Annotated in this window: 33 protein-coding genes and 1 pseudogene (2 of these 34 running past the window's edge); 28 read left to right on the forward strand and 6 right to left on the reverse strand. The window is 57.8% G+C overall.

Features of this window, described 5'->3' with window-relative positions; translation table 11 throughout:
- Nucleotides 1-799: the 3' portion of an OprD family outer membrane porin gene (locus JMV15_RS07820; protein WP_014718570.1), read on the forward strand. 623 nt of this gene lie to the left of the window's left edge; only the last 799 of its 1,422 coding nucleotides appear in the window; its start codon lies beyond the left edge, outside the window; it ends in the stop codon at nucleotides 797-799.
- A 23-nt stretch (nucleotides 800-822) separates the two neighbouring features.
- Nucleotides 823-1,746, forward strand: coding sequence for a SphA family protein (locus JMV15_RS07825; protein ID WP_003191531.1), 924 nt, complete (start codon nucleotides 823-825; stop codon nucleotides 1,744-1,746).
- Here the strand turns inward: JMV15_RS07825 and JMV15_RS07830 are convergent.
- The gene (locus tag JMV15_RS07830; protein ID WP_014718568.1) at nucleotides 1,743-2,363 is read right to left on the reverse strand and encodes a TetR/AcrR family transcriptional regulator; all 621 of its coding nucleotides are present in this window, start codon (nucleotides 2,361-2,363) and stop codon (nucleotides 1,743-1,745) included. The two genes, JMV15_RS07825 and JMV15_RS07830, sit on opposite strands and share 4 nt — an antisense overlap.
- Nucleotides 2,364-2,589: 226 nt before the next feature.
- Between JMV15_RS07830 and JMV15_RS07835 the strand changes: the two genes are divergently transcribed.
- The 19 genes and pseudogenes from JMV15_RS07835 to JMV15_RS07925 all read left to right on the forward strand — a co-directional run bounded on the left by JMV15_RS07835 (nucleotide 2,590) and on the right by JMV15_RS07925 (nucleotide 38,486).
- Entirely contained in the window at nucleotides 2,590-3,456 is an 867-nt protein-coding gene (locus tag JMV15_RS07835; RefSeq protein ID WP_057711360.1) for a fumarylacetoacetate hydrolase family protein, read from the forward strand.
- A gap of 128 nt (nucleotides 3,457-3,584) precedes the next feature.
- Nucleotides 3,585-4,580 (forward strand): VOC family protein, encoded by a 996-nt coding sequence (locus JMV15_RS07840; RefSeq protein ID WP_003191528.1) that lies wholly within the window; start codon nucleotides 3,585-3,587, stop codon nucleotides 4,578-4,580.
- Nucleotides 4,581-4,591: 11 nt separating this feature from the next.
- On the forward strand, nucleotides 4,592-5,215 hold the full coding sequence (locus tag JMV15_RS07845; protein ID WP_014718567.1) for a malonic semialdehyde reductase: 624 nt from the start codon (nucleotides 4,592-4,594) through the stop codon (nucleotides 5,213-5,215).
- A gap of 104 nt (nucleotides 5,216-5,319) precedes the next feature.
- Complete coding sequence (locus JMV15_RS07850) at nucleotides 5,320-6,552, forward strand: MFS transporter (RefSeq protein ID WP_014718566.1); 1,233 nt, start codon at nucleotides 5,320-5,322, stop codon at nucleotides 6,550-6,552.
- Nucleotides 6,553-6,582: 30 nt separating this feature from the next.
- The gene (locus tag JMV15_RS07855) at nucleotides 6,583-6,966 is read left to right on the forward strand and encodes a nuclear transport factor 2 family protein (protein WP_201491332.1); all 384 of its coding nucleotides are present in this window, start codon (nucleotides 6,583-6,585) and stop codon (nucleotides 6,964-6,966) included.
- A 180-nt stretch (nucleotides 6,967-7,146) separates the two neighbouring features.
- Nucleotides 7,147-7,947, forward strand: a complete 801-nt coding sequence (locus JMV15_RS07860) for a hypothetical protein (RefSeq protein WP_019817113.1) — start codon at nucleotides 7,147-7,149, stop codon at nucleotides 7,945-7,947.
- Between the two features lie 252 nt (nucleotides 7,948-8,199).
- Complete coding sequence (gene pstS / locus JMV15_RS07865; protein ID WP_020302728.1) at nucleotides 8,200-9,231, forward strand: phosphate ABC transporter substrate-binding protein PstS; 1,032 nt, start codon at nucleotides 8,200-8,202, stop codon at nucleotides 9,229-9,231.
- A gap of 74 nt (nucleotides 9,232-9,305) precedes the next feature.
- Nucleotides 9,306-10,271 (forward strand): phosphate ABC transporter permease subunit PstC, encoded by a 966-nt coding sequence (gene pstC, locus JMV15_RS07870; RefSeq protein WP_003191517.1) that lies wholly within the window; start codon nucleotides 9,306-9,308, stop codon nucleotides 10,269-10,271.
- The gene (gene pstA / locus JMV15_RS07875; protein ID WP_014718563.1) at nucleotides 10,271-11,164 is read left to right on the forward strand and encodes a phosphate ABC transporter permease PstA; all 894 of its coding nucleotides are present in this window, start codon (nucleotides 10,271-10,273) and stop codon (nucleotides 11,162-11,164) included. The genes pstC and pstA overlap by 1 nt, the downstream gene beginning before the upstream one ends.
- Nucleotides 11,165-11,240: 76 nt before the next feature.
- The gene (gene pstB / locus JMV15_RS07880; protein ID WP_019817112.1) at nucleotides 11,241-12,002 is read left to right on the forward strand and encodes a phosphate ABC transporter ATP-binding protein PstB; all 762 of its coding nucleotides are present in this window, start codon (nucleotides 11,241-11,243) and stop codon (nucleotides 12,000-12,002) included.
- A 56-nt stretch (nucleotides 12,003-12,058) separates the two neighbouring features.
- The gene (locus JMV15_RS07885; protein WP_019817111.1) at nucleotides 12,059-12,757 is read left to right on the forward strand and encodes a hypothetical protein; all 699 of its coding nucleotides are present in this window, start codon (nucleotides 12,059-12,061) and stop codon (nucleotides 12,755-12,757) included.
- On the forward strand, nucleotides 12,757-13,374 hold the full coding sequence (locus tag JMV15_RS07890) for a hypothetical protein (protein ID WP_020302730.1): 618 nt from the start codon (nucleotides 12,757-12,759) through the stop codon (nucleotides 13,372-13,374). The genes JMV15_RS07885 and JMV15_RS07890 overlap by 1 nt, the downstream gene beginning before the upstream one ends.
- Before the next feature lie 369 nt (nucleotides 13,375-13,743).
- A complete protein-coding gene (locus JMV15_RS07895) occupies nucleotides 13,744-15,603 on the forward strand; it encodes a calcium-binding protein (protein ID WP_038450250.1) in 1,860 nt (619 codons plus the stop codon).
- Nucleotides 15,604-15,874: 271 nt separating this feature from the next.
- Complete coding sequence (locus JMV15_RS07900) at nucleotides 15,875-17,596, forward strand: ShlB/FhaC/HecB family hemolysin secretion/activation protein (protein WP_014718559.1); 1,722 nt, start codon at nucleotides 15,875-15,877, stop codon at nucleotides 17,594-17,596.
- Nucleotides 17,597-17,629: 33 nt separating this feature from the next.
- Nucleotides 17,630-34,717, forward strand: a complete 17,088-nt coding sequence (locus JMV15_RS07905) for a hemagglutinin repeat-containing protein (protein ID WP_201491333.1) — start codon at nucleotides 17,630-17,632, stop codon at nucleotides 34,715-34,717.
- A 574-nt stretch (nucleotides 34,718-35,291) separates the two neighbouring features.
- Complete coding sequence (locus JMV15_RS07910; RefSeq protein WP_038452168.1) at nucleotides 35,292-35,543, forward strand: DUF7660 family protein; 252 nt, start codon at nucleotides 35,292-35,294, stop codon at nucleotides 35,541-35,543.
- Nucleotides 35,544-35,835: 292 nt separating this feature from the next.
- Nucleotides 35,836-36,198: a hypothetical protein gene (locus JMV15_RS07915; RefSeq protein ID WP_038450244.1), complete on the forward strand. Its 363-nt coding sequence runs from the start codon at nucleotides 35,836-35,838 to the stop codon at nucleotides 36,196-36,198.
- A gap of 328 nt (nucleotides 36,199-36,526) precedes the next feature.
- Nucleotides 36,527-38,287 (forward strand): annotated as a pseudogene (locus tag JMV15_RS07920) (toxin C-terminal domain-containing protein); the annotation flags it as partial.
- Nucleotide 38,288: 1 nt separating this feature from the next.
- Entirely contained in the window at nucleotides 38,289-38,486 is a 198-nt protein-coding gene (locus tag JMV15_RS07925) for a hypothetical protein (RefSeq protein WP_038450240.1), read from the forward strand.
- A 312-nt stretch (nucleotides 38,487-38,798) separates the two neighbouring features.
- Here JMV15_RS07925 and JMV15_RS07930 read toward each other — a convergent pair whose 3' ends face one another.
- The 4 genes from JMV15_RS07930 to JMV15_RS07945 are packed head-to-tail and all read right to left on the reverse strand — an operon-like array spanning nucleotide 38,799 to nucleotide 43,410.
- Nucleotides 38,799-39,134 (reverse strand): isochorismate lyase, encoded by a 336-nt coding sequence (locus JMV15_RS07930; protein ID WP_014718554.1) that lies wholly within the window; start codon nucleotides 39,132-39,134, stop codon nucleotides 38,799-38,801.
- A 14-nt stretch (nucleotides 39,135-39,148) separates the two neighbouring features.
- Nucleotides 39,149-40,363 (reverse strand): histidine decarboxylase, encoded by a 1,215-nt coding sequence (locus JMV15_RS07935; protein ID WP_014718553.1) that lies wholly within the window; start codon nucleotides 40,361-40,363, stop codon nucleotides 39,149-39,151.
- Nucleotides 40,364-40,402: 39 nt separating this feature from the next.
- Entirely contained in the window at nucleotides 40,403-42,238 is a 1,836-nt protein-coding gene (locus tag JMV15_RS07940; RefSeq protein WP_019817101.1) for a (2,3-dihydroxybenzoyl)adenylate synthase, read from the reverse strand.
- Nucleotides 42,239-42,264: 26 nt separating this feature from the next.
- Nucleotides 42,265-43,410: an isochorismate synthase gene (locus JMV15_RS07945; protein WP_130175480.1), complete on the reverse strand. Its 1,146-nt coding sequence runs from the start codon at nucleotides 43,408-43,410 to the stop codon at nucleotides 42,265-42,267.
- A gap of 141 nt (nucleotides 43,411-43,551) precedes the next feature.
- On the opposite strand from JMV15_RS07945, the gene JMV15_RS07950 reads away from it, so the two are divergent.
- Both JMV15_RS07950 and basC read left to right on the forward strand, forming a co-directional pair.
- Nucleotides 43,552-47,913: an amino acid adenylation domain-containing protein gene (locus JMV15_RS07950; RefSeq protein ID WP_201491334.1), complete on the forward strand. Its 4,362-nt coding sequence runs from the start codon at nucleotides 43,552-43,554 to the stop codon at nucleotides 47,911-47,913.
- A gap of 92 nt (nucleotides 47,914-48,005) precedes the next feature.
- A complete protein-coding gene (basC, locus tag JMV15_RS07955) occupies nucleotides 48,006-49,325 on the forward strand; it encodes a putative histamine N-monooxygenase (RefSeq protein ID WP_019817097.1) in 1,320 nt (439 codons plus the stop codon).
- 47 nt (nucleotides 49,326-49,372) lie between these two features.
- Here basC and JMV15_RS07960 read toward each other — a convergent pair whose 3' ends face one another.
- Nucleotides 49,373-51,538, reverse strand: a complete 2,166-nt coding sequence (locus JMV15_RS07960; protein WP_038450234.1) for a condensation domain-containing protein — start codon at nucleotides 51,536-51,538, stop codon at nucleotides 49,373-49,375.
- A gap of 230 nt (nucleotides 51,539-51,768) precedes the next feature.
- On the opposite strand from JMV15_RS07960, the gene JMV15_RS07965 reads away from it, so the two are divergent.
- The 5 genes from JMV15_RS07965 to JMV15_RS07985 all read left to right on the forward strand — a co-directional run.
- Complete coding sequence (locus JMV15_RS07965; protein WP_014718547.1) at nucleotides 51,769-52,320, forward strand: sigma-70 family RNA polymerase sigma factor; 552 nt, start codon at nucleotides 51,769-51,771, stop codon at nucleotides 52,318-52,320.
- A gap of 108 nt (nucleotides 52,321-52,428) precedes the next feature.
- Entirely contained in the window at nucleotides 52,429-54,222 is a 1,794-nt protein-coding gene (locus tag JMV15_RS07970; RefSeq protein WP_038450232.1) for an ABC transporter ATP-binding protein, read from the forward strand.
- Nucleotides 54,216-55,985 (forward strand): ABC transporter ATP-binding protein, encoded by a 1,770-nt coding sequence (locus JMV15_RS07975; RefSeq protein WP_038450230.1) that lies wholly within the window; start codon nucleotides 54,216-54,218, stop codon nucleotides 55,983-55,985. Before JMV15_RS07970 ends, JMV15_RS07975 begins: the two co-directional genes overlap by 7 nt.
- Entirely contained in the window at nucleotides 55,982-56,926 is a 945-nt protein-coding gene (locus tag JMV15_RS07980; protein WP_038450228.1) for an ABC transporter permease, read from the forward strand. Before JMV15_RS07975 ends, JMV15_RS07980 begins: the two co-directional genes overlap by 4 nt.
- Nucleotides 56,923-57,671, forward strand: the 5' portion of a protein-coding gene (locus tag JMV15_RS07985; RefSeq protein ID WP_069868514.1) for an iron chelate uptake ABC transporter family permease subunit. 202 nt of this gene lie beyond the right edge of the window; the window shows 749 of its 951 coding nt (coding positions 1-749); its start codon is at nucleotides 56,923-56,925; its stop codon lies beyond the right edge, outside the window. Before JMV15_RS07980 ends, JMV15_RS07985 begins: the two co-directional genes overlap by 4 nt.

Raw genomic sequence — 57,671 nt, forward strand, 5'->3', positions numbered from 1 at the left:
GAGCGGCCAAAGCCACTTGACCACCAGTTACGGCACCGGCAACAAGGCTGGGGTGGCCGCTGATCGTGAAAGCGCGTCCATGAGTTGGCTGGGCGGCGTCTACGCGGTGCCCGGCGCAATAACAGTGACCCTGTATGGCGGCCAATTGAGTGATATCTGGAACCAGTACTACGCCGGGGTCAGCCAGCCATTCAAGCTGACGCCTGGGCTTACGCTGACACCGTACCTGCGTTACTTCAAAACCCGCGATCAGGGCCAGCGCCAGTTGGGCCATATCGACAACAACACTTATAGCGGTGGCCTGACGCTGTCCGGCGCAGGCCAGAGCCTGACCCTGGGGCTGCAGAAGGTGGACGGCGACACGCCGTTCGACTACATGGTCCAGGACGACCGGACCTTCCTTTACCTGGGCAACTCCCAGCAATACGCAGACTTCAATGCACCTGGCGAAAAGTCCTGGAAGATTCAATACCAGACCAGCCTGGCGTTTATCAACGCGCCGGATTTCCAGCTCAGCACTTCATACACTCGCGGTGAAGCGGACCTGACCCGGGTCGATCCCAATAGCACGGGCTACGGCTACATCTATAACGCCGCCGGCAAAGATGCACACCATTGGGAGCGGGACGTTGCCCTGCGCTATGCCGTGCCAGACGGCAAGGCCAAAGGCTTGAATATCACCTTGCGCTGGGCCGCACACCGTTCGGCACAGGGGTATACCGCACCGGGCAACACCCGTGGCAATTCAAACGCCGATGAGTACCGGGTGATTGTCGATTACCCATTCAGTGTTTTCTAGTCGTTATTCAATGAAGGTGTTGTATGAGTCAAACCCAATGGATTCGGGTGCTGGGCATCAGCTCGGCACTGGCCTGCGCCACGAGCGAGGCTGACAGCATCAGCCTGCCACCTCTGGCCCTGGGCAATGCCAGTTTCATGGATGGGGTCGCCGGCCCCGGTGCGTTGTTCGAGTTACCGGTGCAGTATTACCGCAGCAACTCGGCCTACGATGCCCATGGACATGCGTTGCCGGGGCGGCAGCAGGTGCACAGCACCACGGTACTGCCGCACCTGGCTTACTTCAGCGACAAGACTCTGCTGGGAGCGAACTATGGCGCCGAAGTGCTATTGCCACTGGTGAACCTGGAGATAGAGATCGATCAGGGCCCCAAGGGACGACGGACTCGCCAGGGTGACATGATCGTCAGTCCGTTTCTGTTGCAGTGGGCCCCGGTGTCGTTCTTCGGCCGCCCGTACTGGCAGCGCTTGAATTTCGTGTTCTCCTTGCCGACGGGTTCCTATAACAAGGATTCGAGCCTCAATACCGGGAGCAATGTCTGGGTGTTCAACCCCCATTACGTGTTCACCTGGGAGTTGACTGACCGCCTGGAGGTCAGTGGTCGTTTCAATTATGCGTGGTCAAGCCGCAATAACGATCCGGCGTCAGTCCTGCAAGCCGGCAGTATCCAGCCGGGAGAGGCGTTTCATAGCAACCTGTCGGTTTCTTATGCCGTTGCCGAGAAGTGGCGTATCGGCGTTGCAGGCTATCAACTCAATCAGATCAGCGATGACCGCATTGATGGGCATCGCCAGCGTGACTCCAGGGAACAGGTGACAGGGATCGGGCCAGGGGTGATGTACCAGCAGGGAAGCCAGACATTCTTCGCCAATCTGTATTTTGAAAGTGGCGCTGAAAACCGCGCGCAGGGCACCCAATTGACGCTACGTTACCTTCATGGGTTCTAGTGCCTGTCAGTTGACAACCCGTTGATGAAAATCGCTGTGGTCTCACTGATCAGGTGCTCGCGCGCGGCTTTTCCAGGGCATGAGCTAAGCCCGAGCAGGCAGCGCAACTGCATGTCGCCGGTCAGCGCATCAAGGAAGATCTTCGCGCGGGTCTGCGGGTTGCCCGGCATGACCAGCCCGGCTTCCTCGGCCCAGGTAAAGTAATCGGCCAGGCAGCTATAGGCCGTGGCGGGGGCAGCCTCGAAGAACGACTTTGCAGCCTCCGGCGCGCGCAGGGCCTCGGACACGATTAGGCGATGCAGGGCCAGGGTGCGAGGCGACAGCACCACATCGAGAAAGACCCGTGCAATGGTCGTCAGTGCCTCCTGTAGAGGCTTCTGAGCGAGGGTCATGTGAGTCAGCGGGCTGACGTTTTCTGCGCACAGTTGCTCGATAATCGCGGCGAACAACCCTTCCTTGCCGCCGAAGTAGGCATAGAGCGTGCGTTTGGAGCCGCCAATGTTGGCGATGATCCCGTCAACACTGACCCCTGAATAGCCTTCTGCGAGAAACATATCAGTCGCAGCCTGGAGAATACTTTGACGCTTTGCTGCTTGCCTCGGGGTAGGGGTTTGCATGTGGCTCGGCTATTCCTGAAAAGAACAATTCAAAAGTTCTCCTAGCCTACGCCGCTCTGCACAAGCCTTCCAGCCGCGCAGAGGGACGAATCAAGCGATTGCCCCGGAATGTTTTTTGTAAAAACACTTTGATGACCCTTGACGAGTTATTTATTTGGGCGCATTTTCGACAAAAGGGTACGGTAACGTACCGTACCGAACTATAACAACAACAGAGGTAGTGATCATGCGTTTCGTACACTTTTTGGAAGGCTCCACCAAAGGTCTGGCCATTGAAAAAGCAGGCGCGCTGCGAGGTTTGACCGAACAGGAAAGTGGTTATCCGGGTGCCCTGGAGAGCTTGCTCAAGGCCGGTCCGAACGCGCTGCAAGCGGCTCATCAGCGCTTGAGCGACGCCCGTTTGCTCGATCCATCGAAGCTGCGTTACCTGCCCCCGCTGGAGCGCCCGGGCAAGATTGTGTGTGTCGGCCTGAATTACGCCGATCACACCAAGGAAAGCCCTTATGAACAGCCGACCTATCCGACCTTTTTTCCGCGTTTCAGCACCAGCCTGGTCGGCCATGGCGAACCCATCCTGCGCCCGCGTGTCTCCGAACAACTGGACTACGAAGGAGAGCTGGCGGTAGTGATCGGCACTGGGGGCCGGCATATCGCGCGCGCGCAGGCCCTGGAGCATGTGGCGGGCTACGCGATCTTCAATGAAGCCTCGGTTCGCGATTACCAGTTCAAATCGCCGCAATGGACCATTGGCAAGAACTTCGACGCCACTGGCGCGTTTGGTCCGACCTTCGTCAGTGCAGACGAACTGCCAGCGGGGGCAGTCGGCCTCAACCTGGTGACCCGCCTCAATGGCACGGTGGTGCAGCAGGGCAATACCGCCGACATGATCTTTGGGGTCGCCGAACTGATCGCCGTGCTCAGTGAAGCGGTGACCCTGGAACCCGGTGACGTGATCGTCACCGGCACCCCGGCAGGGATTGGCTGGGCGCGACGTCCGCCACTGTTCATGAAGCCTGGCGACCTCTGCACCGTGGAGATCGAAGGCCTTGGCACCTTGAGCAACCTGATCGCCGACGAGCCTTCAGCGGCCTGAGTCCACGCCTCAGTTTTTTCGAGCGCGCAGCACAACCGACCCACCGTCACTACGGTGGGCAGCGATCCCGGCTGCCCTGGTTTTGACCACCGGTTGTCCTGCCCATTGAATGCCCAGGAGCAACTACCGTGCTGCAGATCAAAGACATCAACCATGTGCTCTACCGTCATCCCGACCTTGGAGTGGTCGAACGTTTCCTGACCGATTTCGGCCTGGTGGTTATGCACCGTACCGAGCAACGCCTGTATTTTCGCGGTACCTGCTCACTGCCCTATGTGTACATCGCCGAGAAGGCTGTTGAAGCCAGCTTTGGCGCCATCGCGTTCGCCGTCGAAAGCCTCGATGACTTGCACCAGGCTACCCGGTTGCCGGGGGCCTCGGCGATCCGGCCGCTGGAAGGCCCCGGAGGAGGGCAGTACGTCGCCTTGCATGATCCCTCGGGGCGGCGCATCGAGCTGGCCCACGGTATCGAAGCCGTGGGCACGCTGCCCCAGCGTGCTGCGTTGACCCTCAACTCGGCCCATCACAAGCAACGCTTTGGCGATGTGCAGCGGCCCGGCAAGGGCGCGGCACAAGTCCTGCGCCTGGGTCATGCGGCGATTGGCGTGCAGGACATGCCGCAGCACCTGGCCTGGTACCAGCAAGTGCTCGGCATGCTGCCTTCGGACCTTGTGGTTCAGGAGCCTGACCGGGACCGCCCGAGCGCGGCCTTCCTGCGGTTGAACCGTGGCAGCGCCTGGACTGACCATCACACCATCGCCTTGTTCCAGGCACCGAAGGACTTCGTCCATCACGTGTCCTTCGAGGTGCAGGATTTTGACGCGCAGTGCCTGGGCCACGAGTGGATGACCCTGCAAGGTTGGTCGCCGTTCTGGGGGGTAGGCCGGCACATGCTGGGCAGCCAGATCTTCGATTATTGGCGGGACCCGTCCGGCAACCTTATCGAGCACTTCACCGATGGCGACCTGTTCAACCAGGACTCGCCCTCGGGTTACACCCAGGCGTGCGACGCCAGCCTCTACCAGTGGGGCCCGCCGATGTCGGTGGAGTTCTTTCTGGGCGGCGAGTGTGCCGCTGAACAGACCTTGCCCCGGTCGACTTCAGACCGTCAACGACGCAGTTGAGGACAGATGCCATGAGTCAGGTAATCAGCGAGCAGGTGCTCGATAAGTTGTTTCGCCAGGCCCGTAGCCAGAACGGCTGGCTGGATAAACCGGTGGATGATCAAACCCTCAAGGCACTCTACGACCTGATGCGCTGGGGCCCGACCAGCGCCAACGGCTGCCCTGCGCGCATTGTGTTTTTACGCAGTGCCCAATCCCGGCAGCGTTTGCTGCCAGCCCTGAGCGCCGGCAATGTCGAGAAGACCCTGGGCGCCCCGGTGACGGCAATCATTGGCTACGACACGCAGTTCCATACGCAGTTGCCCAGGTTGTTTGCGCACAACCCCACAGTACGCGACTGGTTTGCCGACCAGCCGGATTTGCTTGAGTCCACCGCGTTTCGCAACAGTTCGCTGCAGGGCGGCTACTTCATTCTCGCGGCCCGGGCTCTGGGCCTTGACTGCGGGCCGATGTCCGGGTTTGACCACGCACAGGTCGACCAGACGTTCTTTGCTCCAGGGACCGAGGGCATGCAGGCCTTTGCCGGGATGAAGATCAAGACGAACTTCCTGTGCAACCTCGGCTATGGCGACCCCGCAAAACTCTTTGCCCGTAACCCGCGGCTGGGCTTCGACGAGGCCTGCGCCCTGCTGTAACTGACTGACCGCACCCGTAAATCCTCCAGGCCGATCAAGCGTGCTGCGATGCATCACGTCTGTCGATCGGCCTGGCAAAACAACAACAATAAGGAAAACCTGCAATGCGAGCTCTATCCAAATGGCATGTACTTATCGGCGGTTTCCTTGCGTATCTGTTTGACGCCATGGAGATCATCCTACTCACCATTGCGCTCCCGGTGATCCGCCAGGACCTGGGCCTGACGTTCAATGAAGCTGGCATGCTCGCCTCGGCAACCCTGCTGGGGATCGGTTTGAGCGGCATTACCACGGGGTGGTATTGCGACAACTACGGCCGACGCAAAGCCCTGCTGATCTCGTTGATCGTGTTCGGCGTGTTGACCACGCTGGTCGCTACCACGCACAACTGGGGCTTGCTCCTGCTCCTGCGGTTTCTGTCCGGGCTGGGCTTGGGCGGGGTGTGGGGGATTGTCTCAGCCTATGTAACGGAAACCTGGCCTGCCCATCAACGGGCACGAGCGATCGGGTTCGTGTTGAGTTCATTCCCGATTGGCGCCGCCATCGCGGCAATGGTGGCGGCCAGCTACCTGCCAGACTGGCAAACCCTGTTCATGGTGGCGGGGATCTCCACCTTGATCCCGCTGGCGTATCTGTTTTTCTTTGTGCCTGAGTCACCGGAATGGACCGCGCAGAAAATCCACAACATGGCCGGCCCCAGCCAGCACAAGCATGTCTCGATACGCGAAATATTTTCCCCCGAACTGCTGCGCCTGACCCTGCTGGGTACCCTGGCGGCGAGTTTTGCGGTGATTGGCTTCTGGGGGGCGAGCACTTGGTTGCCCACCTACTTGATCAAGGAGCGCGGACTGGACATTGGGATGATGGCCAACTTCATGGCGATCCTCAACATCGGCGCCTTTATCGGTATCAATGCCTTCGGCTTCATCGCTGACCACATCGGTAAACGCAACGCCACGCTCCTGTCATTGCTCGGCAGCGCGCTGATGTTATCGATTTATGCACTCACCACCGATAACGCCATTCTGTTCTGGCTAGGGCCGATCTATGCCTTCTTCTATGCCTTTGCCAGTTTGTTTGCCTCCTACTTCAGTGCGTTGTACCCCACGCGGGTACGCACTCTCGGCGCGGGCTTCTGCTTCAACTTTGGCCGGGGCCTGGCGGCTTTTGCGCCGCTCCTGCTGAGTGGTATCGCCACCCACTACAGCCTGGCGTGGGGCCTGTTGGTGTGCGCCGGTTTTTTTGCCTTGGCCACTGTCACGCTGTTGTTTATGCCCCAGGTGGAGTCAGACGTGCCCGCTCGCGCGGGAGGGGCGCTGAAAACCACGGATTCCTGAAGTTTGAGATCAACACTGGAGTATCAAACGATGTCAGAGCAACGCGTAGAACAACAGATCCAAACCCTGGAATTGCGCCGCCGCCAGGCCATGGTCGAGGGCGATATGGACTTCCTGGAAAGTATCTATACCCGCGACTTGACCTACAGCCACTCGGACGGCAAGAGCGACAGCAAGAGCAGCTACCTGCAGGGCATGCGAGAGGGCGTCTGGTGCTATCGCGGCTTCACCAGCCGTGACGAGCAGATGCGCAGGGTAGGGGAATGCGTGGTCGTTACCGGGCTGATCGACATGGACGTGGTGATCCGTGGCGAACCCATGGTTCTCAACTCGCGGTACATCAGCGTGTGGAAGGCGGGCAATAACGGCTGGCAAATGATTGCCTGGCAATCCACTCGTCATACCCATGGCTAACGTCCGCTAAGCCATAGCACCCCTGGCAACTTGAACCCGGCCCTCGTGGTCGTCCGGGCAAGGCTTGCGCATGCCTGGAAACCGGGATGGCTGGAACTTTGACGTGATGGAATCCTGAACATGTACGTACAACAATTACAAAAAACGTATTGCAAGGCTCTTTTGATAACCGCGGGTGCAATGAGTCTGATCTCAAGCCCGGCACAGGCCAAGGACTGGAGCGATACCTTCATCGGTTTTCGCTACGGTACCGACTTCACCGAACCCAGCATCCGTGGCAAGGTCCAGAAGGAGATCTACCAACTGGGCCATGCCAGCGGCAATGAGACCGGTTCCAATTTCTTCAACCTGGACGTACTCAAGTCCGACAGTAACGATCCAAAGAAAGACAGCGATTCGGGTGCGACCGAGGCCTATCTGGTGTACCGCCATCAACTGTTCCTCAGCCAGGTGTTCGAGCGGTCGATGGCCTTTGGTCCGGTCAAGGAGGTGGCCCTGAGCGGCGGAGTTGAGCTCAACTACAAGAACACCGAGTTCGCTACCCGCAAGCGCATGTTGGTGGCCGGTCCGACGCTCAAGTTCGACGTGCCCGGTTACCTGGATATCAGCCTGCTGTATGCCATGGAATGGAACCACTGCGGGTTGAATGCGTGCCAGGCCGAAAACATCCAGTTCGACCCGTACTATGTGTTGCACATGGTCTGGGGCATCCCGTTCCAGGTGGCCGGCGTGCCCCTCAAATTCCAGGGTTTTGCCAGCTACAAGACCGAGAAGGGCAAGGATTACTTCAAGCAGGATACGGCCGAGGAAAGCCTGGTGCGCGCGTCATTGATGGTCGATGTCGGGCAACTGGCATGGGGTCGCAAAAATACCCTATTGGTCGGTCCGGGCTATGAGTACTGGAAACACAAGTATGGCGCGATCAATAAACCGGGTACCGATACGCATGCGCCGACGTTCCACCTTGAGTGGCACTTCTGAAGTTTAAACCCGATTGTGACAGGGCGAGGTGAGCTGTATGTCTTCAAGCTCACCTCACGCTGTCCAAAAAAGGCGTCAAAAAAGCGGCGCGTGCAGGTTCTTAGTCTTATTTTGTTACTAACCAATGCCCTAAAAATTCAGGCCTGCGGCGGCAAAGCAGGACAAAACACCCTCTCGCCATTCAATTTTCATAAAAATGTAACAACCCTGCTTCACAGTTCGGGAGCCCGTCACCACAACGAGTTCCTTTTAATGAAAAGCTTGATGAAGTCCGCAGCACTCGCCGTTACGGTATCCCTGTGTGCCTCCTCCATGACCTTCGCCGCCGAAAACGTGCGCCTCACCGGCTCTGGCGCCAGCTTCCCTGCACCGATCTACCTCACCTGGTTCAAGGATTTCAGCAAGAAGACCGCTGGCGTCACCGTGGATTACCAGTCCAAGGGCAGCGGCGCAGGTGTGCAGGACTTCCTGAATAAAACCGTCGACTTCGCCGCCAGTGACTCGGCCATGAAAGACGAAGACATCGCCAAGGTCGCCGAGGGCGTGCAACTGCTGCCAATGACCGCCGGTGAAATCGTGCTGGCCTATAACCTGCCGGGCAATCCCAAGGGCCTCAAGCTGCCACGCGATGTTTACTCCAATATCTTCCTGGGCAAGATCACCAAGTGGAACGACCCACAGATCGTCGCCGCCAACCCGGACCTGAAGCTTGGCGACACGCCGATCACCGTGGTGGTGCGCGCAGACTCCAGCGGCACCACGGCGGTATTCACCAAACACCTGGCGACCATCAACCCTGAATTCAAAACGGCACTGGGGGAGGGCAACACCGTCAACTGGCCGGCCAGCGACAAATTCATCAAGTCGCCCAAGAACGATGGTGTGACTGCCACCGTACGCCAGACCCCAGGCGCGATTGGTTACATCGAGTACGGCTTCGCCAAACTGGCCAAGGTTGACTTCGCTCAGTTGCAGAACAAGGCCGGCCAGTACGTGGTGCCGAACGCCGAAAGCGGCGCCGAGGCCCTGGCCGCTGTGAAAATGCCGGAAAGCCTGGTGGCCTGGTTGCCGGACCCGGACGGTGCCAAGTCCTACCCGATCACCTCGTACACCTGGATGATCTTCCGCAAGGACAACGGCAACCCCGCCAAGGCCAAGGCCATGCGCGAAATGGTTGAGTACAGCCTGACCGAGGGGCAGAAAATCGCCGACTCGATGGGTTACATCCCGCTGCCGCCATCGGTGGTAGAGCAGGTTCGCAAAGCCTCCGCCAACATTCAGTAACACCCGTGAGGCCGCTCTCGGTGTGGGCTGTTTGCCGCGCCGGGGGCGTTTCCCCCCTGTTCCGGAATTAGCCAATGAACAAACCTTTCGTCGTACCGGTTAACCGGGATTCTGCTTGCCAACCTCCCTCGGCCAAAGACTTCCTGGTCGATCGCACCTTCCGTGGGCTCGCGCGAATCGGGGTGGTACTGATTCTGGCGTTGGTCGCAGCCTTGGTCTTCGAGGTGGGACGCAAGGCCTTGCCGGGCATGGAAAAGCACGGGTTCGATGTGCTTTTTGGCAGCGTCTGGGACGTTAATCAGGGCAAGTACGGGATCTTGCCGGCCATTTGGGGCACGCTCTACAGCGCTTTCATCGCGCTGCTGATTGCAGGCTTTTTCGGTGTCAGCATGGCGATTTTCCTGACTCAGGATTTTCTGCCGGCCAAGCTGGCCGCTGTGTTTCGCACCATCGTTGAACTGCTCGCTGCCATCCCCAGCGTAGTGTACGGCCTGTGGGGCATCTACGTGGTGATCCCGGCCATTCGGCCACTGACCACCTGGTTGAACAGCGAACTGGGTTGGATCCCGTTTTTCGGCACGTCCTTGAGCGGGCCGGGGTTGCTGCCGGCGGCGCTGGTGTTGGCCATCATGATTCTGCCGACGATTGCCGCCGTGTCCCAGGACGCGCTCACCAGCGTGCCGATGAAGACCAAGCAGGCCGCCTACGGCATGGGCACCACCCATTGGGAGGCGATTCTCAAGGTGATGGTGCCATCCGCCGCCACCGGTATTTTTGGCTCCCTGGTACTTGGCCTCGGCCGTGCGCTGGGCGAAACCATGGCGCTGGCGATGCTGGTGGGCAACGCCAACAACATTTCCCTGTCGCTGTTCGCGCCGGCCAATACGTTGGCAGCCTTGTTGGCGCTGAACTTCCCCGAAGCCGGGCCCAACGAGGTGGAGGTATTGATGTACGCCGCTCTCGTCTTGATGTTCATCACGCTGCTGGTGAATGTCATCGGTTCCATGATCATGCTCTACGCCCAACGGGGTAACCGATGATGACGAATCTCACATCCCCTATCACCGCTGTACCGAGCTTGCAGCGCAAGTTCGAAGGCCGCGCCTTGCGCAGCCTGGTGTTGACCACATTGGTATGGTTTGGCGCGCTGCTGGCCAGTGTGCCGCTGATTTCCGTGCTCTACATGCTGATCACCCGTGGCGGCGCACGCCTGAGCCTGGAGGTGTTCACCGAACTGCCGCCCACCGGCTTCGAGACGGGCGGCGGTTTCGGCAACGCCATGGCAGGCACCTTTGTGATGGTCGGTATCGCTGCGGCGATTGCGGTGCCGGTCGGCATCATGGCCGCGATCTTCCTGGCCGAACTGGGGCCGGACAGCAAATTGGCCAACGCTGCACGCTTTGCCGCCAAGATGCTCACCGGCTTGCCTTCGATCCTGGCCGGCGTGTTTGCCTATGCCTTGGTGGTGATGACCACCGGCACCTACTCGGCACCGGCAGGCGGCGTAGCCCTGGCGGTACTGATGCTGCCCATCGTGGTGCTGACGGCTGAAGAGTCGATGCGCATGGTGCCCAAGATCATGAAGGACGCTGCCTACGGCATGGGGTGCACCCGCTCGCAGGTGATCTGGAAGATCATCTTGCCGACCGGCCTGCCGGCGATCCTCACCGGCGTAATGCTTGCTGTGGCTCGTGCCGCAGGCGAAACCGCGCCGTTGTTGTTCACCGCGCTGTTCAGCAACTACTGGATCTACCACGACGGCGACCTGGCGGTGATGAACCCCACAGCCTCCCTTGCCGTGCTGATCTACAACTTTTCCGGCATGCCCTTCGACAACCAGCTGGAGCTCGCCTGGGCGGCTTCATTGGTGTTGGTGATGATCGTGCTGGTCGTGAATATTGTGAGCCGTATCTTCGGCAAGCCTAAGTATTAAGAACGGGAGCATCTGAATCTTGAACGTCTCAACTGCGCAAATAGCCGCTCCGTTTGTTACCCAATCGCCTGTGGTCATGGACTGCAAGCTGGACAGGATTTTCTACGGCAACTTCATGGCAGTGCGTGACAGCCATGTGCCGATCGAAAAAAACAAGATCACCGGGTTCATCGGCCCGTCCGGCTGCGGCAAAAGTACGGTACTGCGCAGCCTCAACCGCATGAACGACCTGGTGAAAGGCTTTCGCTTCGAGGGCCATGTGCACTTCCTGGGGCAGGACGTGTACGGCAAGGGTGTAGACCCGGTGGTGGTGCGCCGTTACATCGGCATGGTGTTCCAGCAGCCGAACCCGTTTTCCATGAGCATCTTCGACAACGTCGCCTTCGGCCTGCGCCTGAACCGCTACAAAGGCGACTTGGGCGATCGCGTCAAGCACGCCCTGCAAGGCGCTGCGCTGTGGGATGAAGTCAAGGACAAGCTCAAGGTCAGCGGCCTGTCGCTCTCCGGCGGCCAGCAGCAACGGCTGTGTATTGCCCGCGCTATCGCCACCGAGCCGGAAGTGCTGTTGCTCGATGAGCCGTGCTCGGCACTCGACCCGATTGCGACTCGCCGGGTAGAGGAGCTGATGGTGGAACTGAAGAAGGATTACACCATCGCCCTGGTCACCCACAACATGCAGCAGGCCATTCGCGTGGCGGACACCACGGCGTTTTTCTCGGTGGATATTTCCCAGGGCACGCGTACCGGCTACCTGGTGGAAATGGGCCCGACCGCGCAGATTTTTGGCAGCCCGCGTGAACAGATGACCGAGGATTACATCAGTGGCAAGTTCAGCTGAGTAACTCCATGTTCGATAGAAACCACAGGTGCGCCACCGTCAGCCCAGGATTGCCAATGTCTGCAACGCATCGTCTTGATTTGTCAGCGATTGAACGCGCGCTCCGCAAAGTGCAGAGCCGCTTTGCCGAGCTCAGCACGCAATTTACCGAGCCGCGCGACCCCTTGACCGACGAAGTGCTGCACAACGTGCTTGAAGGCTATGCGCTGGTTGACGACTATGTCGCACGGGGCGTTGACCTGTTTGACCTTCATCATCTGGACCTGATGCTGGAGATCAACGCCACGGTGCTCTGCGGTAGCGACCCGGCGCGCCGCGTGGAATACGCGCAGCACCTGGCCGCCACCGAGGAGCACTTCTTCAACAACGTTGAAGGCGGTATCAAGGACTTGTTCAATTGGTACTGCGCGTATCGCAGTGAATCGGTGTGGAAGCGTGCGGCCGGTGTGTATGTGCGCATCCTCAGCAAGCCGCAGTTGTTCATCGAAGGCAACAACCGCAGTGGTTCGCTGATCGTCAGTTATCTGCTGATGCGGGCCGGGTTGCCACCGTTCGTGCTGACGCTGGAAAATGCCGAGGGTTACTTCAATCCTTCCTCGGTAATCCGCAACTCGGCCAAACATGGGGTCAAGGCGTTGTATGAATTGCCCAAGATCAAGAAAAAGTACGCCGCCTTCCTGGAGGAACAGGCGCCGGATCCCAAGGCGTTTTTCTTGAACGACGCACCACAGCCTATTTATCAGGGAGGCCATTAATGCGCCGGTATCCAACACTCGCCAGCCGAGCCGTGCAAGCCATCCAGCAGGCGCTTCTCACGCGTGCCGCCAAGCGCCCGCGCGTACGCATCTCCTTTGATATCGACGACACATTGGCTTGCCAGCTCCACCACGCTGACGTCGAGAGCAGCTGGCTACCGGCTTGTGCTCATCGTTGGTGGGGAGAGCCGCTGCGTATCGGCACTCGTTCGCTGACGCGGCAGCTGCGGCGCCAGGGTTGCAGTATCTGGGTCTATACCTCATCGGGAAGGGCGCCTTCCTACATCAGGCGTTGGCTGATGCTGTACGGCATTCGTGTCGACGGCGTAGTCAATAGCGAGCGGCATAACCACGCCCTCACGGTGCATGGGCTGTCGAACACCCCCTCGAAATTTCCGCCGGCCTTCGACATTGATTTGCACGTGGATGATTCCGAGGGCGTGCGCCTTGAAGGCAACGACCACGGCTTTCGCGTGGTGGTGGTCGACCCGCAGGATGAGCACTGGGCACAACGAGTGCTTGAAGCGGTCGCGGGCGTGCAGGCGCAACTGGCCCGGCAGCAATTACCCAGGTTCAAGCAGCCTGTATGCCAAGGTGCTGAGGTTTATTCTTCCTGAGTTCCAGAGAAACCTGATCTTCTTGAGCACTTATTGCAGTTCACAACTTGCTATAAGGGTTTGATTTTCTTTGACTCGCCAGTCACGAACAACACAGAACTTCACCTCGTGTTCGTCAAACAGCGCTTATGGCGCTTTTGTCGTCTATCTCCCTAAGTACATACCCTTATCATCCGATAGTCGGTCACTTTAACGCGGCACTTCTAGGCTAGTGTTGACGAGCTTCCTTAATGGTCAACCTCGATATTAAGCAACGAAGCAGCCTGAACAGAATGCACAACAACAACTTCAATGCATATTGTTTAGCCCGACGCATCAGGTATTACCGTTGACTTTCGGTGTTGATCGCTGGGCTCAAGGAGTACTGACATGGCTATATTCGATTACAAGGGGCAAGATGCCCGCGTCCTGATTTCAGATGCCTGGACCCTCGCCACCTACACCAGTGGTGTAGCGACCGTCGGCGCGCTCTACAACATTCCGGGGCTTGTGCTGGGCGAGGGCAACACTTTCGCGCTGCCCAAGGGCTGGCGTGAGATCGGCGCGAGCGAACTGCAGGTGGATAGCAGCCACATCGACATCACTGGAAGTTTTACCGGTGACGGCGTGTTCGGCTCCCAGGCCAGGGTGTTTGGTCAATACGATGACAGCGGCCAATTAGTCAAAATGGGTTTTTCCATTGCCGGTACTAACTCACCCATTGATCTGCTGGGTTGGCCGGCGATGATCGATAACTCTTATATCAACGGCTACGACTACCTGCTCAATTCAATCAAGGATTACGCCACCGACCACAACCTGAGCGGCAAAGATGTTCTGGTAACCGGCTACAGCCAGGGTGGTTCTGTCACCAACAGCATGTATATCGGCAAGGACACTTTGGCAGACGGTTTTTTCAAGGATTCGGACTACTTTGGCATGGAGTCGCCCAAGTCCAGCAACAGCGACGGAATCTTCAACTTCGGTTTTGAAAACGATGTGGTCCACCGCCTCACGGGGCAAGAGACCAACGTGGGCAGCGCCATTATCGATGCGCTTCAAGGCAGTGACGCCAGTTACACTTCGACGACTGACAACATCGTGCTGTTCGACACGATCTACGCGCTGCCAACCTGGCCCAATGGTCCGTTCTCGATTGCCAACCTGTCAGGCTGGGCCGCGCATCTGGAAGGCATTTTCATCAACCCTATCCAGCGTATCGCCCAATCGACCTTCTACGATTACATCGAACGCGACAGCTCCATCATCATCAGCAATCTCGACGCCATCAGCCGCAGCTTTACCTGGGTCAGCGACAAACAGACCGCCACCTCCAACCATTACGGCACACCGGCCTTCCTGCTGGGCACCGACAGTTCGGACAAGCTGCAGGACGGGCGCAGCGATGACTTCCTCGACGGGTTCAAGGGTGACGACAGTTTCCGCGTGAGTACCGGTACCGATATTGTCGCCGGCGGTGAAGGCAACGACAAAGTCTTCCTCAAAGGCACTGCATCTTCCTACGAAGCGGTGAAACTCAGCGATGGCACGTTGTTTCTAAACGACAGCAGCGGCCAATATGGCCTCAAGGAATTTCACGCTGTAGAGCATGTGGAGTTCGAAACCGGCCTGGCCAATAGCCTCGGCCAGGTGCCCGTGTTCGGCGGGCTCTTCGGTGGCATTGGCGAGGTCCTCACGCCGGCCTATACGGTGACCAGTGGCAAACTCGACTTCGAAGGCCTGTTCGGCGCCGATAAGGCGTATGCCAGATCCATCGAAGGCAGCCAATTGGCCGACACCCTCAAAGGCACCGCCGTGCGCGACCTGATATTCGGCCAGAACGGCAATGACCGGCTCGACGGTGGCGCCGGCAACGACCTGCTGCACGGCGGCGACGGCAACGACACACTGCTGGGCGGCACGGGTAACGACGCGCTGTATGGCGCCAGCGGCAATGACGTCCTGATCGGCGGGTTGGGTAATGACCAACTCAGCGGTGGCGTGGGCAGCGACCTGTTTGTTTTCGATCAACGCGTGTTTGGCCACGACGTGATCAGCGACTTCAACATTCACCAGAATGGGCAGGACCTGCTGGTGTTCGCCAAGTCGCTGTTTGCCAGCGCCGATGCCGTGCTCGGTGCCACTACCCAGCATGGCAGTGACAGCGTAATTCTGGCGGGGGACAGCAGTGTCACCTTGGTGGGGTTCAATGCGGCGCAGTTGAGTGCAGAGATGATCAGCGTGGTGTGATGCGACACCTGCGAAACGGAAGGTAAAACCTCACAGGCTCCCCGAAGCTGTGGGGTTTTTTATGGCCTGCTGTTTGACGCAATGGCTCGGTACCACACGCAGCATCAGTGCCTAGCGGTCGGACTCAAACGGGCAAAAACTCTTCATTTTCACGCCTGAGCCGCTCTGCGTGAAGGGTTGAACGAGTTTGCACTGTTAATTGACGCCATCAAAATGACATCTTATCATCGCCACATTGGATGGCATAAAGCCATATAGAGGGATCTATACAGTGTGGCGTTTACCGCGTCGGACCAGGTTAAGCCTGCTGTCCGCTTTTTTTTGCCTGGGCACCTCCGGATGGGCGCAAGCGGCCACGCCGCAGAACGCCCCCGGCATCACCGACCTGATCCGTGACCGCCAGGACCGCCTGCTCGAAGAGCAGCAACGGCGCCTTGAGGAGCTCAAAGACTTGCCGGGTAAAGCCGAAGCGCCGGCAACCTCGGCAACACCTGTCGACACCCGCTGCTTCCCGATCAAAACCATCGAGCTGGGCGGCGCGGATGCGCTGACTGAAGGTGAGCGAGCTCATCTGATCAAGCCCTACCTCGGCCAATGTCTTGGTGTGCCGCAACTCAACGCAGTGCTCAAGGTGATCACCGACCGTTATCTGGCCAAAGGCCTGGTCACCAGTCGCGCGTATTTGCTGCTGCAAGACCTTTCCAGCGGCAATCTCAAGATCCAAGTGGTCGAAGGTAAGCTGGAGAGCCTGAAGGCTGCCGAAGGCAGCGGAATCACTGACCGTCAATTGACCATGAGCTTCCCCGGCAAGCAGGGCGAACTGCTCAATCTGCGCGAAATCGAGCAGATGGTCGATCAGTTGAACCGCTTGCCGTCGAACCAGGCGCAGATGGAATTGGCGCCGGGCAAGGCCGTGGGGGGCAGTGATGTACTGGTCAAAAACACCTCGCAAAAGCCCTGGCGTGTTGGCCTGTCGCGGCACAACGGCGGCCAGCGCAGCACCGGTGAGCAGCAGTGGGGCGCCAGCCTTGATTGGGACAATCCGTTGGGCCTGGCCGACCAGCTTTCGCTACGTGGCGGCCACGATGCCGTCAGCGATCACCAGAAAACCTCGCGCAATTCGATGCTCAGTTACAGCCTGCCGTTCGGTTGGTGGAACCTCTCGTACAGCTACATCGAAAGTGAGTACCGCTCCCAGGCCGAGGCCAACCACTTCAAGTTCAAGCAGACCGGCGACAGTCAGAATCACCAGTTGCGCCTGGAGCGGGTTATCCATCGTGATGCGTTGAGCAAAACATCTCTGAACACTGGCATCGCCTATCTTCGTACCAATAATTTCATTGAAGACAGCAAGCTTGCCTTGAGCAGCAACCGCCTCAGCGAAGCGCAAGTGGGTATCAACCATGGTCGGCGTATCGGCGGTTCATTCCTCAACATTGACCTTGGCATGCAAAACGGCATCGGCGCATTCGATGCCCAGGCCAATCACGATCCAAAGCCTGGGCAGCCGGATGCGCGCTACCGCAAGTACACCGCCACGGTGAGCTATCTGTATCCATTCAAACTGTGGGGTGAGTCCCTCAGCTTCAGCAGTTTGATGACCGGTCAGCACAGCGAAGACGTGTTGTTCAGCCCACAGCGCATGAGCCTCGGCGGGCAGTCGTCGATTCGTGGCTACAAAGACCAAATGCTTGCCGGCGACAGCGGCGGCTACTGGCGCAACGACCTGCGCTGGAGTCGGCCGGTGACTTGGGCCTGGATGCAGCCGGTGCTCACTGAATACGGCACCAGCCTGGGCTACGACCAGGGCGTCATCAGCCATGGCCGCTACAACGCCGAGCAGCATGGGCGCATGAGCAGCAACTCGGTGGAGTTGTTTGCGCGCGGCAAGAACGTCGCGGCCAGCGTGACCTTTGCACACTCTTTGGAACGACCGGAAGCGATCACGGACCGTGAAGCGCCGATCTATTTCCGTCTGGACTTTTTCCTTTAAATTTTTGACCGCCTTCGGGCTTCGAGACATGACATGGACGTTCGCCAGTACGCATTCCTCGCGCGCCAGCCTTCTGCTGCCGTAAAAAGCCGCGCCCATTTCCTGGGGCTGCCTAAACGTGGGTTGGCATTGATTCTGGCCAACGCCATGTTCTGGCACCCGTTGCTGGCCCAGGCAGACGGCATTGTGGTGAATGCTCCAGGTACTTCGCTCGGACAAGCGGGCAATGGCGTGCCCATCGTCAACATCGCCACGCCGAACGCCAACGGCCTCTCGCACAACCAATTTCATGACTACAACGTTGGCGCCAACGGGGTCATCCTCAATAACGCCACCGACCGTACCCAGTCCACCCAACTGGGCGGCATCATTGTCGGCAACCCCAACCTCCACGGCACCGCGGCCAATATCATTCTCAACGAAGTCAACGGCGGCAGCCCCAGCCAACTGCGCGGCTACACCGAAGTGGCCGGGCAGTCGGCCCATGTGATCGTTGCCAACCCGTATGGCATCAGCTGTAACGGTTGCGGCTTTATCAACACCCCGCAAGCGACGCTCACCACCGGTAAAGCCGTGATTGAAAACGGCCAGATCAATCGTTACCAAGTGGACCAGGGCAGTGTGGCTATCGAAGGCGCCGGCCTGAATGCCAGCAACGTCGATCAGTTCGAAATCATCACCCGCGCCGCCACCATCAATGCGCAGATCCAGGCGAAAAAACTCACCATCGTCGCCGGTCGTAACGACGTCGACGCTCGCACCCTGAATGCCACGGCGCGGGCAGCGGATGGCAGCCAGGCGCCGGATCTGGCGATTGACTCGTCGGCGCTGGGCGGCATGTATGTGGGCGCAGTCAAGCTGGTGGGGACCGAGGCGGGTGTCGGCGTGAAGTTGTCGGGGGACATGGTCGCTGGCGGTGATATTCAGATCGATGCCGGTGGCCATGTGGTCATGGGCCAGACAACGGCGGCCGGCGCCATTGACGTAAAGGCCCGCAGCGTTGAAGCCCAGGGCGTGGTCGCGGCGGGCAGTGTGCTTGAGATGAAGACGCAAGGCGGCTTGCTCAATCAAAAAAGCCTGGCTGCGCGTGATCGCGTGGCGCTGCAAAGCGGTGGGGTGTTGACCAACAACGGCGTCATCGAAGCGGGTGTCAACGCTGATCGGACGCGCAATGCTCAGGGCGATATCCACGTCACTGCCGCCCAGTTGAATAACAACGGCAAGACCGTCATCGCCAGTCGTGACCTAGCCGTGAATGTGGATGGCACTCTCGACAACCGCGGCGGCACCCTTAGCGCGCAAAACCAGCTGAAGGTGACGACCGAAGAACTGGATAACCAACAGCAAGGCCGCGTGTTGAGCGCCTCACGCCTTGAGCTCAATGCCGGGCAGTTGCTCAATACTGACGCAGGCCTGGTGGTGGGCGACCGAGGGCTCAGTGGCCGCATCGGGCAGTTGGTCAATCGCAAGGGCGAGCTCTCAAGCCTTGCTGACGTCACCTTGCAGGTCGACAGCCTGGACAACGTCGCCGGCCTGATATCTGCGGGCCAGGCGCTGCGCTTGACTGCCAGCGCGGCGGTGAACAATCAAAACGGTCGCCTGGTGGCCGGGCAGATGGTGCGGGTCAACGCGGGGCAACTGGACAATAGCCAGTCAGGCATCCTCACCAGCCAGGGCGAGCTGGGGCTGAATATCGCCGGCACGTTGGATAATCAGCAGCAGGGCCGCATCGAATCGGGGGCCGCTGCACAGGTCAATGCCGGGAACTTCAATAACCAACAACATGGCGTGCTCGCCAGTGGTGGCGCCCTTGAACTGGCGGCCGGCCCGGTCAATAACAGCCAAGGTGGATCAATCTACAGCGCCAAGGCTCTCAATGCCCGTGTCACCAGCCTCGACCAGCATGACCAAGGGCGCATTTACAGCAATAGCGACCTAACCCTGGACCTGAGCAACGGCCACCTCGACAACCACGATGCAGGTTTGATCAATGCCAGTGGCCAGCTGGCGCTGAATAATCTCAATAGCGTCGACAACCGCAGTGGCGAGATTTCCAGTGCCCGTGGGTTTAGCGTCGCGGCGAACAGCCTCGACAACCGCGCCGGCAAGCTGCTCAGTGATCAAGCCTTGGGCTTGCGTATCGCCCAGGCACTGAACAATGGTGCCGGTCAGATTGCAGCCAGCGGCCTGGATATTGACGTTGCCAGTTTGCTCAACGACCAACGCGGTCGAGTTCACAGCCGTGATCGGCTTAACGCCCGGGTGGGTGGTTTGCTCGCCAATCAAAGCGGAAGTTTCAGTGCCGATTCAGGCGCACAGTTGACCGTAGGTCACCTGGACAACAGCAATGGCGGCCAACTCTTCAGCCAAGGCGATTTGAGCCTGAACCTCAATCGGGGTCACCTCAACAACCAAGGCGGCTTGATCAACTCCCCAGGCCAGTTGTTGCTGACTCAACTGAACAGCGTCGATAACCAGGGCGGCGAAATCTCCAGCACCCAAGCCTTCGATCTGAATGCGGATCAACTCAATAACAGCGCCGGCAAGTTGCTCAGCGAGCAAGCCTTGAGCGTGCGCATTGCCCGCGCCCTGGACAATACCAAAGGTGGGTTAACCGCCAAGGCCCTGGAGGTACGTGCGGGCACACTGATTAACCAGGCCGGTCGACTCGCTGCGGTGGAGGGCCTCAACCTGCAAGTCGATGGCGAGCTGGATAACCGCAGCGCGAAGGTGCTAGGCAAGCACCTGGTGCTTGGGGTTGGGACGCTCAATAACGACCAGGGCCTGGTGCAGGGTGATGGAACGCTGGTGCTCCAAGCGGGTGGCGCGATCAGCAACCAGGCCGGCACATTGGCCGCCGGGCAAAGCGTGACCGTCAACAGCGCCAGCCTGGATAACCGTCAGGGCACCCTGACCAGCGATGCGTCGCTGACGGCGCGTATAGCCGCGAATATGCTCAACCAAGCGGGGCTGGTGAGCGCCGGCACTGACTTGCAGGTGAACGTTGCTGACTTGAACAACTCGCTCAACGGTCGTATTGCCGCTGAGCAGGTACAGATTAGTGCACAAGGCATCGATAACCGCGCGGGCGGTAGCCTGTACGCCAAACACCAACTGGGCGTCGATGTTGGCGGTCAGTTGAACAACGCCCAAGGCACGCTGCGCAGCGATGCTCGCCTGACCATCAATGCCGGTGGTTTAACCAACGATGACGCAACGCTATCGAGTGCTGGCGAGCTGAAGATTGCAACGGGCAACCTGAGCAACCAAGGCGGAGAACTGCGCAGTGCCACTCAGTTGGGGATGACCGTTACTGCACTGGACAACAGCCGTAACGGGCATGTCGCAAGCCAAGCCGATGTAAGCCTGGATATGCAAGGTGGTTACCTAAACAATAACGGTGGTTTGATCAACGCGCCGGGGCAATTGCTGCTCAAGCAACTGGGCAGCGTTGATAACCAGGGCGGTGAAATTTCCAGCGCCCACGCCTTTGAGCTGGCGGCAACCGCCTTGAACACAGCGGACGGCAAGTTACTCAGCCAACAAGCCTTGACCCTGCGAATCGCCCAGGCACTGGATAACACCCGTGGCCTGATTTCCGCGGCAGCCTTGCAGGTCAGCAGCGCCAGCCTGGACAACCAGGGCGGCAAACTGAGTGCCGTTTCCGACCTGAACCTCGGCGTAGAAGGTGTGCTGGACAACCGCAACGGTGAATTGCTGGGTCAGCACTCGACAGTCGAAGTGGCTGCGCTGAACAACAGTCAAGGGCGCATCCAGGGCGATAACCGCTTGACCTTGACCAGCCACGGCGCGGTCAACAATGACAAAGGCACGCTAGCTGCCGGTCAGATGCTGACGGTCAATGCTGCCAGCCTGGACAACCAGTCCAAGGGCCGTCTGACCAGCAAGGGTGACGCGCACCTGGTGGTGGGGAGTGTGGATAACCGCGGCGGCAGCATCACCTCGGTCGGGCAGTTGCAGGTCACGGGCGATCAGTTGGATAACCGTCAGGCGGGGTTGCTCAATTCGGGTAAAGCCATGAACCTGTCCATCGGCAAGCTGGACAACCGAGGGGGTGAAGTTTCCAGCGTTACCGAACTGACGATGATGGGCCGTGAGCTGGACAACAGCAATGCCGGTCGCGTACTGGCCAATAGTACGCTCCAGCTGACGCTCGACAGGCTGAACAACCAGCTCAAGGGCCTGATTTCTGCGCAGCAGGATGTCAACCTCAAGGCAACCAGCCTGGATAACAGCGCCCAAGGCAGTGTCTACGCCAAACGCAACCTGGACGTGACCCTGGCCGGGCAGGCTGACAACAGCCAAGGCGTCATGCGCAGCGACGCCGCCTTGCAACTGCGCAGCGCCAGCTTTGGCAACAACGGCGGGCGTATCAGCAGCGGCGGGGCGTTACTGTTGAGCGCCGCCAATGCCCTCGCCAATCAGAACGGCGAGGTGCTCAGCGCTGATACGGCGACGGTGAATGCAGGCAGTGTCGACAACAGCCACGGGCGCATTGTGGCTGACGGTGCACTGCAACTGACCACAGGCGTATTGCTTAACCAACATCAAGGCCGTGTCACCAGCGCTGATCGCCTCAACCTGACAGCGACCGACGTAGACAACCGCTTCGAGGGCCGTATCGCCAGTGGCCAGGCGCTCAACGCCAGCCTCAGCAGCCTTGACCAGCGCGGAGCCGGTGAGTTTTACAGCAACAGCGAACTGACCCTGGACATGAACCAGGGGCACTTGAATAACGCCGATGGCTTTATCAACGCGCCAGGGCAGTTGTTGCTCAAAAACCTCAAAAGCGTCGACAACCGTAACGGTGAAATTTCCAGCGCCAAGGCCTTTGCCTTGCGTGCCGACACCCTGGACAACAGCGGCGGCAACTTACTCAGCGACCAAGGCTTGACCCTCAAAATCGAACAGGCGTTGCTTAACGTCAAAGGGCTGATTTCAGCCGCTGGTGTCGAGCTGGGTGCCTCGCGCCTGGACAACCGTGAAGGCAAGGTCAGCAGCGCTCTGGATGCGCGCCTGGTGGTCAATGAGGACCTGCTTAACGACCAGGGCGAAATCGTCAGCGCAGGCCACACGCAGCTGAAGGCGGCCAGTTTGGATAACACTGCCGGGCAGGTGCTCGGTGATGTCAGCCTGGATGTGAAGGTCAAGGGCGCGCTGAATAATCAGGCCGGCACGCTCGGGGCCGGCACCTCGTTGAACGTGCAGGCCGCCAGTCTGGATAACCGCCAGGCCGGGAAACTGGGCAGCGACGGCCAACTCAAGGCCACGATTGATGGGTTACTGGACAATCAGGCCAAAGGGCAAGTGTTGGCCAAAGGCGCGATGGAACTGCGTGCCGGTCGTCTGGATAACCGCGAAGGGCGGCTGACCGGGCAGGACCTGTTGACGCTGCACAGCGCCAACGTCGACAACCGTGGTGGTGTGATCCTTGCCCAGAAGGACCTTCAGCTCAATGTGGGTGAGTTGGACAATCAGCAAGGTTCGCTCAGCAGCAAAGCGGCCCTGAGCTTCTCCGGACAACAATTGCGTAATCAGAAGGGGCTGGTGAGTGCAGCAGGGCCCCTGCGACTGACTGCCGATAATGTGCAAAACGCGGCTGGCCGAATCGCCAGCCAGGCGGATCTACAGGCAACTATCGGTGTACTGGCCCAACAGGGCGGTGAACTGGTTGCCCAGGACGAGCTGAGCTTGAGCGGGGCCTCCCTGGACAATCGCGATGGCGGCCTGGTAGGCGCCACAAAAGCGCTGAAACTGACGGTCGACGCCATTGATAACCGTGCGGGCGAGATTTCCAGCCAGAGCAGCATCGACTTCAAGGCGCAGCACCTGGATAACAGCGCGGGCAAACTGATCGCCGGTACCGCATTGGAACTGGCCGTGGCCCATGTGATCAACCAGGCCCAAGGGATGATTTTCGCCCGGGACAACCGCTTCAACGGCGCGCGCCTGGATAACGGCCAAGGCACTTTCGCGGGCCAGCAATCGCTGAGCATGTCGCTGGTCGCCATTCCCGGCACTGAACTGGATGGTCGGCTGGATAACCAGCTGGGCAAAATCAGCAGCGAAGGTACCCTGCAGGTGAGCAGCGCGACGCTCAACAACGACGCGGGTGCCGTCTCTTCGGCGGGTGCGCTCACACTTGCTGCCAGCGGTGCTATCACCAACCAGGGCGGCGTCATGGAGACCGATGCCGCCCTGACGCTCACCAGCGCGAGCCTGGACAACGGCCCCAAAGGCCTGCTCAACAGCCGTGGCGCGCTGACCCTGGCCACCGGCACGCTGAACAACACTGGCCGTATCACCAGCGCTGATCGCCTGGACCTGGCAGCCACCCAGGTGGCCAACAGCGGACGTATCGCCAGCAGTAAAAATCTTACCGCCGCGATCAACGGCCTGAATCAACAGGGCGGTGAACTGTTCAGCAACACCCAGCTCGACCTGGACCTGAACCACGGCCAACTGAGCAACGTGGGTGGCCTGATCAATAGTCCGCTGCTGATGTTGAAAAACCTGGCTGATATCAATAACCAGCGCGGCGAAATTTCCAGCCAGCAAGCCTTCGTGCTGGCGGCTCGCAACCTGGATAACGGCGGTGGCAAGCTGATCAGTAACCAGGGCCTGACCCTGCAGATTCAAGACGCTTTGGGCAACGCCAAAGGTGCGATCAGCGCAGCCGCCCTCAACGCCAACAGTGCTCGCTTGGACAACACTGATGGTTTGCTCAACAGTCGTGGCGTCATGGACGTCTCTGCCACCCAGGCGCTGGATAACCAGCGCGGAACGCTGATTGCCGACGGCGCCATGCGGCTGTCTTCCGCTCGACTCGACAACCGTGACGGTGATGTATCGGGCAAAGCCTTGGTGACGGTTGATATCGATCAGGTCGATAACCGCGGCGGTCAACTCATCAGCACCACAGCCGTGGATGTGCGTGGTGCGGTCCTGGACAACCGCAAAGGCCTGGTTGGCGCCGATAAGGCGGTGAAACTGCTGGTCGATCGGGTCGACAACCGTGGTGGCGAACTATCGACCAACGCCGACCTGACCGTTACAGGGCACACCTTGGATAACAGCGATGCGGGTCGTGTGCTGGCCGGGCAATCCTTGAACCTTACGCTCACCCAGCTGCTTAATCGCAACCAAGGCCAGCTCAACACTCAGCGGCTGATGCTGAGCGCTCAGGACCTGGACAACAGCAACGGCAAACTGCTCGCCCAGCAGCTTCTGCAACTTGAGCTGAAAGGGGAGCTGAATAACACTCAAGGCGTGCTCAACAGTGAAGGGCGCCTGAGCGTCGATGCGGCGAGCGTAGTCAACCGTCAGGGGCGGATTTCCAGCGCCGACGCGTTGGTGCTGGGTTCGCAGGGGGCTCTGGACAACGAGGGCGGTGAGCTCGTGACTGACAGCACGCTGCAACTGCGCAGCGCTAGCCTGGGGAACCAGAAGGGCGTGCTCAGTGGCAAAGGGGCGGTCAGTGTAACCACTGGCGCGCTGGATAACACTGGGGGCCGTCTCACCAGTGGCGACACCTTGGAGCTGAAGGCTGGGCTACTGAACAACAGCGCCGGCAACATCGGCAGTGCCCAGGCCCTGACGGCCAGCGTCGATGGGCTTGATCAACAAGGTGGCAAGCTGTTCAGCAACGCGGGCCTGACCCTGGACCTGAACAATGGCCAGCTCAACAACCAGCAGGGCCTCATCAACGCGACCGGGCCGCTGGTGCTCAACCATCTCAATGGTGTGAACAACCAGGCCGGTGAAATCTCCAGTGGCCAGGCCTTCAATATCGTGGCGCGCAACCTGAATAACAGCGGTGGTCGCCTGCTCAGCAACCAGGGCCTGACACTGCGTATCGACCAGGTACTCACTAACATCAAGGGTTTGGTTGCAGGTGCAAGCCTGAGTGCGCAAGCGGCCGTGGTCGATAACAGCGGCGGTACGCTCACCAGCCGTGGTGGCCTTGAATTGACCAGCACTGGGCTGCTGAGCAACGGGCAACAAGGTTTGATCAACGCCGCGCAGGCATTGACAGTCAACGCGGGCAACTTCAATAACCAGGGCGGCAGCCTGCTGGGTACCAGCGCGCTGACGCTCAATGCGTTGGCCGTGGACAACAGCGCCAAAGGCCTGATCAACAGCCAGGGCAGCCTGGAACTCAATGCCCTGAGTTTAGACGCCAGTGACGCCGGCGAGGTATCGGCCAAGGGTGATATGGACCTCACGCTCACGTCCATGGCCTTGCGTGGCGGCAGGTTGATAGGTGAGCAGCGCCTGAGCGTCGACTTGGCAAACGGTGATCTGGATAACCGCAAGGGCCTGATCTTTGCCAAAGGCCCGTTGACCTTAAAACGCCTACGCGACCTGCAAAACCAGGGCGGCGAACTGTCCAGCCAAAATGCACTTAGCTTGACGGGGCGCAGCCTGGACAACAGCGCCGGCACGCTTATCAGCCAACAGTTACTCACGCTCAATGCAGGCGACGTGGTTAACCGCGGCGGCCTGATATCGGGTTGGCAGGGCCTCAACCTGATCGGCACTCACTTGAATAACCGTGACAAAGGCACGCTGTCCAGTCGCAACGGCGACCTTGACGTGCGCCTCAGTGGCAGCTTGCTCAACAGTGGCGAAGGGGCGTTGGCCAGCCAAGGGCAGTTGAGTGTCAGCGCCGCGAGCCTGGATAACAGCAACAAAGGTGTTATCTCCAGCGGCGCGCAGCAGACCTTGAACGTGATTGGCGCATTGAACAACACCCAAGGTGGGTTGATCGACAGCGGCTCGACGCTGGATCTGAGCGCGGCCGACCTCGACAACAGTGCCGGTAATATCACGGCCCTGCGCAACCTGAACTTCCTGGGTGGCAACTTGCTCAACACCGGTGGCTCGCTGATGGGTAACGACCATCTGGTGCTCAACCTGCAAGGCAACCTTGGCAACGTCAACGGCAAGATCGCAGGCACTGGGTCGTTGGTACTCCAGCGCGCCATCGAGGTGGATAACCGAGGCGGCCAACTGGCCAGCCAGGGACGCCTGTCATTGGCCATGGGCGGCCTGAACAACAGCCAAGGCGGCACCGTCGCGGCCAAAGGTCCGCTGGCCATCGATGCCAGCGCCATCGTTCAAAACAACGCTGACGGTTTGATCTACAGCCAGGACGGCGACCTGCGCATCAACGCCTTTGGCCTGACGAACGCGCAGGGCAAGTTGCAGGGGCAGAACGGCCTGCGTGTCGAGGTCAATGGCGATCTCGACAACCAAGGCGGCAATATCATCAGCCAGACCGGTGACGTGCACCTCAAGGCCGGGAACCTCGACAACCGTAGCGGTGTGCTCGCCAGTCTCAAGGGCGCCATTGAAGCCGGTGTGGTGGGAGTGCTTCGCAATGGCCATGACCTCAATGGCAGCCCCAAGGGCGGCTTGATTCAAGGCCAGCGCCTTCTACTCAATGCCGGTCAATTCGATAATCAGGGCGGCTATCTCGGCGCGCAAACCAGCGATGCATGGCTGACGGTTGCCACCCTCAATAACCAGCAGGGCGCGTTGTATGCCAAGGGCCTGATGCGCATCAATGGCAGCGCCCTGGAAAACAGCGCCGGCCAGATTGCCGGTGACCAGATCGCGCTTGGCCTCGATGGCCAACTGACCAACCACAACGGCCTGATCGAAAGCACCAACAACCTGACCGTGGCCGCCAACGCCATCGATAACCAGGGCGGCAAGTTGCGCGCCCTGGGACGCGCCGGCAAGACAGAGTTTCAGATCGGCAGCGTGTTCGACAACCGTAACGGCGCCGTGGAAACCGCCAACCAGGACCTGACCCTGGCGGCCGCCAGCTTCCAGAACAACGGCGGCCAATTGCTGCATGTGGGTGAGGGCACATTCGACATCTCGTTGCCCAACGTAACCGGCGCGGGCGGCACTGTTGTAACTCGTGGTGGCCTGACTCTGAACGCGGATACCTGGACCAACACCAGTGTCATTCAGGCAGGGCGATTGAACGTCAACGTCAATCACTTTACCCAGACGGAAACCGGGCAGTTGCTGGCTTCGACGCACCTGGAAGGTAAGGGTGGCAGTTGGGTGAATAACGGGTTGATTGCCAGTGATGGCACGCTCAGCCTGGGGCTAACGGGGACCTACGGCGGCAGTGGGCGTATCAGCAGCGTAGATACCCTGAACGTCGGCGCCGCTTCGTTAAACCTTGATGCTGCTTCAAGTATTACGGGGGGCCGGGGGGCTACCATCAGCGTCGCAGGCCAAATGACTAACTCGGGCCGTATCAGCGCCATGGGCAATTTGGCGATCAGTGCTGGAGCGCTGACTAACGCGGGCACTCTTGGCAGCAGTGAGGGCATGCTGATTGACACGCAGACCTTGCTCAACGAGCGCGGCGCGATCATCAGCGGTGGTGACATGTCGCTGCTGGCCGAGAGTTTTACCAATAAAAACGCGGATGTTTACAGCCTGGGCAAACTCTTTGTCGCCCGGGATATACAGGGCAATTGGGCGGGCACCCTGACCAATATTTCGGCCAACCTGGAAAGCGCGGGCGATATGACGCTCCATGTGGGCGCGATAGAAAACAAAAAAGAATTCTTCAATGTTTCATCGACATTGGTTTCCGGCGCTATCGGGATGAGAGGCACGTCGGCACGGGCCGGGCACATGGTATTGATGGAAGAATATGAATCCAAGGTGGATGCGGAGTCGGTGTCCGCAAGCATCTCGTCCGGCAGGAACCTGGATGTTCAGGGACGTAGCCTGTTGAACTCTGCCTCGGTTATTTCGGCCACCGGCAATATCAGTGCTGCGCTGGAAAACTTCAGTAACGTTGGCGCCACATTAGGAAAGTATTCGGTTCTCAAGTCTTTCGACCTTCCTAACCTCAAGGAAGACAAGAATATCTCCCGTTTCTGGCGTTCGATCATGGATTACAACGCTGCGAATGATCCGTCCTATACGCTTCAAGGCTCCGGTTCGAGACGCGCGGGAACCCTGCATTTCTGGGATCAAAACTGGAACGAGTCGATGGTGACGCCCTACACAAGAATGGGGGGGACGGCTCAGCGACAAACCAACCTGACGTTTGGTTGGAAAACGTACACGACCTTCAATGTCAATTTCCAAGCCCTGTTTCCTGCGCCAGCCTACAACGCGGGCACCAGGTCGGCATTACCGGCCACTCTGAGTGGAGTCAATTTCTACGATCAGCGGATGATCTCCAAGCCCGGCAGTGCAGGCACTGCCCAAGCCATCGTTCAGGCTGGCGGTGCGGTTCAAATCAATGCCAGCAAGAATCTGGTCAACAGTGTCATCCAAGAGGGCCAGCCGATATCGACAGGTTCCGGACGTGGGTTTGATGCCACTCGTCCAGTCAATAATGCTGTTGTTGCAATCGACTTGAATGCGCAGCTGCCACCGGACTTGGCCCAACAACAAGTCAACCCCTTGACGCTACGCGGGTTCACTTTACCCACCGGCACCCACGGTCTGTTCCGCCTCAGCAGCCGGGCGGGTGAGGATACCCAGGCCACGCAAGCCACCAGTGGCCCACAAAGCTGGACCATGGGCGGTGCGACACTCGGCCTGGCTCAACGCCAGGATGCACAGCCGGCGCTTGAAACGCGCACCTTCGATTTCAAAAGCGTCACTCAACAGGGCGCAGCTACTCGTCAGGTGGACTTCACTGCACGTCAGGTCAGTGGTGCCACCGCCACCACCAGAACGCTTAACGTTGCCGGGGCCGGCGATGTGGCCAACGGCAGTGGCTGGACGCCCAGCCAGATCACCCCAGGTGAAATCGCCCGGGGCGACGGTATCAACGCCCAAGATCCGTCTAGCGGTTCAACGCCAGTGGCTAAGGTCACAGGGCCGACGGATCAGCCAGACCTGGCGCTGACCCAAAGAGAGACCCACATTCAGGTCGCCACACCGGGCGAACCCGCTCGGCCGACGTTGAATATCCCTGGCGTGACGCCGGTTATGCCAGGCGTGCAGCCCGTAGTGAGCACACCCGTCGCACAAGGTGCGGGTAGCAGCCCCACTCAGACCGCAGACGTGATTGCGCAGCCGGTCAATGCGCTGGCGCAAACCACTCCGGTCGCCAGCCAGACCATCAACCGCGTGCAAGGCTTCACGCCTACCGCGCCAAAGTCGCAACCACATAAATACCTGATCGAAACCAACCCGGTGCTCACGGACCTCAAGCAGTTCATGAGCTCCGACTACTTGCTCGCAGGGCTGGGTTACAACCCGGACGAAAGTGCCAAGCGCCTGGGCGACGGGCTCTATGAGCAACGCTTGATCCAGCAGGCCGTGCAAGCGCGCACAGGGCAGCGTTTTATCGACGGCCAGAACACCGACGAAAAGCTGTTCAAGTACCTGATGGACAATGCGATCCAGAGCAAGCAGCAACTGAACCTGGCAGTGGGCGTTACCTTGACCTCGCAACAGGTCGCGGCGCTGACCCATGACATCGTCTGGCTCGAACAGCACGAAGTGAACGGTGAAAAGGTGCTGGTGCCGGTGCTGTACATGGCCCAGGCCGACAATCGTCTTGCACCCAATGGCGCATTGATCGCAGGCAACGACCTTAACCTGATCGCCGGCGAAAACCTGGAGAACGCCGGGACCCTGCGTGCCACCAACAACCTGTCCGCCAAAGCGGGCAATGACCTGATCAACAGCGGCTTGATCGAAGCCGGCAACCGCCTCGACCTGCTGGCGGGTAACAACATCGTCAACAAGTCCGGCGGCATCATCGCCGGACGCGATGTCACGCTGACGGCGATCAAGGGTGATGTGATCAACGACCGTGCAGTAACCCGTACCGGCAACGGTACCGCTGAGCGCCGCGACTATCTCGACAGTGCGTCACGCATCGAGGCAGCTAATGACCTGACGATGAATGCAGGCCGTGACATCGCCAATACCGGTGGCGTGCTGCAAAGCGGGCGTGACACCACATTGGTCGCTGGCCGCGATGTGCACATCGATGCCGTTGAGCAACGCAATGGTTTGGATCTGGGCAGCCGCCTGCGCACCGAAACCGTGACGCAAAACGGCGCCAGTGTGGAGGCCGGCCGCGACCTCAAGGTATCGGCAGGGCGAGACTTCAGCGCCATTGCCAGCCGTATCGACGCCAAGCGCGACTTGAGCATCACGACGACTGAGAACCTGAGTATTTCGTCGGCTGCCGACGAACAGCATTCCTCCAGCAAGTCCAAGAAGGTCACCCAGTCCAAGGACCACATCAGTCAGGTTTCCAGCGTGCTGACGGCCGGCGGCGACGTGTCGCTCAATGCCGGTAAAGACCTGGAATTCACCGCCAGCCGAATCGCCGGCGGCGGCAACGTGGCCCTCGATGCACAGCGCGATGTGAGCATCCTCTCGGCCCTGGACGAAGACGCTTCGTTCTACTCGAAAAAGAGCAAGGGCTCGTTCGGTCGTAGCAAAAGCCAGCAGCGGGAAAGTTACGACAGCACCAACGTGGCCTCGGTCGTCGAAGCCGGCAAAGACCTGACCATCAATGCCACCAAGAAGACTGATGGCGGGATGAGCATCGACGGCGGGCGTGACGTCACCGTGATCGGCAGCCAGTTGAAGGCGGGTGTCGACATGTTGCTGGGTGCCACCGGTGACATCGCGGTGCTGTCGGGTGTCGAGGAGCATGGCTCTTACAGCAAGAAGACCAAGTCTGGATTCCTGGGGCTGTCCAAAAGCGGCAAGAGCCAGTTGAAGACCACTGCCAGCCAAGTGGGCAGTGAGTTGGAGGCGGGCAATGATGTTGTGGTGGCGGCGGGTAATGATGTACGGGTGCGGGCCAGTGAGATAAGTGCAGAAAATGATGTCGAGTTGAGGTCTGGACTGGTCAAGGAAACGGGCGATATCAACCTCGTCTCTGCTAACGACACCGCCTATAGCCGTAGTGAAAAATACGAGAAGAAAACCGGCACGATCTCCGGTGGGTTTATTGCGATCTCCTCGGCCAAAAAAGCTGGTCAGGAAGCCCAAAGCAGCACCAGCGTGGGGAGCCAGGTGTCCGCGGATCGTGATGCGAACTTGCACGCCGAGCGAGATATTAACTTGGTGGGCAGTGGGGTCAGCGCCGGGCGTGATGTCAGTCTCAATGCGGGGCGCGATGTCAATGTACTTGCGGCCCAAAGCAGTACCAGTGAGCGCGATTGGCAAAAAAGCAAACAGACCGGTATTGGCGTATCGAGTGACGCCAATGGTGTGACCTTGTTTGTGGGCGCTGATAAAAGTGCAGAGAAAAATAGACTTGAGCAGCAAACAGCAGCCGCCAGCCAGATCAATGCAGGGCAAGATTTGGCGATCAATGCCAAGCGCGATATCAACCAGCGTGGGTCGGATATATCGGCTGCCAATGATGCTGAGCTGACGGCCGGGCGGGATATCAACATCGATGCGGCGCGTGAGCGTTTGCTGATGGAGCAGCAGCGGGAGACGGAGCGTAACGGGTTGAGTGTGGCTATCAACCACAACTATGGCAACACCAAGGATGCGGTGAGCGGGGCCGGGAAGGGAGAGGACAACATCAGCAAGGGCTCCAGTACGCTGAAAGGTGTTGATGCAGTCGGCCAATTCCTTGCTGGTCCTACTGGGGACGTAAAATTCGGCAATAGCAAGCACAGCACCAGCACGCAGCTGATTGAAGAGACCAATCGCTCATCGACCCTGAAGGCCGGTAAAGATCTCAACTTGGTCGCCGGGAATGATGTGGCCATCAGCGGCGGCCAGTTGAATGCCAGCCGTGATATCAACATCAAAGGTCGGGATGTTTCGCTTGATGTAGCGAAGGGCAGCATTAACCAAAATGACAGTGAGAGTCAGAGCTGGGGTGGCATCCATGGCGGTACCAGTGGTGGCATAAAGTTAGGCGTAGGTGGGAGCCATGGCGTTGCTAGTGAGAAGGGTAGTAACGGTACTTCTACCGTCACGACAGCTCAGGCCGGGCGCGATATTAACCTGAACGCGAGCAATGACCTGAGCCTGGTAGGTACGCAAGCCAAGGCTGGTCGCGACATCGATCTCAAGGCAGGAAACGACTTGAGCATCCGTGCTGCGCAGAACGACAGTTCAAGCGACAGTAATAGAAACAGTGGTGGTGGCGAAGTCGGGTTTACCTTTGGTAATGAGGGGGTCGGCGTTTATGCCAGCGTCAGCATGGGCAAAGGGAACCTGGACCGGGAAGGGCAGCGTCAACAGGATGCCTATCTCTATGCTGCAGATCGTTTGGGCTTCGAGAGCGGCCGCGATACCCAGGTCGCAGGTGCCGACTTACGGGGAGATATAGTCATTGGCCGGGTCGGCGGTGACCTGAATGTTTCTTCTGTCCCAGACACCGGCAAAGTCAAAGGCAAAGAATTTGATGTAAGTGTCACCGTCACCATCGGGCCGGGCGCCGGTGTCAGCGGTTCGGTTGGTTACGGTCAGACCTCTGGAAAAACCAATTGGGTCGAAGACCAGACGCGGATCACCGCCAGCGACAAGCTGGATATCCGTACGGAGAAGCACACACAACTCGATGGCGCTTTAATCGCTTCGGACAATGGCAACTTGAAACTGGACACCGGCACGCTGGGGTTCAGAGACATCTCTGGAGAAGATAAAGAGCACGGGTATTACTTGAACGTCGGTGGCACCTATAAAAACGGTGAAAGCACTACCCAGGATCCGAGCCAGGTCGGTAAAGGCAAGACGGGGCAGACGGGGTGGAGTGTTACTGGCTGGAAGTACGATAAGGACCGCGAGCAATCAGTCCGCGCGACAGTGGGCGCGGGTGAGATCGTTGTGCGGGATGTGGGCGATGCTACATCTGCAGTGACGGGGCTCAATCGCGATGTTGATAAGGCTTACGAAGTTACCAAGGACCAGGAAAAACGTACGGATCTGTATGTAACTGACTCTTCGTTGAAAGCGGTGACATCCCCAAAGGCAACATTAGAACAATGGAAAACCGACGCCGCCAAGTTAGGTGACAGAACCGAAGAGACGATTTTCCAGATGGTGGACCTGCTCGGCGCTGGTTCGGAGATTGCGCAAGGCACAAACCCTGATTGGGTTGGCCGCATGATGGAAGGCAAGGCTGCTTTTAGGCAGCTAGGTAGTCGCCACGTAGACGAACGGTCCGCTATCGTCAACCGAGTGCTTGGCAATATCACAAATAACGACCACTCTCCTGAAACTCAAGCACTGGCAGATAAGATCACTCAGATAGCAGGAGACGACCCGCAAAAAGCTCAGCAAGTGTTGACGTTGCTAACGAGCTTGAATAAAAGCGGTCATGGAGAAAATAACTTCTTACCGGCGATACCTCTCGCTATGGCGGGCATCACAGCCATAGGAGGCGCGTTAGTTGCAGCTAACCCAACCACTCAGGAAAACTTGCGTATTGCGGCAAACTCCATGGTTGAGGCAGCAGCCAAAACTGGAGAGAATGCTGCGCAAAGCATGAAAAGCAGCATACTGATCTGGGATGTGATTGTTGGTACGGCATTCCCGATCCACCTGCTTGATCCTAGCAATCGAAGTCTGGTCAATCCGATCCTCACGGACATTGCCGTGCATCCGAGCAGTGGCGGGTTTGGTGATGGCAGTGTGGTTGCTCCGACGGTTCATACCGGTGGGACGCAGCTGGATGGGCGACAGGACGATGGTAAGTATGTGACGCCGGAGCATCGACTTGATCCGGGAAACATGTACAGTGAGGAGAGCGGTGCAAAAGCGACAGGTGGTGCAGTAGAGCTAACGTTTGACAAGGCCACCCGGACTTGGACAACTCCAGCAGGTTTAGACTATGGACAAGGATCAGTCCAAGGGAACAGAGTTTTGCATGTTTTAGAGCACGCGGAGCCGAATCCGGCCAAGACAACGCATAGCGTATTTAGTATGGACAGAAAAGAAATTTTAGGCGCTGTCGATGAGGCATGGCGCAAGAAAGGTAGTCCCGTGTCAGGTGATCCGGGGGCATATGTTGTCCCAATGGGCCGACCGATTGGTACTACGGGAGAAACAAGTATTAAAATTATTGTTCGTCCTGGGACCAATAAGGTTATTACCGCCTATCCTGTTAATTAGAGAAATTTTATATGCTGTGTCCAAGGTGTGTGCAGGGAGAAGTTGTCAAGGTTAGAATTATAGCTAACGACACTTGCTTGTTCGTATGTCAAGAGTGCGAGGCCTCATGGTTTTTATACGAAGACATTGGGGTTAAGGCCTTTGTCGACTATGGGACCTATATGGAAGGTCTCGGGCTGAAACCATTGTGGAGTGAGTTGCAAATCATTCCTGAGTAGGTACAAAAGAACTGGGGGGAATTGAGCCACCCATTCCCAAAGTAGATGTCACAAATGACTTTATGATGAGTACCTTCAAGGTAAAAAAGGGGGCAAATTTATTTATAGGTTTGACGAGTCCTTTTAGATGTAACGAATGAGTCTCTGGAAAATAAATCTCTCCCCTTTTTCGTTTGAGAAGGACGGGGCGGTTTATAGCTTGGACAACAGACGTTTGCTTGCTGCGTCTGAGGCGGGAGTTCCAATCAAAGTTGTTCCGGCTACGCCAGCAGAGGTTGCTAAGGAAGGATGGAAAATGACTACCCCCAATAATGGTTCGATTATCTGTGTTCGAGGTATTTATAAGTGAGGACGGTATGAGTTTTGAGCGAGTTAGAGATATACAGACAAAAGAAGATCTTGCGGATTTTGTTGGTGAGTTCAGAGAGGGGTTGGTGCTTAATCCAAATGACTGGGAAAATCCGGACTTAGAAAGGTTTTTAGCGGCAATGGAAGCCTGCGTTAGATCAATAGATATGTATGCAAAAAACTCGGGCGACAATAAAGTTATTAGCCCTAGCTGGAGCACCTTTGCAAGGATTTTATGTGCGTCGAAAGTTTATGAGTAATTGTTTTGCATGGGCTTTACTCAACAACAGATCCCGCCGGTGTTGTTATATCTGTTTATTGCAAAATCTCCGCCCTTCAATGCTCGCTTTAGTCATGGCTTGGGGAAGTAAAAAGTGGACAGATTTATTAGGGTTGACGAGTTCTTTTAGATGTAACGAATGAGTCTCCGGAAAATAAATCTGTCCTCTTTTTTTTGTCCATTTTTTTTCACTGAAAAATCAAAATGTAAAAGGCGCTGGGCCTGGTGTACAGCCGGATTGTCAGGGGGATATGCAATCCATAGGAAGTGATATGAACGGAATTGAAAAGCTATCGATCATTCCAGAATTTAATTTCTATAATTTGAATTATGTATTAAGTTTTAGCGTTCGGCAAGAGTATGAGGGAGAGAGCGTTTCGACATATGAAATAATGCTTGCCATGCTTTATAAGCTTGATCGTTTTGAATGTGACGTTGGCCTTAAGTTTGCGGGTGTGAGGTATTTTAAAGTTCCTGAAGTAAATGGCGATTTTTACTTGAGCGAGATTGAGTTGGAAAATGTTTCGGCAGACCAGCTTGAAGGCGTAAACTTTAGGTTTAAAGATTACGGAGGTTCTGGGTTTGAAGTGCTGTCTCGTGAGTTTTCCGTTTTAAGCTGTAAGCCTCGTGACTGAAGCCTCGAATTGAGTCAGCCCAGAAAAGCAAAACAAAAAGTGAGCGGACTGATTTTCAGGTTTGAGGGGGTATTTGAGATTCGGCAATGAAATTCTGAAAAATATTTTGCTTTGTATGTGAAGATCAAGTGTGCAGGTGTTTAAAGTGATCAAAAATAAAGTTCCTGATTGGACAGTGCGTGGAAAAACCATTTCTCAACTGATTGAGGAGTTGCAGTCATTTGAAGATCAAGATCTCATGTAAAAAAGGGGACAGATTTATTTATAGGTTTGACGAGTCCTTTTAGATATAAGGAATGAGTCTCTGGAAAATAAATCTGTCCCCTTTTTTCTCTATGCCGGCGACCGCCTGGGTTTCGCCAGTGGCAAAGACACCACCATCGGTGGAGCAAATCTGAGAGGCGATGAAGTGGTGGGGCGTGTGGGCGGCGACCTCAAGGTTTCGTCGGTCGCTGATACGGGCAAGGTCAAGGGCAAAGAGTTTGATATCAGCGTTACGGCCACCATCGGCCCGGGTGCGGGTGTCAGCGGCTCGGTCGGCTTTGGCAAGACCACAGGCAAAACGGACTGGGTCGAAGAGCAAACCCGTATCACCGGCAAAAATGCCGTCGATATCAGAACAGAGAACCATACCCAGATCGACGGAGCCGTCATCGCCGCTGACAACGGCAACCTGAAACTGGACACCGGCACCCTCGGCTTCAGCGATATCGCCGGGCAAGACAAAGAGCATGGGTACTACCTGAACGTAGGCGGCACCTATAAAGCCGGGAGCAGTGAAAGCAAAGGCAACACCGTACAAGACAGCAGCCAGGCGGGCAAAGGCAAGGAAGGTAAGACCGGTTGGAGCGTTGAGGGTTGGAACTACGAGAAAGAACGTGAACAGATTGTCCGCGCCACGGTGGGGGCAGGTGAAGTCGTTGTGCGCAAGGATGCTGAGACGGGAGGTGACTCTACGGCCGGGTTGAACCGGGATGTGGGTAAGGCCTATGAGATCACCAAGGATGATGAAAAACGAACGGATTTGTATGCGAGTAGTTCGTCCATTGATGCTGTGCTCAAACCTGGAGAAACGCTGAAGCAATGGTCTGATGGGCTACTCAATTACGATAAAACGGCGTTGGACAACTTCAACAAGGCCGCCGGGGCATTGCATGCATTAGTCAATCGAGTGGAAGTCATGCAGGGCCGTCCGATGGATGCTCGTGCAGAAGCCATGGCCGGCAAAGACTTGGCAGAAAGCACGCTTGAAGCCCTCATTCTCTCTGGTATGAGTCCTCGATCGGCAATGGCAAAAATGGGGGATCCCGAATTCATCGACAGCGTCCTGAGAAGTATGGCGTCGTTAAATGGGATCGAACCCCAGGTGCTTAGCGACGCGCAGAAGCTTGTTGAGTCGAGCACCTATAAACCCGACCCTCAGGCAGTGGTACTGGATACGTCGGAAGTCAACCCGACAGGGATTGAAGAACTTCAAGGTCTGATTCGTCAACTCGGGGAAATACAGGCTTATAAAAACAAACATCCTGAGAGTGTGGAAGCCATAGCCTATGTGTTGGCCGCGGCTCAAGGCCCGAAAGGGGTTGCTCAATTCATTGCGATGAAGGCTGTTGAGGGGACCGAGGCGGGGCAGGCGATCTCGAAGAATATAGACAAAGCGAATGCGTTCGTCGGAAAGAAAGTCGCTCAAATCATCGAAGGGACCGAGCTGAATCCGACGTATGACAGCGACAAATATCTGATTGGCGGTGGTGAGCTACTTTCCAGTATTTTATTTGGGGCGATGCCTGCTCGAAAAGGTAAGGGCGGTAAAGATTCCGAGGCAAATTCTCCTCGTCCTCTTGCCGAACCTGTCTATAGGACAAATAAGGAGGCCAAGCAGGCTGCAGAAGCGTTGGGGTATAAAAAAATCAACGAAACAGTTCATGATGGGCAGGCTGTTTTCAAACAGGGGAATTTGTATATCACTAGGGACCTTGACGGACATAACGGAGGAGCATGGAAAGCAGCTAAATCGGTTAAAGCGCTTGGCTCGAAAGATACGAGACTGGGTACTTTTGACGTGAATATGAAACGTATTGGTGAATGAAATGAAAAAAACTGAGATGCCGGATTGGATTACACGTGGGAAGACCATTTCTGAATTAATTGAAGAATTACGCTCATTTGAGGATCAAACTCTTATGGTTGAGATTTCAGTTGACGGTGGCGTAAGTAAAAAGCCAATCAGCTTGGTTGGGAAGGAAGGTGGTGTCTGTGTTTTATTTAATTGCGAGTCGGATTTTTAACGCGGGCTATGGTAGTGCCGGGGGGGCGTAGAGCAGAATAGATGGGGCTACGGTGACTCTACCCGACACTGCGGCCAATCGAATTACGGGCAAGGTCAAATGCAAAGAATTCGATATCAGCATTATGGCGAAAAAAAAAGGGGACAGATTTGAATGGCACTTAATTAACAGCTAACAGGCTGATCTGATTACAAAAAAATGAAGAAAAGGCCGCCCTTGGTCTACGGTGATAGTTGTGAACACACACCACTCGAACAAGGACAGCCCGCGTGAATCGCAGACCTCAAGTCGTCAGGCATCCACCCGCCATCGTCATGACTTGGCCTGCGCCGAGTACGTTGGTTGTCGGGTGGCCCGCCAATGCAGGATTTGCTGTTGAATATTCCAGTGAATAATCTGCTCGTAGAGCTTCTCGACGAAAGCGACATCAAGTTCGGCTTCTACCGCCCATAGTCGCCGCTCCTCAAGCATGGCCGCGACGCGTTCAGGTGCTGGAATGTCCTGTTCGTTGGCTTTGAACTGCGCCGCAGCCTTTACGTAACGCAGGCGTTTTTGTAGCGAGTCAAGGATCTGGCGGTCAAAAAAGTCGATGCCCGCTCGAATGTCATTGAGGTTCTCGCAGGCTTGTGGCGGTTTTAGCGGCAGCATGAGGCTGGTCTCTTTCAATAATGGGTACGCAAGTTGAATGACGCCGCGGGCAATCGCTCGACGACCGTTTGTTCAGTGAATGCTCGCTTGGATCGAAGGGTATTCAGTTGAGCTTCGGCAACCACTTCGTCGATCAAGGCGTCGATCATGCTGCAGTCGTGATGATGAGGTGTGGTGATCAGGTGTGCCGAATTACCGGAGGTGGCCAGGCAGTATTTCGTCGCAATTCTTTCTGATGGGCAAGGGAACACGACGGTGATGGAGTTTTCGTTGCGCCAGGCATCAATGCCCGAGGCCTGGAAGCGGTCGACGGCGTACTGTGCCGTGTCCAGGCTGTGTTTGATTCGATGGCGCCATTCAGCCCATGAGTAGCTGCGCAGTGCCGCCCACATCATCAGGGGTGTGTGGCCGTTGCGCGAGCCGCTGATGGTCTTGTCATGGGCGCGGATATAGTCCACTTCCACTGAAATGCGCGCGACGTTGTTGCGTTTGGCCACGACAATTCCGCAAGGAATGGGCGAGCCGATCATCTTGTGGCCGGAGACGCAGATCGAGTCGATGCCGTCGGCAAACGAGAAGGGTTGTGGGTGATCGACGAAGGGCAGGATCATCCCGCTCAAGGCCGCATCAGCGTGCAGGTAGTAGTCGTGGCGGGCAATGCCTGCCTGTTGCAGGCGTTGCTGGATGGTCACGATATTATCCACGGCTCCACGCATCGTGGTGCCGATGTTGGCGAAGATGATGGGGTGACGCTCCTGGTCGGCGGTTATTTTTGCCATCAGGTCGTCGTAGTCGATTTCGCCATTGGGCAGCGATTCGACCGCACGGCATTTGATCCGCAATAATTTGACGATCTTTGCCACGGAGTAGTGGGTGTCTTTCGAGTAGTACAGGGTGCCGTCCGGAAACAGTTCGCGTCCCAGGTAGCAGCCAAACATATTGCCTTCCGTCCCGCCATTGGTGACGTAACCCCAACTGTCTTCAAGGGCAATGTTGAACAGCTCGGCGAAATACGTCATGACGTCTTTTTCAAAGTCGAACGAGTTCAACAGGTAGTTGCTGTACTCGTTCCAGTCCCCGCAGTTGTTAATTGAAAACTGCAAGAAACGGTGCAGCTGGGAGTAATCAAAATCGGCTGATTCGGGATACCCAATGTTGAAATACTGATGTGTCACGCAGTGCTGCCAGAAGCCTTCAAGCTTGCTTTGGTCGGCAGGGGATAAAGTCATGTCTAACTCCTTTTAAAACGACTGGGTGACGCCGCCCGGTCAGGCGGCTATCTGCCTCGCGTCTACCAATGACCACCAGCTGCTGAGCGTGGGCGAATCCGCCAGTTCTTCGAAGCTGACGGCAATGCCACGCTCCTTGAGTTCGGCAGCGAGTCTCATCACTTGCAAGGAGTCGAGGCCATAGAAAATCAGGTTTTCCTCGGGGTCCAGGTCTTCACAGTCCTCGACGAGTTGCCGCACGCGAGTCTGCAACCAGGCGCGTGTGGTTTCCGCTGCCAGAAGCTGACGCAGATGCTTCTTGTCAATCTTGCCCACGGGGGTCAGCGGCATGGTTTCGATTAACCGGATGCGGTCGGGCAGTTTGTATTCGGCGATGCCGAGTTCCATCAGGTGACGTCTGAGCGCGGGCGGCTTCAGGCTCGGGTTGCGTGAGACGACGAACGCGCAGCTTTTTTCTCCCAGCCTGTCATCGGGCATGGCCACCAAGCCCGCGTGAGTCACATCAGGATGGAGGACGATGAGGTTTTCGATTTCCTCCGAGGCGACTTTTTCACCGCCACGGTTGATCTGGTCCTTGACCCTGCCGACCACGCGCAAATCGCCGCTGGGCATGAGTTGGACGAGGTCGCCGGAGTAGTAGTACCCCTCGTTATCGAACGCCTGGGCATTTTGTTCGGGGCTTTGGTAGTACCCGCAAAAAGTGTAAGGGCCACGTGTGGCGAGCATGCCAGGTTCTCCGTCCGGGACGGGGAGGCCTTGTTCGTCAACGATTTTGATTTCATCGTCGGGGCTGATCGGACGGCCCTGGGTAGTAAAAATCTGTTCGTCGGAGTCATTTAGCCGGGTGTAGTTGATCAGGCCTTCGGCCATCCCGAATACCTGTTGCAGCTTACAACCGAGCACGCCGGGCACCTGGCGTGCCAGCGAGTCGGCAAAACAGGCGCCACCGACCTGGAGGAACTCAAGCGATTGCAGTTGTTCTTTATGCTCCGGCGCTGCCTGCAGCCACAAGGCGACTGCACTTGGCACCAAGGCCACAGTATTGACTTCTTGGCGCTGGATGATCGAAAAACAGGTCAAGGGCTCCGGGCTGGGCGCCATGATGATGCAGCCGCCAGCATGTAGAACACCGAGGGCGCCGGGGGAGCTGAGCAAGAAGTTATGGGCGGCAGGTAGCGCGCATAGAAAGCGCGTGCGTGGCGTAAGTTCGCATACTTGCGCGCTTGCCCTGGCGTTGTAGTAATAGTCGTTGTGAGTGCGGGGGATGAGTTTGGGGGTGCCCGTGCTGCCGCCTGACAGTTGGAACAATGCGACCTCGCCGGGCCCCGAGGGGGAGACGTTCACGTTGCTCTCGCTCGGCGTATTGATCCAGTCGGCGAGGTTGTTTTCGTGACGTTGCTCGCCCAACAGCAAGATGATGTCTGGACTTGAACCCACCTCCTTGAAGTCGGCGATATAGCTGTCGTCACGGAAGACTTCATGTTCGCGGGAGGCAATCAACAACGTTGGCGCGATTTGTTTGGCGTAACTCTTGAGTTCAAGTTTGCGATGGCTGTAGAGCGCGTTGAGGGGTGCGATTCCTGACTTGAGCAGGGCAAAAAGGACAATGTAAAACTCCGCGATATTGGGCAACTGCACCAGTGCAGTGTCACCGTTGCCAAGCCCGCTGGCGGCCAGTCGCGAGGCCAGGTTGGAAGACAATTGGTCCAACTCGGCATAGCTGAAGTGGCGATCGCCGCAAATAATCGCGGGGGCGTCGGGTTGCGACTGGCTGCGTTCCTGAAGGAGGTGGGTGAGCGGTTTGTCGAGCCAATAGCCTTTGTCCCGATAACGCTGTGCGCTTTCCAGAGGCCAGTGGTTAAATTCAATAGTCATAGTATTCACGTGTGAAAAAATTCGAGTTAGTGGGCCAATCCGCAGGCGCGCAGCATGGTGCCAAGTTTGGTCTGGACTTCTGCCCATTCGGAGTCGGGGCTTGAGGCTTCAACGATGCCTGCGCCGGCGAACAGGCGGACCTTGTTTCGCCTGACCGTGCCGCAACGAATCGTTACGACCCATTCGCCATTGCCCTGGGCATCGCACCAACCCACCATGCCGGTGAACAGGCCGCGCTCGAAGGGTTCGACGAAGCGAATCAGGCGCCGGGCGCGCTCGGTGGGGAAGCCGCACACAGCCGGTGTGGGGTGCAAGCGGCAGGCAAGCTGCAAGGCCGATACAGCCGGGTCTGCCAGCGTACCTTCGATGCGGGTCGAGAGGTGCCAGAGCGCGGGCGTGCTGATGAGGGAGGGGCGTTGCGGCACATTCAGCTGCGTGCACAGTTTCCCCAGTTGGCTGACGATGTCCTGGGTCACGAACCCGTGTTCGTAGTGATCTTTTTCCGATGTCAGCAACCAGTCTGCATTGCGCCGGTCGGCTTCTGGATCGGCCATGCGCTTGGCTGACCCTGCCAGCGGGTTGGACAGAAATCTCAGGCCTTCCTTGCGGACCAGAAGTTCGGGACTGACACCGATCAGCGTGGTGCCATCAGGCATTGGCACACGGAAGTGGTAGCCGCTCGGGTTCTGGGTTTTCAGGTTGTGCTGCAGGGCACTCACATCCACATCGTTTGCAAATATCAGCTCGCGTTGAACCGAGAGCACAGCCTTGCGTACGTCGCTGTGGCGGAAGTTGACGACGGCGTGTTCCACCGCCCGTTTGAAGGCCTGTTCGTCCGGAATGTTTTTCTGTTCGATCAACTCAGGCAGCGTCGACATACCCGTTTTCGCGTGGATGTCTCGGGTCCGCCATTGCGCGTGTTCGGGAATGTAGAGGCAGGAAGGTTCAGCAGGGTCGAAAGGGATGGCGCCAACGATGATTGGGTTGCTCTGGCCAGCTTCGCGCGCCCGATCAAGCGCTTGCGCAATTGTCTGCTGGAACAGGCTATTGGCGTCATCGCCGCCAATGGCAGGTGTTTCAATTCTCTGCAGCATCCCGGTGACCGCTAACTCGCGATCGCCGGATGTGAACGAAAAACTACGTTGTACCTCTGCGAGTTGCACCTCTTCCATCTCGGTCGTTCTTAGGGTGCCCGTTCTCATTTGGGGGAAGCCTCCGTGGCCTAGGGATAAAAAGAAATCTTGAAATAGAATCATTATCGTTTCTAATATGTGATGCTAATCATTACGATTTGTCAATCACATGAGTGAGCCATGAGAGAGTTAACTTCAATGCAAGCCGCCTGTTGGATCGGGCGGACTGCTCATGCGTTTTTAGGGAAAGTTTCAGCTCATCTGTATGCCGAATTCGATGGCCATTGCATTGAGCTGGAGCGGCTGCGCAAGGCACTTGAGCAGGTATGTCGGGTGCACCCCATGCTGCGAGTCAGGCTGAATGCAGAAGGGCTTCAATCCATTGCTGCGATGGACCAGTCACCGCTATTGGAGGTGGAGGATTTACGTTGGATGAGTGAAGAGGAGGTTGCGCAGCGCCTGCTCTGCAAGCGTGAGGAATGGACTCATCAGCAGCTTGATCTGTGTCAAGGGCCCGCAGCACGGTTTTGTGTGAGCCTGCTGGCCAATGATGCGTTTCGGCTGCATGTCGATACGGACATGATCGCCATTGACCCATCCAGTTTTCGCACGTTGATAGAAGACCTGGCAGAGCTCTATGAACATCCAGAGGCCGCTCTGCCACACACGCCATCGTTCTTCGACTGGTATGACAAAGCGCGCACCGATAGCGCACTTAAAACGGCCCGCGACCGGGACCGTCGCTGGTGGCGCGAGCGTCTGCCTGATATCGCGCCGGCGCCGACGTTACCTTTTCTTGAAACCCCGCCTGACCAGCCGCACAGCGATCGACTCAGCACATGGCTGGGTCCAGAAGAGCGCCAGGCGTTACAGCGTCTCGCCCGCGAACGCAGAATAACGCTGTCTACCTTGATGATGGGGGTGTTTGCAGCGGCCCTCGGCGCCCAAACGGGAGACAAGCGATTTCGCCTCAATGTCCCTACGTTCTGGCGACCTGCGCTGGTGGGCGAGGTTGAGCGGATCGTCGGCGATTTTGCCAACATGCTGATTCTGGATATCGATCTGGAGGCGGCCCGGAGCCTGGCCGAGCTGTGCAGGCAACTGGCAGGCAATATGGTGGATTTGCTCGAGCATTGCGCTTATCCCGGGGTGAACCTGATGCGCGACCTGTCGCGTCATCATGGCGCTGCGCAACTGGCCCCTGTTGTGTTTACCGCCGGGCTGGATCTGTCTGGCGCAGACCTTCTTTCTGAGCGGGTGCGGCGAGTGTTGGGCCCCATGAACTGGGTGGTTTCCCAAGGGCCTCAGGTTGCGCTAGACGCGCAGGTTGTCTGCGCCGACGGCGGCATCTTGATCAATTGGGATATCCGTCTGGATGCGTTACCACCCGCCTGGGTGTCGGAGTTTTTCGACCGTTTCGTGCTGATGGTGCGCGAGGTGGCCGCTTGCTCCGCTGTTCTGGACCAGCCACTCTCCCAGCCAGCGGTTGTCGCAAAACCACTGACCGCTTTACAGCAGGCTTATTTGCTTGGGCGCAGCGCGCAGATGCCGCTGGGTGGTGTGGCCATGCAAGAGTTTCGCGAGTACCGCGGCGCTATGGATCCGGCACTGCTGCGGAGCCGGCTGGTCGAGATGGTCCAGCGCCACGAAAGCCTGAGAGTACGCATCGACGCGCAGAAACTCGTGCAGTTCGTCAGCGATGAGGTGCAGTTGAACCTGGACGAAGTCGACCTTACGACCTTATCGCCAGAAGAGGCGCTCAACTACGTCGAGGCGCGCCGCGAGGCGTATGCGCATGCGTTGTTCGAGCTGGACCGTTCGCCCTGGAACGTCACGATCTTCAAGCTTCCGGAGGGCCAGTTGAGCGTCTTCGTACGCCTCGACGCCTTGATTCTCGATGGGCGCTCAATCGCCACCCTCATGGTCGAGCTGTTCGACGGCACAACTGGCGAGGAGTCGTTCCCGCAGACGGCATCCGAGCCAGAGGATTTGGACAGTAAGCGCAAGGCAGATTCCGTTTATTGGAAAGCCAAGCTTGCTGCGGTCAGCGGGGCACCGCGGCTGCCGTGGATCACTGCGCTGGATCGGGTGGGCGCTTCACGCTACGAGCGACAGAGCCTGCTGATCCCCAAGCCTACGTTCGGCGCCTATTGCAAGTTGGGCGCGCGGCAGCGGCTGTTTAAAAACACCACGCTAATGGCACTGGTGCTGGAAGTGCTCACGCACTGGCTCGATGAGGGTGGTTTGTGTGTTGCGGTGCCTGTTGCCCCGCAAACGGTCGGTGCCTTTGCGAATCGCTCGAGCTTTATCGCGATCAATTGGAGCGCCGAGCCAGATGGTTTTGCCGAACGCGCTGCCAAGCTGCAAGTAGATGTGCTGGAAGGGTTGCAGCACCTGAGCTTTTCAGGGGTGGACCTTGCTCGTTTGCTGTTCGAGTCCCATGGTCCCGGCCCGGTGCTTCCGGTGGTGATCACCAACGGGTTTTCCTGGCCAGTCTCGGCGCAGGGCAGCCCGATGAGCCTGCACGACGGTCTGACCCAGACGCCACAGGTGGCGATGGATATTCGCTTCTCGGCCAATGCCGACGGCGAATTGGTGTTCGATATCGACTATGCACGCGCAGTGCTGGAGCCGGAGCTTGTCGGCGCCGTTTTGAACGCAATCGAAAAGGCGGTCGACCAGGCGACGATAAGCGGGGTTTTGGCCGTTGATGCCAGGGCGATAATCGAAAAAGGCCACTACCGTTTCAATAGTCGGGTCACTGAAGCGTGCCGCGAAGGGTTTCTCGACAGGATCGCGACCAACATCTTTGATCGGAGCAATACCAAAACTGCTCTTATCAGTGGTGATCGGCTAATCAGCTATGCCGAACTCGGCCACAGCGTGTGCTGCATCATCGGGGCATTGAAAGCGCGCGGATTATCACGTGGGCAAGTCGTCGCCATCTGCCTGCCTCGCAGCCCGGAACATACGATGGTGACGTTGGCGTGTGCTCTGACAGGCGTAATCTGGGTTCCCATCGACGTTTCAGCGCCGGCCGAGCGGTTGCGTTACCTGCTGGAAAACTGTCAGCCCGATCTTGTGGTGATTGCCCAGCATGAGTCTGTCGGCTCAGTCACGGCTACACCGGCGGAACTCTTGGCTGTGCAGACCCAGGCGATGCCCGTGCTGGATGACCTGTCGTTAAGCGACGCCCCGGCCTATTACCTTTATACCTCGGGCACCACTGGTAAACCCAAATGCGTGGTTCTGAACAACCGAGCCACCGCCAATGTCGTCGGCAGCACCCTTGAACGTTGGGCTGTCACCGAGCGCGATGTGTTCATGTCCGTGACTCCACTTCACCATGACATGTCGGTGTTCGACGTTTTCGGATGCCTGACGGCAGGGGCAACACTGGTGCTTACCGGGGGTGGCGAGGAAAAGGACGCCGTACGCTGGAACCAGTTGATCGCCCAACATCAGGTGACGTTGTGGTGCTCTGTGCCCGCTATTTTGGAAATGCTCCTTTCATGCCGCACCAGCCATGATTTGAAGAGCCTGCGTTTGATTGCTCAGGGCGGTGATTACATCAAGCCGGCCGTGATCGCCGAGTTGCGTGAACTGCTGCCGTCATCTCGGTTGATTTCCCTGGGGGGGCCGACGGAGACCACCATCTGGAGTATCTGGCATGAAATTACGGACGATGACCGTGCGCTGATTCCTTATGGAAGGCCCTTGCCCGGAAATAGCTACTTCGTCCTAGACCCACGAGGCGAGCATTGCCCGGCGGGCGTAGTTGGCCGAATTCACACCGCCGGCGTCAATCTCGCGCTGGGGTACCTCGAAAACGGCGAGTTGGCTCAAAGCGAGTTCGTGACCGTCACTGATGAACATGGCCAAGCCGTTCGGGCGTTCCGGACCGGTGACTGCGGGCGTTACCGCCGCGACGGTACCTTGATCTTCGACAGTCGGGTAAATGGCTACGTGAAAGTTCGCGGTGTGCGGGTATCGCTTCCGGATATCGAGATAGCGCTGATCAATCATCCGTCGCTCAGGCACGTGTTGGTCGTGGATTACGGCGAGCAGCGCCAAGGCGAGGTCTGCATTGGCGCTTTGTATGTCTGTCAGCAGGGCGGCGAAGAGCCGACCACCACCGAACTCCGCAACTTCGCCCGTCAGCACCTGCCGCACTCCCATGTGCCCACGCGTTTGCTCAGGGTGGACGCGTTGCCGCTGTCGCAGAACGGCAAGCCTGATCGTCAACGGGCCCGCAGCCTGCTTACGGCTTCGGTAAATGACGCAAGTGAGCCCGCTGCGATGAGGCGCTCGACCCCACGCAACAAGGTATTGGATATCTACTTGAGCGTACTGGGGCGACCGCTGGCGGATGGGGCGAATGCCAGCGTGGACTTTATTAGCCTTGGGCTACGGCCCCAGCATTTGAAGGCGATTTCGGCGCGGGTCCAAGAGGATTTCTCGGTGCGCCTTTCGCCAGGGCAGCTCCTACGCTGTCGCAATGCACAAGACGTTGAACGCCTGCTCATGGCTGAGGGTTCCTGAGCGTGTAACGGATGTTGATATAAGCGCGGTGGCGCGCCTGCGCGCACGTCAACTGCAATAACCAAACAGTTGGGCCTAGGGAGATGGATTGGATGATGGATGTACAAAGTGTTGATATTACCGGCGTTGGCATTGGCCCCTTTAATCTGGGTTTGGCCGCGTTACTGTCCAAGCATCCTGGCGTGACCGGTGTATTCCTTGACCGGAAAGCGGAATTTCGCTGGCATGAAGGGCTTTTGTTACCAGGCACAACGCTTCAGGTTCCGTTTCTGGCCGACCTGGTGACGATGGCGGATCCCACCCATCAGCTCAGTTATCTGAACTACCTGCATCAGCACGATCGCCTGTACCCGTTCTACTATTACGAAAACTTTCAGGTGCCTCGCCGTGAATACGATCACTACTGCCGCTGGGCGTCGCAGCAGCTGCCAGCCTGCCATTTCGGCGAGGAGATCTGTGATGTGACGTATGACGCCAACGCTGGCCAGTTTCTGGTAGAGAGCCAATCAGTGTCAGGCTTCAAGCGCTATTATCACAGTCGGGACCTGGCGATTGGTGTCGGTACGGCGCCTCTATTGCCCCAGTGGGCACAGGTCAAGAGCACCGCGCCGGTGATGCACTCGGCGGAGTTCGGCAAGCGTCAGCAACAGTTGTCGAAATGCCAGCGGGTCACGGTCATTGGCTCCGGCCAAAGTGCGGCCGAATGTGTGTTGGCCTTGTTCAGCGAGTTGACACCCGAGCGGATTGCAGCAGGGGCGTCGATTCGCTGGATCACACGCTCAGCGGGTTTTCATCCCATGGAGTATTCGAAACTGGGGCAGGAGTGTTTTACACCGTCCTACATGGAGTACTTCCACAGCATTCCGAGGGAGCGACGCCGTGCCATCGTTGCAGGGCAAGGGCTGCTGTACAAAGGCATTAGCTTCTCGACCATCGCTGATATCTACGACCTGATCTATGAACGCTCGATTGGCGGCAGTGATCCGGGCCTGACGTTGCTATCCAATTGCGAGGTGCAGGCCGTGGAAGAGATTGATGGCATGCTGAAAATCGCTTACCGGCACCGTGAATTGAACCAGACCGGCACTCTTGAAGCTGATGCCATTGTGGCGGCGACAGGCTACGGGCATACATGGCCGCAGTGGTTTGAAAGGCTCAAGGGCGTGGTGCTTGAAACCGATGAGTATGGTGACTGTATCGTCCAGGACGATTTCACCGCACGCCGCTGCGATGCAGGCACGGGCCGTGTCTTCGTGCAGAATGCGGAGATCTTCCAGCATGGTGTTGGTTCGCCGGACTTGGGGATTGCGGCGATTCGCAATGCAACGATTATCAACCAGTTGCTTGGCCAGCCTTACTACCGCTTGCCCAAACGGTCATCGTTCCAGCGATACGGGATGCATGAAGCGTAGAGCCGAGGGTTGAGGGTCTTGGTAGCATTACCAAGACCCTGATCAGGTTATAGGTGGATATGGTTAAGGGCGGTGCGGGCTGCGTCGGGCGTGGTAAACAGCGCGAACACCTGATCTATGGTCGTGCTCAGGCGCGCCATCTGTGCTGCGCTGTAGCGGTCCGAACGGTAAGTAATGACCAGGCGCAGCGAGCGTTTGCCGTCGATCGTGTTCTCCATGATTTCGAACTGAGTACCGAACATCGATTGGTTCTTGTCCGGGTCAATCTGCCGGTAGCGGATCGTCCCGGCGTCAGGTGTGCTCAGGGTGCCATTCAAGGCGTTGTTGGCGTGTATTTGAATGTACACGTCGAACAGCAGGCCGTCTGCGGGCGTCATGCCGAGGGCCTGTTGGATCTGCTCCATCGGAATATCGGCATAAGCCATGGAATCATTGATCAGGCGAGTGGTGTTTTCAATCAGTGCGCCAACGGCCTGCTGGGGATCGAACTGCACCCGATGCGCCACCATCGTGGTGAAGTAACCGACCGTTTCATAAAACCCTGGGTCGGTGCGGCCGGAGGCGGACGTACCGATCACAAGGTCTTTCAAATTACCGAGCTTATGCAGGGATAACGCAATCGCCGTATAGACCACACCGAACAGCGAAGCGTTATTCCGTCTGGCGAAGGCATACAGGTTATCGGTGAGCGCCTGGTCGGGTTTGATTTCGAACCATTGCGCGTTCGTCGACACTTCGCTGGCCGGCACGCTGGCCTGATAGTCAGGGGAGGGCAGTGCCAGGCCCTGGGTTGCGCCGCGCAACATGTTCGTCCAGTAGTCGAGATGCTGTTGATTGATGCCAGTGGCCTGTTGTCGTAGGGCGAACTCATGGAATGACGGTGCAGGCGCTGACCAGGTGGGTGCTTTGTCTGCTGCACGGGCGAGGTAGGCCTGAGCCAGTTCCTCCATCATCACGTTGAGTGACCATTCATCAATGGCCATGTGGTGGATCAGCAATGACAGGGTTTGGCGTTGGCGTTGCGGGTCGTAAATGAAGCGAACCCGTAGGGGTAGCTCGCGGGTCAGGTCGAACTGATAGGTGGCTTCGCTTTTGAGCGTTGCACCCCGGCTTTCCTGGCTTGGCCAGAACCACTTGTATTCGGACAGCTGCTCGAACGGCACGATCTGCTGGTACGCCTCAGAGCCCTCGAAGTGGAAGGTTGAACGCAGGCTGGCGTGACGCTTGAGCAGGTCACGGAAAGCTTGCTCGAACAGTGCTTCATCCACCTGGTCGAGGAAGTCCAGGGCAAAGGGCAGGTTGAAAATTGTCCCGAACTCAAAGGCTGCGTAAGCCCGCCCAAGGGAGGCTTGGGCCAGCGCGAAAGGTGCCCTCTGTACGTCTTGCTGGCGGTCCATGGCAACAGCAGTTGCATCGTTTTGCTCGATGATATGGGCGTGTGCAGCCAAGGCGGCGGCCGACGGCGCGCTGAAAAAATCATTGAACTGGACTTCAATGCCATGGCCGCTCAGCAGCTTGCCAATGATGCGTGTGGCCAGTAGCGAATGACCGCCGAAATCAAAGAAATCATCAGTGAGTTGCATGCCAGGCTCTACCAGGGCCGCTCGAAACTCATCAAGAATAATCGACGCAACGTCGTCGTTGGCCGCAGGCTGGGCGGTGGGCGCACTGATGGGTGACGATAGCGCTTCACCATTCGCCAAGCCGTGCAACCAAGGCGTATTGCTGGCCGAGTGGCCGATATAGGCGCTCAAGACCTGGTGATACAAATGGTCTTCCTGGCAACTCTGGTCGAGGACCTGATGGAGTATGAAGCCAAGGATAGTGTCTTGCCCGGTTTGGATAATCAACGCCTTGAATGGCGGCTGGCTTTGCGCGTCCCAGGGTGCGATTTGCTGCGCGCGCAAATGCTCGGTGGCCTCTACGTCCGAGTGTAGATGCATGAGCTCAAAGCAGGACTGCCAGTCAGCGGCGTGCACTTTGTGCACTTCGCCATCGTCGTTGAACAGGTAGCGCGCATTCAGATCGGGGAGTGTTTCGATAACGCTCCTGATCGCTGACGTGAGTCGTGAAAGGTCAATGTCGGCGTCGAATCGCCAGGCGCTGAAGTGCTTGAGCACGCGTTCGGGGTATTGCTGCTGCAAGAGCCAGAAATGCTCTTCGTTATCAGTGACAGACAGTTTCGGTAACGAGTCTGGATTGAGTTCCATCATGGAAATTTCCCGCCTTATCAAACTGAACAGTAAGAAGTAGAGAGGGCACCGCAGTGCCGACAGGCCGATCCTCGGTCTGCTGCAACGCTCAGAAATCCAGGCGCAAGAGAAGGTGCAAGCAACTCACATTTGCAGGGGGTCAATGAACGCCGTATGATGTTAAATAATAATCATACCTATTCGCATTAGTCAAAAGCTGATCGCGAATTGACCGTCTCAGGAGAGGTGTTGTGAACAACGGAGCGTTCGCGTCCACGCAGCAATTTGAAAAGCTCTATGTCGACCATCACGGTTGGCTATGCAGCCTGTTGCGCCGCAAGTTGGGCAGCTCGGTCGATGCCGCTGATCTCGCTCACGATGTCTATCTCAATCTCATCAAGAAAGGCCGGGTTCCTTCCACCGAGGATTCTCGCGCCCACCTGACCCAAATCGCCAAAGGCATGGTGATCGATCTTTATCGCCGACGTCATCTTGAGGCCCGCCATCTGGAGGCGCTCAAGTTGCAGGCCGAACTGTTGGTCCCGTCAGAGGAGCGACGTGCCCTCGTGAGTGAAGCGCTGGCTCAGATCGATGACGCATTGCGCCGCAAGCCAGCCAAAACCCGCCAAGCGCTGCTGCTGTGCAAGTTGCATGGTATGGGCCACCGCGACATTGCCTGCGAGTTGAAAGTGTCGGTGTCTTCCGTCGAGAAGTACATCGCGTCTGGCCTGCGAGCCTGCTACCCATTCGTGCCCGGGCTGGTGCCTGGCACCGCCTCATCGATTAATGAACGTCTCGATTGAGGATTTTGCGTTGCCGTTCGGAATACAAAGTACGCAGCGCATACCACTCAAACCTAAAGGAAGCCAGGTGGCCTTCAGGTTACCTGCAGTGGTTATTCAGGAGAACTCATGAGTGCTACAGATGAACCCGGCGTTGCCGGCACGGTATCTCAGATACTCAGACCCATACGTGGGCAACTGATAGTCGCGGCGGTATTGGCCGCCATCGGTACCATGCTGACGCTGGTGCCGCTGGCCGGTATCGCCCATATCGCACAGCTTGCAATGGCCCAAGATGAGGTGGCGACAGCCTGGAGCCAGATGCAGGATCAAGTCTGGCGGGTTGTCATCATCAGTCTGGCCTGCCTGTTTCTCGGGATGACCTTGATTTCGCTGGGCGAAATGGCTGCGCACCTGGCCGACAACCGCATCACCGGCCATTTGCGTCGGGCGATTACCCGCCGTCTGGCCAAGGTGCCATTGGGATGGTTTACCAGTCGGGCTTCCGGCGAGGTCAAGCAAGCGATGCAAGACGACATTGGCACGTTGCACAGCCTGACCGCGCACTTCTTTACCACCTTGGGTCGTACCATCGGCGCAATTCTTGTTTCGGTTCTCTACCTATTCGTCATGGACTGGCGCATGGCGATTGTTTCGCTGTTGCCGTTCCCGCTGTTCTTCCTGTTTTTCTCCAGGGCCACCAAGGCCAGTGGGGCGAACATGCAGTCATTTGGCGCCGGCATGGCACGCATCAATAATGCAGTGGTTGAGTTCGTCAATGGCATTCCTGTGGTCAAGGCTTTCGGGGTCGAGGGCAAGGCCCATGGCAGCTACCGCAAGGCGGTTGATGGCTTCGCTGAGGCCTTTACCGACTTCACCCGCCCGCTGGTCAGCGCGATGGCCAACGCTCACGCGATGATTGCCCCGGTGGCGGTGCTCGGCGTAGTGCTGACGTTTGGAACGCTTTGGGTGAGCCTGGGCTGGATCACACCGGTAGACGTGTTGCCCTTTGCCTTGGTGGCGCCGGGAATCTGTGCGCCGCTGTTGCTGCTGAGCTACGTCACCCATGACTTGAACAATGCTACGGGCGCAGCGCAGCGCGTTCATACGCTGTTGCAAACGCCCGTGCTGGAAACCTTGGCAGCTGCCGCGCCAGCGTTGCCGGAAGATGCCGAAATACGTGTCGAGCAGCTCGGCTACAGCTACGACGGCCAGACCCCGGTGCTCAAGAACGTCAACTTCACCCTCAAGCCGGGCACAGTGACCGCGATTGTCGGTGCTTCGGGCTCCGGCAAGTCGACCCTGGCCCGCCTGTTGTTGCGCTTCTTCGACCCGAGTGAAGGGCGCATCACCTTGGGCGGCGTCGACCTCAGGCACATCGAGAGCGCGCAGTTGTACCGGCGCATCGGTTTTGTGTTGCAGGAGGTACGCCTTATCCATGCCAGCCTGCGCGACAACATCGCCTTGGGCCGCGCCTCGGCCAGTCAGCAGGAAATCGAAGACGCAGCCCGCACTGCCAATATCCATGAGCGCATCTGCGCCTTGCCCCGAGGTTACGACTCGGTGATCGGGGAGGATGTACAGCTTTCCGGCGGCGAGTTGCAGCGCGTGAGTATTGCCCGCGCCATATTGTTGGACCCACCACTGCTGGTGCTCGACGAAGCCACGGCGGCGGCCGATGCCGAGAACGAGGTGAAGCTTCAACAAGCACTGTCGCGCTTCGCCCGGGGCCGAACCTTGATGGTGATCGCGCACCGCCTCGATACGGTGATGCATGCTGAGCAAATCATCCTGATCGACAACGGCACGATCTGCGAGCAGGGACGCCACCACGAACTGCTCGCCCGCAACGGCCGCTACGCTCGAATGTGGGCGCTGGGCGGCTACGAACAGGCCAAGGAACAGGCGGTATCGTCATGCTGAAAACCTTTAATCAACTGCTGGGCGAAGATGCCCGCGTATTGCGCCGCTACCTTTGGATGACGCTCGTCTACGGCCTGCTCTGCGGGCTGACGATTGTCACTCTGGTACCGGTGCTCACTCGTCTGCTGAACGGTGATGTGCGCTCAGCAGGGCAATGGCTGACTGCGCTCGTGATCGGGGTGCTGGTTTGCTGGGCCTTGCGACGGACGGTGGAGAAGGCGGGTATCCGCGTCGGTATCGCTGTTCTGCAGCGTGGTCGTCATCGGCTCGGCGACCATGTGGCGCGTTTGCCGGTCGGTTGGTTCAGCGCACAAAATACCGCACGACTGAGCCATTTGGCCTCCCAGGGCATGATGGAATTGGCTCAGCTTCCGGCCCACGTTTTCACGCCGTTGATCACAGGGGTGGTCACACCGGTTGTAATCGTTGCCGCGTTGTTCAACTTACATTGGCAAATGGGATTGATCGCGCTACTGGCTTTACCCCTCTTGTTGGGTATCTTTGCGCTGACCGCTCATCTGGGGCAGCGCGCCGACCAACGCTTTCAGCACAGCGCCGCGCAGACCAGCCAGCGCATGGTCGAGTTTGCCCAGGCACAATCGGTGCTCCGCGCCTTTAATGGCGAGGACGGCGGCACCCAGTTTCTCGAGCAGGCCATCGGGCGCCAGCAGCAGTCTGCAAAGCGGCTGATCCACGTCTCGGCGATGTCGGTGGTGTTCAATGCCTGGGCGGTGCAGGCCGGCTTCGCCGTCTTGCTGGTGGCTGCCACGCTATGGCTGGGTGATCAGTTGAGCGCAAGCCTGGCACCGTCTTCGGTCATAGCCGTGATCGTGTCGTTGCTGTTGGTCAGCCGCTTTATCGACCCGCTTCTGGAGGTCGCAGGTTATAGCGAAGTGCTACGTGGCGCGCGCGGTCAGCTTGATGCCGTGCGCGAAATCTTCGAGGTCGACCCTTTGCCGGAGCCGCAGGCCCCGCAAGCGCCGGTCGATGGATCGGTCGTATTGGAAAACGTGAGCTTTTGCTATGCCGAGGATCAGGCCGATGTGTTGCGCGATGTCAGCCTGCGTATCGAGCCCGGCAGCATGACGGCGCTGGTCGGTGCTTCTGGCTCGGGCAAGACCACCCTGGTGCGGCTGATTGCGCGCTTTTTCGATGTGACGCAAGGCCACGTGATGGTGGGAGGTGTAGATGTTCGGCAGATGTCCAGTGGGCAGCTGGCCGGTCAGATCAGCCAGATCTTTCAGGATGCTTACCTGTTCCAGGGCAGCATCGCCGACAACATTCGCATCGGTAAACCCGATGCCACTGATGCCCAAGTGATGCAAGCAGCAACACAGGCTGGCGTCCTGGAGATCATCGAACGCTTGCCCCAAGGCCTGGACACGCCAGTAGGCGAGGGCGGTGCACGCCTGTCCGGGGGAGAGCGACAGCGAATCTCCATCGCCCGTGCGCTGATCAAAGAGGCGCCGATTTTGTTGGTCGATGAGGCCACCGCCGCTCTCGACGCCGAGAACCAAGCGGCGATCGCGCAAGCGTTGGCGCGTTTACGCGGCACGCGCACGCTGATTGTCATCGCGCACCAGCTGTCGACAGTGGTCATGGCCGACCAGATTCTAGTGCTCGACCACGGCCAGATCAGCGAGCAGGGCTCCCATGCGCAGTTGAATGCCAAGCCAGGGCTCTACGCGCACTTTCTCGCCCAACGCCAAGCCGCGAAAGGCTGGCGGATTGCTGGAGAATCAGACGGTGAGGGCGGTTCTTGAGCCGTGCAATCTTACTCTGCGTGTTTGCCGTGCTTTGTTGCCTTTCGTTGATGGTGGGGGTCAAAGAGGTTTCCTGGACGGCACTGTTCACGTTATCCGATGACGCTTGGCTGACACTGACTGCCAGCCGCCTTCCTCGCCTGGCCGCCCTGATTCTCACGGGGGTGGGGCTGGCCGTGTGCGGCGTGATTCTGCAGCAGATCGTGCGCAACCGCTTCGTCGAACCGGCAACTTCCGGCGGGCTGGATGCAGCAAAGCTGGGCATTCTGATTTCATTGACGGTGGCCCCCGCTGCCGGTGCGGCCGGCCGTATGCTGTTTGCCTTGGCGTTTTGCTTTGCGGCGAGCCTGCTTTATGTCGCGATCATCCGCCGCATCAAGTTCAAGAACACCGTGATGGTTCCGGTCATCGGCCTGATGTACGGCAGCGTATTGAGCGCCATCGCCGAGTTCTACGCCTATCGTCACAATATCTTGCAGAGCATGCAGGGCTGGATGCTCGGAGACTTCTCGAAGATCGTCCAGGGCAATTACGAGATCATCTACCTGATCTTGCCGATAGTCGTGCTCACTTATCTGTTCGCGCACCGCTTTACTGTACTCGGCATGGGCGAGGGCATGGCCGGCAGCTTGGGCCTGAACTACACGGCAAATGCGGCGTTGGGGTTGATGCTGGTGGCGGTCACCGTTTCCGCCACGGTCATTACCGTAGGGGCCATTCCCTTTGTCGGGCTGGTTATTCCCAACCTGGTGGCGTTGCACTACGGCGAGAACCTGGAGCGAACATTGCCCATCGTCGCGTTGTGCGGCGCGTCGCTGTTGCTGGCGTGCGACATTCTCGGCCGCTTGTTGATCTATCCCTTCGAAGTGCCCATCGGTCTCACCGCGGGAAGCGTAGGCGGTATGTTGTTCCTTGTGTTGCTGATCAGGAAATACGCATGAGGCGTGTGGCTACCCGCTATGGTCTATGGGCACTGGTGCTGGTCCTGGCGATAGCGTTCCTGTTGTTGGGCTCAGGCTTTGACTTCGAGTACGTCATTCCCAAGCGAATGACCCGTTTGGCCGCGATGGTTATTGCCGGAGTATGCGTTGCTTATTCTTCGGTGATTTTCCAGACCCTTGCCGGCAACCGAATACTGACGCCGGCGATCATGGGGTATGAGGCAATCTACCTGTTGTTCCAGGCCTTGCTGATCCTGGTGCTGGGTACCCAGAGCCTGGTGCTGTTAGGGCGTAACGGTAACGTATTGTTGTCGATCCTATTGATGCTCGCTTATTCAGGGCTCATTCACCGTTGGCTGTTCCATGACGGACGCAACAACGTGTACCTGCTGCTCCTGCTTGGGCTGGTACTGAGCATGGTGATGGGCACCTTTACCCAGTTTATCCAACTGAAGATCAGCCCTGGTGAGTTCTCGATCTTCCAGGGTTTCAACTACGCCTCCTTTAACAAGGCGCAACCCACGCAAGTGATCTATTCGGGGCTGCTGGTGGCGGCGGCGTGCTTTATCGTGCAAAGAAGCCTGCCGGTGCTCGATGTGTTGTCGCTGGGGCGTGACCAGGCGATTTCCCTGGGTGTCGATTTTCAACGCAGCGTGCGCCTGCAACTTGCGCTGATCGCGATTCTGGTGGCTGTCTCAACCAGTCTCGTCGGGCCGACGGCCTTCATGGGCGTGTTTGTGGCAAA

Source organism: Pseudomonas paracarnis (assembly GCF_904063055.1).
GTDB lineage: Bacteria > Pseudomonadota > Gammaproteobacteria > Pseudomonadales > Pseudomonadaceae > Aquipseudomonas > Aquipseudomonas paracarnis.

Excerpts from the sequence above, each read along its gene's own strand:
- JMV15_RS07825 (WP_003191531.1), top strand. The coding sequence starts at position 823 with ATGAGTCAAACCCAATGGATTCGGGTGCTGGGCATCAGCTCGGCACTG.
- JMV15_RS07830 (WP_014718568.1), bottom strand. The coding sequence starts at position 2,363 with ATGCAAACCCCTACCCCGAGGCAAGCAGCAAAGCGTCAAAGTATTCTC.
- JMV15_RS07835 (WP_057711360.1), top strand. The coding sequence starts at position 2,590 with ATGCGTTTCGTACACTTTTTGGAAGGCTCCACCAAAGGTCTGGCCATT.
- JMV15_RS07845 (WP_014718567.1), top strand. The coding sequence starts at position 4,592 with ATGAGTCAGGTAATCAGCGAGCAGGTGCTCGATAAGTTGTTTCGCCAG.
- JMV15_RS07850 (WP_014718566.1), top strand. The coding sequence starts at position 5,320 with ATGCGAGCTCTATCCAAATGGCATGTACTTATCGGCGGTTTCCTTGCG.
- JMV15_RS07855 (WP_201491332.1), top strand. The coding sequence starts at position 6,583 with ATGTCAGAGCAACGCGTAGAACAACAGATCCAAACCCTGGAATTGCGC.
- JMV15_RS07860 (WP_019817113.1), top strand. The coding sequence starts at position 7,147 with ATGAGTCTGATCTCAAGCCCGGCACAGGCCAAGGACTGGAGCGATACC.
- pstS (WP_020302728.1), top strand. The coding sequence starts at position 8,200 with ATGAAAAGCTTGATGAAGTCCGCAGCACTCGCCGTTACGGTATCCCTG.
- pstC (WP_003191517.1), top strand. The coding sequence starts at position 9,306 with ATGAACAAACCTTTCGTCGTACCGGTTAACCGGGATTCTGCTTGCCAA.
- pstA (WP_014718563.1), top strand. The coding sequence starts at position 10,271 with ATGACGAATCTCACATCCCCTATCACCGCTGTACCGAGCTTGCAGCGC.
- pstB (WP_019817112.1), top strand. The coding sequence starts at position 11,241 with ATGGACTGCAAGCTGGACAGGATTTTCTACGGCAACTTCATGGCAGTG.
- JMV15_RS07885 (WP_019817111.1), top strand. The coding sequence starts at position 12,059 with ATGTCTGCAACGCATCGTCTTGATTTGTCAGCGATTGAACGCGCGCTC.
- JMV15_RS07890 (WP_020302730.1), top strand. The coding sequence starts at position 12,757 with ATGCGCCGGTATCCAACACTCGCCAGCCGAGCCGTGCAAGCCATCCAG.
- JMV15_RS07895 (WP_038450250.1), top strand. The coding sequence starts at position 13,744 with ATGGCTATATTCGATTACAAGGGGCAAGATGCCCGCGTCCTGATTTCA.
- JMV15_RS07905 (WP_201491333.1), top strand. The coding sequence starts at position 17,630 with ATGGACGTTCGCCAGTACGCATTCCTCGCGCGCCAGCCTTCTGCTGCC.
- JMV15_RS07910 (WP_038452168.1), top strand. The coding sequence starts at position 35,292 with ATGAGTTTTGAGCGAGTTAGAGATATACAGACAAAAGAAGATCTTGCG.
- JMV15_RS07915 (WP_038450244.1), top strand. The coding sequence starts at position 35,836 with ATGAACGGAATTGAAAAGCTATCGATCATTCCAGAATTTAATTTCTAT.
- JMV15_RS07925 (WP_038450240.1), top strand. The coding sequence starts at position 38,289 with ATGAAAAAAACTGAGATGCCGGATTGGATTACACGTGGGAAGACCATT.
- JMV15_RS07930 (WP_014718554.1), bottom strand. The coding sequence starts at position 39,134 with ATGCTGCCGCTAAAACCGCCACAAGCCTGCGAGAACCTCAATGACATT.
- JMV15_RS07935 (WP_014718553.1), bottom strand. The coding sequence starts at position 40,363 with ATGACTTTATCCCCTGCCGACCAAAGCAAGCTTGAAGGCTTCTGGCAG.
- JMV15_RS07940 (WP_019817101.1), bottom strand. The coding sequence starts at position 42,238 with ATGACTATTGAATTTAACCACTGGCCTCTGGAAAGCGCACAGCGTTAT.
- JMV15_RS07945 (WP_130175480.1), bottom strand. The coding sequence starts at position 43,410 with ATGGAAGAGGTGCAACTCGCAGAGGTACAACGTAGTTTTTCGTTCACA.
- JMV15_RS07950 (WP_201491334.1), top strand. The coding sequence starts at position 43,552 with ATGAGAGAGTTAACTTCAATGCAAGCCGCCTGTTGGATCGGGCGGACT.
- basC (WP_019817097.1), top strand. The coding sequence starts at position 48,006 with ATGATGGATGTACAAAGTGTTGATATTACCGGCGTTGGCATTGGCCCC.
- JMV15_RS07960 (WP_038450234.1), bottom strand. The coding sequence starts at position 51,538 with ATGATGGAACTCAATCCAGACTCGTTACCGAAACTGTCTGTCACTGAT.
- JMV15_RS07970 (WP_038450232.1), top strand. The coding sequence starts at position 52,429 with ATGAGTGCTACAGATGAACCCGGCGTTGCCGGCACGGTATCTCAGATA.
- JMV15_RS07975 (WP_038450230.1), top strand. The coding sequence starts at position 54,216 with ATGCTGAAAACCTTTAATCAACTGCTGGGCGAAGATGCCCGCGTATTG.